Annotated in this window: 58 protein-coding genes (2 of these 58 only partly in view); 19 read left to right on the top strand and 39 right to left on the bottom strand. The window is 64.6% G+C overall.

Translation table 11 applies throughout. The features are described from left to right. Nucleotides 1-34: the 3' portion of a glutamate synthase subunit beta gene (locus ACE10W_RS36375; RefSeq protein WP_304548744.1), read on the top strand. It extends 1418 nt beyond the left edge of the window; 34 of the gene's 1452 nt are visible here — the last part of the coding sequence; its start codon lies beyond the left edge, outside the window; its stop codon occupies nt 32-34. Nucleotides 35-210: 176 nt separating this feature from the next. Here ACE10W_RS36375 and ACE10W_RS36380 read toward each other — a convergent pair whose 3' ends face one another. Beyond that, nucleotides 211-1953: an outer membrane beta-barrel protein gene (locus ACE10W_RS36380; RefSeq protein ID WP_304548746.1), complete on the bottom strand. Its 1743-nt coding sequence runs from the start codon at nt 1951-1953 to the stop codon at nt 211-213. 191 nt (nt 1954-2144) lie between these two features. Between ACE10W_RS36380 and ACE10W_RS36385 the strand changes: the two genes are divergently transcribed. After that, on the top strand, nt 2145-3152 hold the full coding sequence (locus ACE10W_RS36385) for an SIS domain-containing protein (protein ID WP_304548748.1): 1008 nt from the start codon (nt 2145-2147) through the stop codon (nt 3150-3152). 97 nt (nt 3153-3249) lie between these two features. On the opposite strand, the gene ACE10W_RS36390 is transcribed toward ACE10W_RS36385, so the two are convergent. Beyond that, nucleotides 3250-3801, bottom strand: a complete 552-nt coding sequence (locus ACE10W_RS36390; protein WP_028173856.1) for a carboxymuconolactone decarboxylase family protein — start codon at nt 3799-3801, stop codon at nt 3250-3252. Between the two features lie 72 nt (nt 3802-3873). On the opposite strand from ACE10W_RS36390, the gene ACE10W_RS36395 reads away from it, so the two are divergent. Further along, nucleotides 3874-4248, top strand: coding sequence for a helix-turn-helix domain-containing protein (locus tag ACE10W_RS36395; RefSeq protein ID WP_304548749.1), 375 nt, complete (start codon nt 3874-3876; stop codon nt 4246-4248). 130 nt (nt 4249-4378) lie between these two features. Here ACE10W_RS36395 and ACE10W_RS36400 read toward each other — a convergent pair whose 3' ends face one another. The 4 genes from ACE10W_RS36400 to hemH all read right to left on the bottom strand — a co-directional run bounded on the left by ACE10W_RS36400 (nt 4379) and on the right by hemH (nt 8158). Further along, complete coding sequence (locus ACE10W_RS36400; RefSeq protein WP_011090474.1) at nt 4379-4822, bottom strand: NfeD family protein; 444 nt, start codon at nt 4820-4822, stop codon at nt 4379-4381. Between the two features lie 60 nt (nt 4823-4882). After that, nucleotides 4883-5887 (bottom strand): SPFH domain-containing protein, encoded by a 1005-nt coding sequence (locus ACE10W_RS36405; RefSeq protein WP_011090475.1) that lies wholly within the window; start codon nt 5885-5887, stop codon nt 4883-4885. Between the two features lie 229 nt (nt 5888-6116). Next, nucleotides 6117-7094 carry an ABC transporter substrate-binding protein gene (locus ACE10W_RS36410; protein WP_369525356.1) on the bottom strand — a complete coding sequence of 326 codons (978 nt, stop codon included), beginning with the start codon at nt 7092-7094 and terminating at the stop codon, nt 6117-6119. A gap of 26 nt (nt 7095-7120) precedes the next feature. Beyond that, nucleotides 7121-8158 (bottom strand): ferrochelatase, encoded by a 1038-nt coding sequence (hemH, locus tag ACE10W_RS36415; RefSeq protein WP_011090477.1) that lies wholly within the window; start codon nt 8156-8158, stop codon nt 7121-7123. A gap of 82 nt (nt 8159-8240) precedes the next feature. Between hemH and ACE10W_RS36420 the strand changes: the two genes are divergently transcribed. Next, nucleotides 8241-8639, top strand: a complete 399-nt coding sequence (locus ACE10W_RS36420; protein ID WP_011090478.1) for an MAPEG family protein — start codon at nt 8241-8243, stop codon at nt 8637-8639. A gap of 124 nt (nt 8640-8763) precedes the next feature. On the opposite strand, the gene ACE10W_RS36425 is transcribed toward ACE10W_RS36420, so the two are convergent. From ACE10W_RS36425 to ACE10W_RS36435, 3 genes are read right to left on the bottom strand one after another with little or no spacing between them, the layout of a single operon-like run. Then, nucleotides 8764-9882, bottom strand: coding sequence for a nickel/cobalt transporter (locus ACE10W_RS36425; RefSeq protein WP_304548753.1), 1119 nt, complete (start codon nt 9880-9882; stop codon nt 8764-8766). Next, the gene (locus ACE10W_RS36430) at nt 9873-10511 is read right to left on the bottom strand and encodes a DUF1007 family protein (RefSeq protein WP_011090480.1); all 639 of its coding nucleotides are present in this window, start codon (nt 10509-10511) and stop codon (nt 9873-9875) included. Before ACE10W_RS36430 ends, ACE10W_RS36425 begins: the two co-directional genes overlap by 10 nt. Beyond that, nucleotides 10511-12592, bottom strand: a complete 2082-nt coding sequence (locus ACE10W_RS36435) for a M3 family metallopeptidase (protein ID WP_304548755.1) — start codon at nt 12590-12592, stop codon at nt 10511-10513. The genes ACE10W_RS36430 and ACE10W_RS36435 overlap by 1 nt, the downstream gene beginning before the upstream one ends. A gap of 138 nt (nt 12593-12730) precedes the next feature. On the opposite strand from ACE10W_RS36435, the gene ACE10W_RS36440 reads away from it, so the two are divergent. The 5 genes from ACE10W_RS36440 (at nt 12731) to ACE10W_RS36460 (ending at nt 17550) form a co-directional block, all read left to right on the top strand. Beyond that, entirely contained in the window at nt 12731-12982 is a 252-nt protein-coding gene (locus ACE10W_RS36440; RefSeq protein WP_011090482.1) for a hypothetical protein, read from the top strand. A 675-nt stretch (nt 12983-13657) separates the two neighbouring features. After that, the gene (locus ACE10W_RS36445) at nt 13658-14800 is read left to right on the top strand and encodes a type III PLP-dependent enzyme (RefSeq protein ID WP_011090484.1); all 1143 of its coding nucleotides are present in this window, start codon (nt 13658-13660) and stop codon (nt 14798-14800) included. A 134-nt stretch (nt 14801-14934) separates the two neighbouring features. Continuing rightward, nucleotides 14935-15522 (top strand): GNAT family N-acetyltransferase, encoded by a 588-nt coding sequence (locus ACE10W_RS36450; RefSeq protein ID WP_304548758.1) that lies wholly within the window; start codon nt 14935-14937, stop codon nt 15520-15522. 147 nt (nt 15523-15669) lie between these two features. After that, nucleotides 15670-16059, top strand: coding sequence for a RidA family protein (locus ACE10W_RS36455; protein WP_011090486.1), 390 nt, complete (start codon nt 15670-15672; stop codon nt 16057-16059). Nucleotides 16060-16107: 48 nt separating this feature from the next. Further along, entirely contained in the window at nt 16108-17550 is a 1443-nt protein-coding gene (locus ACE10W_RS36460; RefSeq protein WP_304548761.1) for a homospermidine synthase, read from the top strand. Between the two features lie 132 nt (nt 17551-17682). Here ACE10W_RS36460 and ACE10W_RS36465 read toward each other — a convergent pair whose 3' ends face one another. The 13 genes from ACE10W_RS36465 to ACE10W_RS36525 all read right to left on the bottom strand — a co-directional run bounded on the left by ACE10W_RS36465 (nt 17683) and on the right by ACE10W_RS36525 (nt 27148). After that, a complete protein-coding gene (locus ACE10W_RS36465; protein ID WP_028173848.1) occupies nt 17683-18423 on the bottom strand; it encodes an acetoacetate decarboxylase in 741 nt (246 codons plus the stop codon). Nucleotides 18424-18538: 115 nt separating this feature from the next. Continuing rightward, nucleotides 18539-18871 (bottom strand): hypothetical protein, encoded by a 333-nt coding sequence (locus ACE10W_RS36470; protein WP_060912695.1) that lies wholly within the window; start codon nt 18869-18871, stop codon nt 18539-18541. A gap of 60 nt (nt 18872-18931) precedes the next feature. Further along, nucleotides 18932-19543 carry a hypothetical protein gene (locus ACE10W_RS36475; RefSeq protein ID WP_304548764.1) on the bottom strand — a complete coding sequence of 204 codons (612 nt, stop codon included), beginning with the start codon at nt 19541-19543 and terminating at the stop codon, nt 18932-18934. 4 nt (nt 19544-19547) lie between these two features. Further along, on the bottom strand, nt 19548-20264 hold the full coding sequence (locus ACE10W_RS36480) for an MgtC/SapB family protein (protein WP_011090491.1): 717 nt from the start codon (nt 20262-20264) through the stop codon (nt 19548-19550). 30 nt (nt 20265-20294) lie between these two features. Next, nucleotides 20295-21314 (bottom strand): WD40 repeat domain-containing protein, encoded by a 1020-nt coding sequence (locus ACE10W_RS36485; RefSeq protein ID WP_063921554.1) that lies wholly within the window; start codon nt 21312-21314, stop codon nt 20295-20297. Next, on the bottom strand, nt 21314-22360 hold the full coding sequence (locus ACE10W_RS36490; RefSeq protein ID WP_011090493.1) for a GTP-binding protein: 1047 nt from the start codon (nt 22358-22360) through the stop codon (nt 21314-21316). Before ACE10W_RS36490 ends, ACE10W_RS36485 begins: the two co-directional genes overlap by 1 nt. Nucleotides 22361-22414: 54 nt before the next feature. Beyond that, a complete protein-coding gene (locus tag ACE10W_RS36495) occupies nt 22415-23278 on the bottom strand; it encodes a metal ABC transporter substrate-binding protein (protein ID WP_304548767.1) in 864 nt (287 codons plus the stop codon). 5 nt (nt 23279-23283) lie between these two features. After that, a complete protein-coding gene (locus ACE10W_RS36500) occupies nt 23284-24153 on the bottom strand; it encodes a metal ABC transporter permease (protein WP_011090495.1) in 870 nt (289 codons plus the stop codon). A gap of 6 nt (nt 24154-24159) precedes the next feature. After that, the gene (locus tag ACE10W_RS36505) at nt 24160-24915 is read right to left on the bottom strand and encodes a metal ABC transporter ATP-binding protein (RefSeq protein WP_304548769.1); all 756 of its coding nucleotides are present in this window, start codon (nt 24913-24915) and stop codon (nt 24160-24162) included. Nucleotides 24916-24917: 2 nt separating this feature from the next. Continuing rightward, nucleotides 24918-25154 carry a hypothetical protein gene (locus tag ACE10W_RS36510; RefSeq protein ID WP_028173842.1) on the bottom strand — a complete coding sequence of 79 codons (237 nt, stop codon included), beginning with the start codon at nt 25152-25154 and terminating at the stop codon, nt 24918-24920. Nucleotides 25155-25197: 43 nt separating this feature from the next. Further along, a complete protein-coding gene (locus ACE10W_RS36515; protein ID WP_008138982.1) occupies nt 25198-25698 on the bottom strand; it encodes a hypothetical protein in 501 nt (166 codons plus the stop codon). Then, nucleotides 25695-26306, bottom strand: a complete 612-nt coding sequence (locus tag ACE10W_RS36520; protein ID WP_038966159.1) for a permease — start codon at nt 26304-26306, stop codon at nt 25695-25697. The genes ACE10W_RS36515 and ACE10W_RS36520 overlap by 4 nt, the downstream gene beginning before the upstream one ends. A gap of 245 nt (nt 26307-26551) precedes the next feature. Beyond that, a complete protein-coding gene (locus ACE10W_RS36525) occupies nt 26552-27148 on the bottom strand; it encodes a superoxide dismutase (protein WP_014491764.1) in 597 nt (198 codons plus the stop codon). Between the two features lie 242 nt (nt 27149-27390). Between ACE10W_RS36525 and ACE10W_RS36530 the strand changes: the two genes are divergently transcribed. From ACE10W_RS36530 to ACE10W_RS36540, 3 genes are all read left to right on the top strand, one after another. Next, nucleotides 27391-27918, top strand: coding sequence for a GNAT family N-acetyltransferase (locus tag ACE10W_RS36530; protein WP_304548780.1), 528 nt, complete (start codon nt 27391-27393; stop codon nt 27916-27918). Nucleotides 27919-28000: 82 nt separating this feature from the next. Then, entirely contained in the window at nt 28001-29386 is a 1386-nt protein-coding gene (locus ACE10W_RS36535) for an MATE family efflux transporter (protein ID WP_304548781.1), read from the top strand. 92 nt (nt 29387-29478) lie between these two features. Continuing rightward, entirely contained in the window at nt 29479-29913 is a 435-nt protein-coding gene (locus tag ACE10W_RS36540) for a DUF2147 domain-containing protein (RefSeq protein ID WP_028173838.1), read from the top strand. Nucleotides 29914-29917: 4 nt separating this feature from the next. On the opposite strand, the gene ACE10W_RS36545 is transcribed toward ACE10W_RS36540, so the two are convergent. Continuing rightward, nucleotides 29918-31063 carry a DUF3095 domain-containing protein gene (locus ACE10W_RS36545; RefSeq protein WP_304548784.1) on the bottom strand — a complete coding sequence of 382 codons (1146 nt, stop codon included), beginning with the start codon at nt 31061-31063 and terminating at the stop codon, nt 29918-29920. Between the two features lie 40 nt (nt 31064-31103). Here ACE10W_RS36545 and ACE10W_RS36550 point away from each other — a divergent pair, with 40 nt between their 5' ends. Further along, complete coding sequence (locus tag ACE10W_RS36550; protein WP_304548786.1) at nt 31104-31256, top strand: hypothetical protein; 153 nt, start codon at nt 31104-31106, stop codon at nt 31254-31256. A 23-nt stretch (nt 31257-31279) separates the two neighbouring features. Next, nucleotides 31280-31666 (top strand): hypothetical protein, encoded by a 387-nt coding sequence (locus ACE10W_RS36555; protein ID WP_304548788.1) that lies wholly within the window; start codon nt 31280-31282, stop codon nt 31664-31666. 4 nt (nt 31667-31670) lie between these two features. On the opposite strand, the gene ACE10W_RS36560 is transcribed toward ACE10W_RS36555, so the two are convergent. The 5 genes from ACE10W_RS36560 to ACE10W_RS36580 all read right to left on the bottom strand — a co-directional run bounded on the left by ACE10W_RS36560 (nt 31671) and on the right by ACE10W_RS36580 (nt 36514). Continuing rightward, the gene (locus ACE10W_RS36560) at nt 31671-31880 is read right to left on the bottom strand and encodes a hypothetical protein (protein ID WP_028173835.1); all 210 of its coding nucleotides are present in this window, start codon (nt 31878-31880) and stop codon (nt 31671-31673) included. A gap of 127 nt (nt 31881-32007) precedes the next feature. After that, nucleotides 32008-32730 (bottom strand): SDR family NAD(P)-dependent oxidoreductase, encoded by a 723-nt coding sequence (locus tag ACE10W_RS36565; RefSeq protein ID WP_304548789.1) that lies wholly within the window; start codon nt 32728-32730, stop codon nt 32008-32010. Continuing rightward, complete coding sequence (locus ACE10W_RS36570; protein ID WP_304548791.1) at nt 32723-34105, bottom strand: class I adenylate-forming enzyme family protein; 1383 nt, start codon at nt 34103-34105, stop codon at nt 32723-32725. The genes ACE10W_RS36565 and ACE10W_RS36570 overlap by 8 nt, the downstream gene beginning before the upstream one ends. Further along, complete coding sequence (locus tag ACE10W_RS36575) at nt 34092-34337, bottom strand: acyl carrier protein (protein WP_015688794.1); 246 nt, start codon at nt 34335-34337, stop codon at nt 34092-34094. The genes ACE10W_RS36570 and ACE10W_RS36575 overlap by 14 nt, the downstream gene beginning before the upstream one ends. A gap of 362 nt (nt 34338-34699) precedes the next feature. Further along, complete coding sequence (locus ACE10W_RS36580) at nt 34700-36514, bottom strand: long-chain-acyl-CoA synthetase (RefSeq protein ID WP_304548799.1); 1815 nt, start codon at nt 36512-36514, stop codon at nt 34700-34702. Between the two features lie 230 nt (nt 36515-36744). On the opposite strand from ACE10W_RS36580, the gene ACE10W_RS36585 reads away from it, so the two are divergent. Continuing rightward, nucleotides 36745-37725, top strand: coding sequence for a tripartite tricarboxylate transporter substrate binding protein (locus ACE10W_RS36585; protein WP_060908857.1), 981 nt, complete (start codon nt 36745-36747; stop codon nt 37723-37725). Between the two features lie 37 nt (nt 37726-37762). Here the strand turns inward: ACE10W_RS36585 and ACE10W_RS36590 are convergent, their stop codons facing one another. The 5 genes from ACE10W_RS36590 to ACE10W_RS36610 all read right to left on the bottom strand — a co-directional run bounded on the left by ACE10W_RS36590 (nt 37763) and on the right by ACE10W_RS36610 (nt 41565). Further along, on the bottom strand, nt 37763-38254 hold the full coding sequence (locus ACE10W_RS36590; protein ID WP_011090511.1) for a hypothetical protein: 492 nt from the start codon (nt 38252-38254) through the stop codon (nt 37763-37765). A gap of 176 nt (nt 38255-38430) precedes the next feature. Then, on the bottom strand, nt 38431-38700 hold the full coding sequence (locus ACE10W_RS36595) for a DUF3551 domain-containing protein (RefSeq protein ID WP_038966154.1): 270 nt from the start codon (nt 38698-38700) through the stop codon (nt 38431-38433). A 33-nt stretch (nt 38701-38733) separates the two neighbouring features. Then, the gene (locus ACE10W_RS36600; RefSeq protein ID WP_304548802.1) at nt 38734-39015 is read right to left on the bottom strand and encodes a DUF3551 domain-containing protein; all 282 of its coding nucleotides are present in this window, start codon (nt 39013-39015) and stop codon (nt 38734-38736) included. Nucleotides 39016-39141: 126 nt separating this feature from the next. After that, nucleotides 39142-41019 carry a molecular chaperone HtpG gene (gene htpG, locus ACE10W_RS36605; RefSeq protein WP_304548804.1) on the bottom strand — a complete coding sequence of 626 codons (1878 nt, stop codon included), beginning with the start codon at nt 41017-41019 and terminating at the stop codon, nt 39142-39144. Nucleotides 41020-41154: 135 nt separating this feature from the next. Continuing rightward, nucleotides 41155-41565, bottom strand: a complete 411-nt coding sequence (locus ACE10W_RS36610; protein WP_304548806.1) for a hypothetical protein — start codon at nt 41563-41565, stop codon at nt 41155-41157. 622 nt (nt 41566-42187) lie between these two features. Between ACE10W_RS36610 and ACE10W_RS36615 the strand changes: the two genes are divergently transcribed. Further along, nucleotides 42188-43969, top strand: coding sequence for an adenylate/guanylate cyclase domain-containing protein (locus ACE10W_RS36615; RefSeq protein ID WP_304548808.1), 1782 nt, complete (start codon nt 42188-42190; stop codon nt 43967-43969). Nucleotides 43970-44083: 114 nt separating this feature from the next. Here ACE10W_RS36615 and ACE10W_RS36620 read toward each other — a convergent pair whose 3' ends face one another. Both ACE10W_RS36620 and ACE10W_RS36625 read right to left on the bottom strand, forming a co-directional pair. Further along, nucleotides 44084-47713, bottom strand: coding sequence for a hypothetical protein (locus ACE10W_RS36620; protein ID WP_304548810.1), 3630 nt, complete (start codon nt 47711-47713; stop codon nt 44084-44086). Between the two features lie 509 nt (nt 47714-48222). Further along, entirely contained in the window at nt 48223-48822 is a 600-nt protein-coding gene (locus ACE10W_RS36625; RefSeq protein WP_038966152.1) for a nuclear transport factor 2 family protein, read from the bottom strand. 183 nt (nt 48823-49005) lie between these two features. Between ACE10W_RS36625 and ACE10W_RS36630 the strand changes: the two genes are divergently transcribed. Next, nucleotides 49006-49797 carry an energy transducer TonB gene (locus ACE10W_RS36630; protein WP_028173822.1) on the top strand — a complete coding sequence of 264 codons (792 nt, stop codon included), beginning with the start codon at nt 49006-49008 and terminating at the stop codon, nt 49795-49797. A 69-nt stretch (nt 49798-49866) separates the two neighbouring features. Here ACE10W_RS36630 and ACE10W_RS36635 read toward each other — a convergent pair whose 3' ends face one another. Further along, the gene (locus ACE10W_RS36635; RefSeq protein ID WP_038966151.1) at nt 49867-50673 is read right to left on the bottom strand and encodes a response regulator; all 807 of its coding nucleotides are present in this window, start codon (nt 50671-50673) and stop codon (nt 49867-49869) included. A gap of 228 nt (nt 50674-50901) precedes the next feature. On the opposite strand from ACE10W_RS36635, the gene ACE10W_RS36640 reads away from it, so the two are divergent. After that, a complete protein-coding gene (locus tag ACE10W_RS36640; protein WP_028173820.1) occupies nt 50902-51135 on the top strand; it encodes a NepR family anti-sigma factor in 234 nt (77 codons plus the stop codon). Beyond that, nucleotides 51135-51683: a sigma-70 family RNA polymerase sigma factor gene (locus ACE10W_RS36645; protein ID WP_011090521.1), complete on the top strand. Its 549-nt coding sequence runs from the start codon at nt 51135-51137 to the stop codon at nt 51681-51683. Before ACE10W_RS36640 ends, ACE10W_RS36645 begins: the two co-directional genes overlap by 1 nt. 94 nt (nt 51684-51777) lie before the next feature. Here the strand turns inward: ACE10W_RS36645 and ACE10W_RS36650 are convergent, their stop codons facing one another. The 3 genes from ACE10W_RS36650 to ACE10W_RS36660 form a co-directional block, all read right to left on the bottom strand. Beyond that, on the bottom strand, nt 51778-52476 hold the full coding sequence (locus ACE10W_RS36650) for a nitroreductase (protein WP_304548816.1): 699 nt from the start codon (nt 52474-52476) through the stop codon (nt 51778-51780). Between the two features lie 124 nt (nt 52477-52600). After that, nucleotides 52601-53845 (bottom strand): acyl-CoA dehydrogenase, encoded by a 1245-nt coding sequence (locus ACE10W_RS36655; protein WP_304548818.1) that lies wholly within the window; start codon nt 53843-53845, stop codon nt 52601-52603. Nucleotides 53846-53983: 138 nt separating this feature from the next. Then, on the bottom strand, nt 53984-55169 hold the 3' portion of the coding sequence (locus ACE10W_RS36660) for an acyl-CoA dehydrogenase (RefSeq protein ID WP_304548820.1). 59 nt of this gene lie beyond the right edge of the window; 1186 of the gene's 1245 nt are visible here — the last part of the coding sequence; its start codon lies off the right edge, out of view; it ends in the stop codon at nt 53984-53986.

The following is a 55169-nucleotide window of genomic DNA, read 5'->3' on the forward strand; positions in this document are numbered from 1 at the left end:
GTTCTTGATGGGGAAGACGGATCTGCCGCGGTAGGTTCGCCGCTCGCCGGTCATTCCGGGGCGCGCGAAGCGCGAGCCGGAATCCATTTATCCACGCCCCCTGACGCCCGATGGATTCCGGGTTCGCGCCAAATGGCGCGCCTCGGAATGACGAGCGGAGAGAGCCGTGCTCTCGCGCCTCATCTCACTCCAGACGCGTGCCGACAGGCGTCAATTCTGCAGCCTCACCCCCAGCATCACCACCGTGCCCTGCGAGCTCGAGGTCGGCTGGTTCGAATCCAGGATGTCGTGGCGCAGCGTGCCCTTGATCCAGATGTTGCGGTTGAGTTTGTAGATCAGATTGCCTTCGAGCGAGTAGGTTTTGTCGTTGCGACCCTGGTTCTGGTAGTCGTAGGTGCCGTAAGTGAACTTGCCGACGGCCGTGAGCCAGCGGCGGAAGTCGTGATCGACTTCGACCCCGTAGGTGTGCACCAGCACGCCGGAGGAGCCGGGGACCGTGGTCTCCGCGATCTGCGTGTCGGTGGCGAATTTCACCGTGGTCAGGCCGCTCGCGTTCCAGATCAGCGAGCCCGAGGTAAGGAAGCCCGAGAGCTGGCTCAGGCGCGGGTCGACATAGTTGCGCGCGGAGTAGCCGACCGAGACCTCGCCGGTGAGGATGCGCGAGAACTCGAAGGACGAGCCGACCTTGGCATAGCCGCCGTTTGAATCGCGGAAATAGCCGTTGCGGTCAGCGGCCTGGTCGTGGACGCGGGTGTCGCCCTGGATCTCGACGAACGGTTTTAGCCCAGGCTTCAGCTCATAAGAGAAGCGGCCGACACCACCATACTGGTTGAAGTCGCGATCGTTGTTGCTGAAGGTCGAGCCGTCGGTGAGTTTTGAATCCGTATAGGCGGTCCGATCGACGGTGGCGCCGGCGGCGACCTGGAAGCGGTTGAAGGTCTGGTCGAAACCGATGGTCGTGCCATAGGTCGCATAGACCGGATATTTCTGGAGGCCGGCCTGCACGTTCGGGCTGCCGGGATTGTCGGTGGCGAGCCGCAGGCGCAGCTGCGAGGTCAGCTTGAGATCGCGGTCGACGTCGATGCGGCCGTCGACATGACCGGTGAAATCGGGCCGGTCGATCTCGACCGGCGAGGGCGAAGCGAAGCCGTCGATCGTCGCCGGCATGTTGTTGGTGTAGCCCGAGAACGAGCCCCGCAAATCGGCGACCAGCGCGTGGCGCTCCCAGTCGGACGCCACGAGGAGGTCGGGCGCGACGACGTAGACCGGCGAGCCGACCGGCTTGTTCAGACGCGCCGGGTTGGTGTCATAGCCGGCGGAGAGCTCGAGCCCGCCCTTGATCAGGAAGCTGCCGGCATAATCGCCGACCGCGCTGAACGCGTCGTCATCGGCCTTGAGGCGACGGCGCAGCGGCTGGCCGGGCACGTTGCCGGCCATCGCCGGCGGCACCGGCACCTTGTGCGCGGTCTCCGACGGCGGCGGCGCGATGCGCGGCGGGCCGAGCGTCCTGTCCGGCGTTGCCGGCGGCACCGGCGAGCCGGGCCCGACCGGGCGCTTCGGCTTCGGCTGCCCGGGATAGAGCTTGGGCTGCTGCCGCTTGCGGTTGAGCGAGTCGTAACCCGAGCCGCTGGCGCCGTTGGCGGCCGGCAGGCCGTAGGTCGGCACCTGGCCGACGCGCGAGGTCGCCGGCGTCTGCTGGCGCTTGCGCGGGTCGGCATTGGGATCGGGCAGCGCCGGCAGCGCGTCCGATGGCGCCTGCGGCACGCCCGCCGTGCGGCGCGTCGGCAGTGTCTCAGGCGCGGCGAAGCCGCCGCGGTTGGGATTGAACAGGTCGGGCGTGAGGCTCTGGGCGGCGACTGGACCGCTTTGCAGGGCCGTCAGCGCAAGACACGGCAAAGCCGCGCGCAGGAAATGCGCGCGTTTGCTCCGGCCCATGCCTGGAGACGACCCCACGATGGAATTACCCCAACGAAATCAAATACTTTCGCGACGGTTCCCGCCGGCTGGCAGAAACCATCGTTAATGGAGTTAAAACAATTATGGTTAATGACCCGTTGAGGGTCGGGGCGGCCGCGTCGCCTCATACGCCGAGGCGTGCTAAGCAGGCACCAACGGGCCATCGCCCCTCCTCCCTGGACCTGAACATGCCGAGTTCGAAACCGCTGATGACCCAATCATCCGGCCCCATTCCCGCCAGCGTCGAATCCGCGCTCCGCACCCTGGAGACGGAGAGCGGCGGCATCAACGCGCTCGCCGCCGCCCTGCGCGGCCCGCTGGGTGCGACCTTCGCCAAGGCGGTCGACATGATCCGGCAGGCCAAGGGTCGCGTCATCGTCACCGGGCTCGGCAAGTCAGGTCATATGGGGCGCAAGATCGCCGCGACGCTGGCCTCGACCGGCACGCCCGCGTTCTTCGTGCACGCCGCCGAAGCCGGCCATGGCGATCTCGGCATGATCACCGCGGACGACGTCATCATGGCGCTGTCCTGGTCCGGCGAGCAGCCCGAGATGAAGAACGTCGTGAACTATTCCGCGCGGTTCGCGATTCCGATGATCGCGGTGACGTCGAACGCGGCGTCCTCGCTGGGACAGGCCGCCGACCTCGTGATCGAGCTGCCGAAGGCGCGCGAGGCCTGCCCGCACAATCTGGCGCCGACCACCTCGACCCTGATGCAGGCCGCGATCGGCGATGCGCTCGCGATCGCGCTGCTCGAAGGCCGCGGCTTCACCGCGCTCGAGTTCGCGCATTTCCACCCCGGCGGCAAGCTCGGCGCGATGCTGAAATTCGTCCGCGACTACATGCGCACCGGCGCGGAGATCCCGGTCAAGCCTGAAGGCACCAAGATGTCGGAGGCCGTGGTCGAGATGTCGGCCAAGGGACTGGGCTGCGTCTGCATCGTCAACGACGCGAATGAGGCCGTCGGCATCATCACCGACGGCGATCTGCGCCGCCACATGCGTCCAGACCTGCTGACAGTGTCGGTCGACGACATCATGACCAGGCAGCCCAAGTCCGTGCCGCCCTCGATGCTCGCCACCGAGATGATCGAGGTGCTGAACACCCGCAAGATCACGACGCTGCTGGTGACCGAGGCGGGCAAGGTCGTGGGCATCGTGCATTTGCACGATCTGCTGCGCGCGGGCGTGGCGTAGCTTCAAGCACAGTCATTCCGGGGCGATGCGAAGCATCGAACCCGGAATCTCGAGATTCCGGGTTCACGCTTCGCGTGCCCCGGAATGACAGCGAGGGCTACGCCGGAAACTGCGCCGCCTTCTCCTCCAGCGGCAGCCGCAAGCCGTTCGCCAGATACGACACCGTGCGATAGAAGCCGCACAGCAGCATGATCTCCAGAATCTGCGCCTCGTCGTAATGCGCCGCGAGCGCGGCGAATTCCGCGTCGGTGAACGTCGCGCGGTGATGCAGCGCATCGACGGCGGCAATCAGCGCCTGCTCGTCCAGTGACCAGCAGGCTGATGTCGCATCACCCTCTACGGTCGCGCGGACCTCCTCCTCCGTGAGGCGCGCCGGCCCGGCAAAGACCGCGACATGCACGCCCCATTCGTATTCGCATTTGCTCAGCGCGCAGGTGCGGTCGATCACGATCTCGCGCTGGCGCAGGGACAGCGGCCCGGGATCGAGCAGCCCGCCGGCGCGAAACTTGTCCCAGGCGCGGCCGTGGCCCGCCATCACCCGGAACAGCACCAGCGGCGGCGCGCCGCGCATGATGCGGTCGAACTGCGCCTGGATCTCCGGGGGATAAGGCGGCGCGAGCGGCGCAATGCGCGGTGTGGCCCGGGACATCGGCCGTCTCCGTTGCTACAATTATCGTAGCGATACGCTACACTATCTGTAGCGAGACGCAAGAGGACGACGATGGCGAAACAGGCCGGTTCGACAACACGCAACGTCCGCGGCTCGCGCACCGGACGGCCGATCATGGCGCTGCTCGACCTGCTCGGCCGGCGCTGGACCTTGCGTATCCTGTGGGAGTTGCGCGAGGAGCCCCTCACCTCCCGCGCATTGCGCACGGCGTGCGACGAGGCTTCGCCCACGGTGCTGCAAGCGCGGCTGGACGATTTGCGCGAGGCGGGGTTCGTGGAGCTCGGCGAAGGCGGAGGCTATGGGCTGACGCCGCTCGGCCAGGACTTGTGCGAGACGTTCATGCCGCTGCACAGGTTCGCGGAGAGGTGGAAGGGCTCTTCCCCCTCTCCCCGCAAGCGGGGCCGCGACGAGCTTCGCTCGCGCTGAGAGCGTTGGGGTGAGGGGGAGCCTCCGCGCAAACGGTGAGAGACGGACTCGCGGAGAGTCCCCCCTCACCCGGATTGCATCTGCGATGCAATCCGGCCTCTCCCCGCAAGCGGGGAGAGGCGAAGAATCCTCACGCCACCGCTACCGTCAGATTCACGCCGTCCACCTGCACCACCTTCACCCGCGTCCCGGCCGGCGTATCGGGACCTGCGACGCGCCAGACCGTGTCGCCGATGCGCATGGTGCCGTTGCCGTCGACGATCGGCTTCTCCAGCGTGAACTCACGGCCGAGCAGCGCCTCGGTGCGCTTGTTGAGGAAGGGGCTTGCGCTTGCATCGGGCCTCGGCCGGGCGAGCCGGCGCCACACCGGAACGGCGGCGGCAGCGAAGATCGCGAACATCACGAGCTGAGTCTGCCAGGACAGATGAACGGCGAACGAGATCAGGCCCACCAGCAAAGCGGCGAGCCCGAGCCAGAACAGGAATACGCCCGGTGCGATCGTCTCCAGCGCCATCAGGATGAAGGCAAAGATCAGCCAGTTCCAGGTGCCGAGCGATACGAACGTGTCGGTCATGATACGCCTCTGAATATTGACGCATGCCGTTTTCAAAAGAACCGCGTCATGCGCCGGTGACTATCCCTGCCGCGGCGGCACCGCCGGCGGCGTACTGCCGGTCGGAGGCACAGAGCCCGGGCGGCGAGCAGCGGCAGCCGCAGACGCCGCGCTTTCGCCGAACGTTGCTTTCGCGATCTCGCCGATGCCGGCGAGCGAGCCGAGCATGCTGGTGGCTTCGATCGGCAGCATGATGATCTTCTGGTTCGGCGAGTCCGCGAACTGGCCGAACGCCTTGATATATTTGTCGGCGATAAAATAGTTCAACGCCGCGACGTCGCCCTTGGCGATGGCTTCACTGACCATCTGCGTCGCCTTGGCCTCGGCCTCCGCGGACCGCTCGCGGGCCTCGGCGTCGCGGAACGCGGCTTCCTTGCGGCCCTCGGCCTGGAGAATCTGGCCCTGCTTGGCGCCTTCCGCGCGCAGGATCTCCGACTGCCGCTGGCCTTCGGCGGCCAGAATGTCGGCGCGCTTGACGCGCTCCGCCTTCATCTGGCGGCCCATCGCCTCGACGAGATCGGCGGGCGGCACGATGTCCTTGATCTCGATGCGGTTGACCTTCAGGCCCCAGGGCGAGACCGCCGCATCGACGACGCGCAACAGGCGCTCGTTGATCTCGTCGCGATGCGACAGCACCTGGTCGAGATCCATCGCGCCCATCACCGAGCGGATGTTGGTCATGGTCAGGACCGTGATGGCCTGGGTCAGGTTGGAGACCTCGTAGCTCGCCTTGGCGGCGTCGAACACCTGGTAGAAGGCGACGCCGTCCACCGTCACGGTGGCGTTGTCCTTGGTGATCACCTCCTGCTCGGGAATGTCGATCACCTGCTCCATCATGTTGATCTTGCGTCCGACGCGATCGAAATAGGGCACGATCAGGTTGAGCCCGGGGCTCAGCGTCTGGGTGTACTTGCCGAACCGCTCGATGGTCCAGTCATAGCCCTGCGGGACGGTCTTCACGCCGGCAATCAGCGTGACGATGACGAGCAAAACCAGAACAATCGCGAAAATGTCGAAACCGCTCATATTTCCTCCAAGGCGGGAAAAAGCCCTTTCCCGCGCTGTCATTGGTCGGGAACGCGACCTTACTGGTTCAGCGGTTACGATTCACGTCGGCATTCGGACGATTCTGCACAAGACGAACTGGGGGGAAACGGTCACGATATGTATTTCCGAAAGGCTCTTGAAAGCGTCCGGGCGCAGACCTAGCGGCGAAAGTTAACGAATCCGGACATGTCGTCCGTCACGGACGACTTTATTCGATGACGTCGTTCGCGGTTGCGAGCAAGCCTGGGGGAATGGTGACGCCAAGCGCCTTGGCGGCCTTGAGGTTGACCGCGAGCTCGAACTTGGTGGGGTTCTGCACCGGCAGGTCGGCTGCCTGCGCGCCCTTCAGGATGCGATCGATGTAGCCCGCGGCACGGCGGAGCTGCTCGGCGCTGTCGGTGCTGTAGGACATCAGCCCGCCCTCGTCGACGAAGGTGCGGCTCCAGAACACCGCAGGCACGCGCGCCTCGGCGACCGCCGCGAGCAGATGCGCGCGGTTGGCCATGGTGAAGAAATCCGGCAGGATCAGCAGGCCGCCGTCTTTGCGGAAGGCCAGCGCCGCGATCGAGGCTGCGTCGTGGACCGGCGCGGGCTCGACCGTCACGTGAAGAGTCCGTGCGGCGTCCTCGATCGTGCGCAGCATGAGGGCAGCGAACGGCGCGGTGGCGGGATTGTAGACGACGAAGACGCGGGACACTTTCGGCGTCACTTGCGTCAGCATCTCCAGCCATTTGCCGGCCAGCGGGCCGTCGTAATCGGTGAAGCCGGTGATGTTGCCGCCGGGATGGGCGAGGTTCTGGACGAAGCCCTGGCTGACGGGATCGGTGACCACGGCGAACACGATCGGGATCGTCACGGTGCGCCGGCGCAGCTCTTCGACCGAGGGCGTGCCGACCGCGAGCAGGATGTCGGGCTTGAGCGCGATCAGCTCGTCGGCGAGCCCGGCGATCCGCGCCCGGTCGCCGGCGCCGCTGCGCCAGTCGATCCTGAGATTGCCGTGCTCTTTCCAGCCATGGGCGGCGAGCGCCTCGACCAGGATGGCGCTGCGCGTCTGCCCGATCGCATCGTCGGCGGCCGTGACCGAGAGCACGCCGAGCCGCCGCGTCGCATTCGCCTGCTGCGCCTGTGCCGAAGCCGGCAGCACGACGATCGTCCCAAGAAGCGCCAGACACGCGCGGCGGTTCAAGGGGCGAACCATCAGATCCAGGCTCACTATATCCAGCCCTGGAGCTCGCGCAGCACCAGGGTGCGGATCACGTCCATGCCGGGTTCGCTGTCGTTGAGGCAGGGGATCGCGGAAAACTGCTCGCCGCCATTGTGCTTGAAGATCTCGGCATTCTCCTGCGCGATCTCCTCCAGCGTCTCCAGGCAGTCGGCGGCAAAACCCGGCGTCACCACCGCGATGCGGCGCACGCCCTCTTTCGCGAGCCGCTCCATCGTCTTGTCGGTGTAGGGCTGGAGCCACTCGTCATTGCCGAAGCGCGACTGGAAGGTCAGCAGCAATTTTGATGCGTCCACGCCGAGCCGGCGGCGCAGCGCCTCGGTCGTGGCGATGCAATGCTCCTGATAGGGATCGCCCTTGTCGACATAGGATTTCGGCATGCCGTGGAAGGAGGCGACGATCAGCTCCGGCTTGAACGGCAGGGTTGCCAGATGCGTCTCGATCGAGACGGCGAGCGCCTCGATATAGGCCTCGTCCTCGTAGTACGGCGGCGTCACCCGCAGCGTCGGCTGCGCACGCAGGCGGGCGAGCACGCGGAACACCTCGTCGCAGACGGTCGCCGAGGTCGAGGCGGAATATTGCGGATAAAGCGGGACCGCGAGGATGCGGTCGCATCCCTCCGCGATCAGCGCGTCGATGCCCGACTTGATCGAGGGATTGCCGTAGCGCATCGCCCAGTCCACCACGACATGATCGCGATCCGACAGCGCGGCGGCGAGCTTGTCGCTTTGCGACCGCGTGATGGTCTTCAGCGGCGACTCGTTCTTCTCGTTGTTCCAGATCTTCTGGTAGTCGAGCGCCTTGGTGCGGGGACGGCTGCGCAGGATGATCCCGTTCAGCACCACCTTCCAGACCAGGCCCTGGTCCTCGATGACCCGGGCGTCCGAGAGGAATTCCTTGAGATAGACCCGCACCCCCGGCGCATCGGCCGTATCGGGCGTGCCGAGATTGACCAGGAGCACGCCGACCCGCTTCTGGCCGGACTGGACGGTTGGCTGTGTGGTCTCGTTGGGAGCGGCGGTCGACATGATCAGTTGCGTCGCGCGTTGCACCGAACTTGTCAAGATGAGCCCGGTTTCGCTAGGGTCGCACCCAAGCGGGGGAGGGAAGATGACACTCGCGGAATGGTGCGTATTCGGAGCGCTGCTGCTCTACCTTGCGACGATCGCCTCGATCAAATGGATCCGGTTTCGCGGGTTCGACAATTCCCGGCCGCGCGATCCCGCCTTCTATGAGGACGCCATCGCGCAGCGCGCGCTCGGCGCCCACCAGAACGGCATCGAGACCTTTCCGTTCTTCGCCTTCGCGGTGCTGCTCGCCGAATTCAGGGACTCGCCGCAGCGGCTGATCGACGAGCTCGCGGTGCTGTTCCTGATCGTGCGGATCGCCTACGTGCTGACCTATCTCGGCAACCGCCCGACGCTGCGCTCGATCCTCTGGAGCATCGGCTTTGCGATCAATCTCGTGATCTTCTTCATGCCGATGCTGAAGCGGTTCTTGCCGGTGTGAGGGGCGCGCGCCCTTCAACCCGTCATCCTGAGGTGCGAGCCCCGCGGTGCAAAGCACTGTGGGGTGAGCCTCGAAGGCCGACGGTGATAGTTGATCGTAGCCCGGATGGAGCGAACTGCTCCGCTCAAAAACACGTCGTCCGTTCGGCGGCGATGTAGCCGAACAACAGGCCGACGCCGAACAGCAGCACGAGACCTGCGGCGCCGAATTCGATGCCGCGCATGAACAGCGCGCCGCCGCCGTCGCGCCCTGCGCTCAGGCGGGCGGCGATGTCCTTGGCGGAGACGGCGACGACGGCAATGGCCGCGACCGTGATCGCGGTGCCGAGCCCCATCAGGAAGGTCGCGGCGATGCCGGCCCAGAACAGGCCCTGGGCCAGCGCGAACACCAGCACCAGGATCGCACCCGAGCAAGGGCGGATGCCGACGGTCAGGATCGCGGCGAACCCGCGCCGCCAGCCGCCGGGGCCGGCCAGCTCGCTCGGCGCCGGGCCGTGGGAATGGCCGCAATGCTCGTCGTGGACGTGGTCGTGCCCGTGATCGTGATGGGCGTGACCATGATCATGGTGATCGTGATCATGATGATCATGCGCCTCACGATGGTGGTGATGGCCGTGATCATGGTGCTGCGGCACGCCTGCGATCGCCGGCACCGGCTGGGTCGCCTGAAGCGCGCGGATGAAGGCGCCGCCCTTGACCCAGACCAGCCGCAGGCCGAACAGCGCGATCAGGCCATAGCTCGCGATCTCGATCACGCCTTCGGCCTTGCACATGGTCTTGGCCGTCGCATTCAGGATCCAGGCCGAGATGCCGACGATCAGGATCGCGACCACCGACTGCATCAGGGCCGAGGCAAACGAGAGCGCGATGCCGCGCCGCGCGGTCTCGCGGTTGGCGACGAGATAGGAGGCGATCACCGCCTTGCCGTGGCCGGGGCCGGCGGCATGGAAGATGCCATAGGCAAATGAGATGAAGAGCAGCGTCCACACCGCCGAACCGTCGGACTTGGCGGCGCGGATGGTCGCCGACATCTGGCGATAGAATTCCGACTGTTTTGCCAATAGCCAGCCGATGAGGCCGCTGGCCTCGGGCTCGGCCGCCGGCGCGGGTCTCGGTGCGCCGAACGGATTTTGCGCGAGGAGATCGTGAAGCGCGGCATCGGCCGCGCCGAGCACGACGACAACCGCAGCACAGGCGAGCAGCCCGCGGGCAAGCGGCGAATGCAGGCGACCGGTCAAGGGCAATCCACCGTGATCTTGTTGGCGAACATCATGCCGAAATTGCTGTTCTCGCCGTTCAGGAAGGTCTGCTCGTTGAGCTTCTGGGCGGTGGCCGAGCCGTCGTTCGGCCGGTCCAGCTTCATCTGGCAGCCGGCGGGCGCGCCGACCAGCTTGACCGGATTGTCCTTGGCCATCTGGAAGTCGATGAAGAAGGAACGGTCGAACACTTCGAGCACCAGTTGCTTGGGCTTGACCGGGTTCTTCAGCGGCAGCGTGAAGTGCAGGGTCAGCACCGTATCCTTGTAGTCGAGGAAGTAGTCGACCGGCTCCTGGAATCGCTCCTTCTTGCCGTCCGCTCGCGCGAAGGTGAAGTAGGCATATTCCTTCAGCGACTCGACATTGGTCTGCGCCAGCGGCCCCAGCTCCTCGCGCGTATAGGCGCCCTTGGTCTTGCTCTCGAGCCCCTGCACCGCATAGGCCGAGAACATGTCGTCGAAGGTCCAGGCGTGGCGCACGCCGGTGATGCTGCCGTCCGCGGCGTAAAGCAGCTCGCTGGTCGCGGTGATCCAGACATGCGGATGCGCGCGCGCCGCACCCGCCGCGAGCGTGAGGACGGCGGCGAGCAACAGACCGAGCAGGGCGCGCATACCCATCAGGCCGCCCTGGCGTCGTCGAGCAGGCCGCGGCGGCGGAGCAGTGCGTCGGGCTCCGGCGGGCGGCCGCGGAAGGCCTCATAGGCGGCCTCCGGATCGACCGATCCGCCCGAGGAGTAGATGTCGTCATGGAGACGTTTTGCGACGGCCGGATCGAAGATGTCGCCGGCCTCCTCGAACGCGCCGAAGGCGTCGGCGTCCATCACCTCCGACCACATGTAGCTGTAATATCCGGCGGCATAGTGGTCGCCGGTGAAGATGTGACCGAATTGCGTCGGCCGATGACGCAGCGCGATCTCCTCGGGCATGCCGATCTTCTCCAGCTCCTTCTTCTCGAAGGCCCGTACATCGCTGGCCGCCGCGGCCGGCTGGGTGTGGAATTCGAGGTCCACCAGCGCCGAGGAGACGAACTCGACCGTGGCAAAGCCCTGGTTGAATTTTCGCGCGGCGAGGAAGCGCTGGAGCAGGTCGTCCGGCAGCGGCTCGCCGGTCTGGTAGTGGCGGGCGAATTGCTGGAGCACCTCGGGCCGTTCCTGCCAGTGCTCGTAGAGCTGCGACGGCAGCTCGACGAAGTCGGTGAACACGGAGGTGCCCGACAGCGACGGATAGGTCACGTTGGACAGCATACCGTGCAGGCCGTGGCCGAACTCGTGGAACAGGGTGCGGGCGTCGTCAGGCGACAGCAGCGAGGGCTCGCCGCCGGCCCCCTTGGCAAAATTGCAGATATTGAGAACGAGCGGCGCGACGTCGCCGTCGAGCTTCTGCTGGTCGCGCAGCGAGGTCATCCAGGCGCCGGAGCGCTTCGACGGCCGGGCGAAGTAGTCGCCATAGAACAGCGCCTTGTGCTTGCCGTCCCGCCCCTTCACCTCCCAGACCCGGACGTCCGGGTGCCAGACCGGCACGTCCTTGCGCTCCTCGAAGGTGATGCCGAACAGGCGCGTGGCGCAGTCGAAGGCGGCGGCGATCATGTGGTCGAGCGCGAGATACGGCTTGATCGCAGCGTCGTCGAAATTGGCCCGCTGAAGGCGGAGCTTTTCGGCGTAGAAGCGCCAGTCCCACGGTGCGAGCTTGAAATTGCCGCCCTCTTCCGTGATCAGCGTCTGCATCTCGTCGCGATCGGCGAGCGCCCGGGCGCGCGCCGGCTTCCAGACCCGCTCGAGCAGCCCCCGCACCGCTTCCGGCGTCTTGGCCATGGAGTCCTCGAGCCGGTAGGCGGCGTAGGTCGGATAGCCCAGCAAGTTCGCGCTCTCCTCGCGCAGCTTCAGGATCTCGACGATGGTCGTATTGTTGTCGTTGGCGTTGCCGTTGTCGCCGCGCGCGGTGAAGGCCTTGTAGACCTTCTCGCGCAGGTCGCGCCGGCCTGCGCTCTTCAGGAACGATTCGACCGACGAGCGCGACAGCGTGACGATGGCCTTGCCGGCCATGCCGCGCTCTTCCGCCGCAGCCTTGGCGCTGGCGACGAAGCTCTCCGGCAGGCCCTGGCGGTCGGCCTCCCCTAACTCCATGAACCATTCCTGCTCGTCGCCGAGCAGATGATGGCTGAAGCCGGTGCCGAGCTGGGCGAGCCTCTCGTTGATCTCGGCCATCCGCGTCTTGGCCTCCTCGGAGAGGCCGGCGCCAGCGCGGTGGAAGCGGGTATAGGTGCGCTCCAGCAGGCGGAGCTGTTCGGGCGAAAGACCCAGATTGGCGCGGTTCTCGTGCAGCTGGGCGATGCGACCAAACAGCACGGCGTTCATCATGATCGGATTCCAGTGCCGCGCCATCCGCAAGGAAACCTCCTTGTCGATCTCCAGGATGGCCGGGTTGGAATGCGCCGAGACGAGGTCGTAGAACACCGCCGCCACCTTGCTCAGCAGCTTGCCCGAGCGCTCCAGCGCCGTGATGGTGTTAGCGAAGTCGGGCGCGGCCGGGTCGTTGGTGATCGCCGCGATCTCGGCGGAATGGTCGGCGAAGGCCTGCTCGAAGGCCGGGAGGAAGTGCTCCGGCGTGATCTCGTCGAAGGGCGGGGTCGCGAACGGCGTCACCCAGGCCTTCAGCAGCGGGTTGGTCTCGGGGTCCGTAGTTTGGCGGGTTTCTGACATCGCAAGTCCCGGTTTTCGAGCTGGTTTGTTGCGGTCAGCTATAGCATGCGATCGGGCTTTTTTGGGCCATTTGGCCTTGCTCCCGCCCGCCTTTTCGGAGAGATTGCGGCCCTCGAAGACTAGGGATCCCTGAGCCCCATGAACGCGCCTTCCTCTTCCCGCCAGATCGTCTGGCCCAGCGTCATCACCGTCATCAGCGCCGCCATCCTGATCGGCGCGGAGGTGTTCGGCGCGGCCTTTGCCGGCGGCTGGGCGCTCGCGATCCTGTTCGGTTTAGGCGATCAGGGCGCGCACATCCTCCAGGCCGTGCTGTTCGCACTCGGCGTGCTGGTGATGACCGCGTTCGTCCGCGCCGCGCAGCGCGTCGAGCCCTTCACGAAGCGCGGCTGACGCTCGCTCGCGCGCGCGAGACACGCGCGCAGGCTTGAAAACTTAACGCACGTTCATCTTCCGCGTCGCTCGCGCAACACTGCGCAAGCAGATGTTAGGCAAATCTGTTCTCAGCCTAAAAAAATTGTTGCGAAGCAGAGTCAAAACGCTTATGTGCGCTCTTGCCCAATTTCGCACGTGCCTGTGGTCGTGTGTCAGTCGGTAGGTATCCGGACAAGAGGCCGGACAGCCGCCAAGGGGTGAAGAAGCCGAGGGGCTCTTCGGAAGTGCGGAAGTCAAAAGACCGAAAGGTCGGACGACGAAGCAAACCCGGAGCGTCCAGCATCTCTCTCAAGAGATGCCATGTCGAAGGTGACTTCACTCTTTGCAACCGTGACTGGCAGCCGGAGGCGAACCGGCGCACCCCGCTCTCAACGGGGGACGCGACTTAAAGCAACGACGGATCGGGCTTTTTTGGTCTCTACCGGCAGTCCAACGCCGGCGCGGGCTACTGAAAAGGCTTGTCCTTCATTGCCAGGTGTGCGGGCGGGAAATTCCCAACCAATCCACGGCAGCACAGTCTGGTTTGAGTCTTTTGGCTTCGTTGCGCCTCCATCGCGCAATCCGGCCAGAGCGCTCTTATCCGACGTCATTTTTTGAACGGATCCCCGTCGCTGGGCCGTTTGGGAGCGTGCTATGACCGAACGTATTCAGGAATTCCTGCGCAATCGCCGCAGCGAGGGCCGGGACACCGAGCCGTGCCTCGTCGTCGACCTCGAGGTCGTGCGCGACAATTACCAGACCTTTTCCAAGGCGCTGCCCGACAGCCGCGTGTTCTATGCCGTCAAGGCGAACCCGGCGCCGGAAGTGCTGGCCCTGCTCGCCTCCATGGGCTCCTGCTTCGACACCGCGACCGTCGCCGAGATCGAGATGGCGCTGGCCGCTGGCGCTACGCCCGACCGCATCTCCTTCGGCAACACGATCAAGAAGGAGCGCGACATCGCGCGCGCCTTCGCGCTCGGCATTCGGCTGTTCGCGGTCGATTGCGCCGCCGAGGTCGAGAAGATCGCCCGTGCCGCTCCCGGCGCGAAGGTGTTCTGCCGCATCCTCTATGACTGCGCCGGCGCCGAGTGGCCGCTGTCGCGCAAGTTCGGCTGCGACCCGGAGATGGCCGTCGACGTGCTGGACGTCGCCAAGCGCCTGGGCCTGGAGCCGTGCGGCATCTCCTTCCATGTCGGCTCGCAGCAGCGCAAGGTGAAGGCGTGGGACCGTGCGCTGGCGATGGCCTCGCAGGTGTTCCGCGACTGTGCCGAGCGCGGCATCAACCTCTCCATGGTCAACATGGGCGGCGGCTTCCCGACCAAGTACCTGAAGGACGTGCCGCCGGTGGTGACCTACGGCCGGTCGATCTTCCGCGCGCTGCGCAAGCACTTCGGCAACCAGATCCCGGAGACCATCATCGAGCCGGGCCGCGGCATGGTGGGCAACGCCGGCATCATCGAGTCCGAGGTCGTGCTCATCTCGAAGAAGAGCGACGAGGACGAGGTGCGCTGGGTCTATCTCGACATCGGCAAGTTCGGCGGCCTGGCCGAGACCATGGACGAGTCGATCCGCTACGCCATCCGTACCGCCCATGACGGCGCGGACATGACGCCGTGCGTGCTCGCGGGACCCACCTGCGACAGCGCCGACGTGCTGTACGAGAAGAACCCGTATCCGCTCCCGGTGACGCTCGAGATCGGCGACAAGGTGCTGATCGAAGGCACCGGGGCCTATACGTCGACCTACTCGTCGGTGGCGTTCAACGGTATCCCGCCGCTGAAGACCTACCACATCTGATCCGCCTCTCTGTCTGAGGCCTGACGAACCCGGGAGCCGGCTTGCCGGCTCCCCCCCCTCACATTTCTGATTTCTGACGACGTCTTGAGCCGGCGTGCTGATCGCATGTCGGTTCAAGCGGGGACTGACGCGCCATGACTGCTTTTCGGAAGCCACAGATCGCCCTCACTTCGAAAGCCGCTCCGTTCGCGATCCGTGCGGAGCGTGCTGCCGACGTCGCCGCCCGTGAAGCGCTGCTCGATGCCAGCTTTGGCGAGAACCGCCATGGCCGCACCTGCCAGCGCCTGCGCGACGGACGTGCACCTGCCTCAGGCCTTGCCCTGTCGGCTGTGCGCGAGGGGACACTCGTGGGAACCGTGCGGCTGTGGCACGTCAGCGCCGGAGGCAGGCCCGCTCTGGTCCTCGGACCGCTGGCGGTGGACCCTGCCTGCCGCGAGCTCGGGATCGGCGCCGCGCTGATGCAACAAGCGCTGGCCGCCGCCCGGGCGCGCGGGCATGCCGCCGTGATCCTGCTTGGCGATGCCCCCTACTATGCGCGTTTCGGCTTCTCGGCCGAGAGGACCGGCGCACTGATGCTGCCCGGCCCGTTCGAGCGAGACCGCCTGCTGGCGATCGAATTCCAGGCCGGTGCGCTGGATGGCGCCGAGGGGATGATCGTCCCGACCGGCGCGGCCCTGGCCAAACGGAGGGTAGTTCGCCCCCTCCAGGCGCACGCGGCCTAAGGGATTGCCATGATGGCGACGACCGAAGCTGCAGTGAGCAGCAACGCTCGGTCGCGCTCGCGCCAAGCTCACTTCCTTTGGGGTTGCGCAGGCCCCGGAAACACCCTTTAACCCCGCGAAACACCTCTTTCAGTCGAGGCCGAACCCATGTCCCGTCGCCTGATCTCCACCGGCTCCCCGTTCGAGAAGACCGCCGGCTACAGCCGCGCCGTGGTCGACGGCGACTTCGCCTTCGTCGCGGGAACCACCGGCTATGACTACACCACGATGACGATGCCCGCCGATGTCACGAGCCAGTCACGCAACTGCTTCAAGACCATCGAAGCTGCCCTGAAGGAGGGTGGTTTCGAGATGGCCGACATCGTCCGCGTGACCTACTACCTCACCGACATCAAGGATGCAGACGCCCATTTCGCCGTTTGCGGCGAAGTCCTCGGCGACATCCGCCCGGCGGCAACGCTCCTCGTTGTCTCGGCGCTCTACAAGCCCGAGATGAAGGTCGAGATCGAAGCGACCGCCAAGCGCCGCAGCGCCTGATCCACCCCTCACCCTTTGTCCGTCAGCACGTTCCGGAGAAACCATCCCATGAGCCCCGCCTCGCAGATCTACGCGAAGATCACTGGTCCCATCGTCATGGTCGGCTTCGGCTCCATCGGCAAAGGCACGCTGCCGCTGATCGAGCGGCATCTCGACTACGACAAGTCGCGCGTCACCGTGATCGATCCCAAGGACGAGGGCCGCAAGGCACATTGCGAGAAGCACAATGTCCGCTTCATCCAGAAGGGCGTGACCAAGGACAATTACCGTGAGTTGCTGACCCCGCTGCTCACCGAAGGCGGCGGCCAGGGCTTTTGCGTCAATCTCTCGGTCGATACCGGCTCGACCGACATCATGGAGCTCTGCAACGAGCTCAGCGCTCTTTATATCGATACCGTCAACGAGCCCTGGCTCGGCTTCTATTTCGATTCGTCGAAGGGCCCGGAAGCGCGCTCCAACTACGCCCTGCGCGAAGTGACGCTGGCCGCCAAGAAGGCGCGCCCGGCGGGCTCGACCACGGCCGTCTCCTGCTGCGGCGCCAATCCCGGCATGGTGTCCTTCTTCGTCAAGCAGGCGCTGCTCAATGTCGCCGCCGACCTGAAGCTCAATGCCCCCAAGCCGAAGACCAAGGCCGAATGGGCGGACCTGATGCGGCAGAGCGGCATCAAGGGCATCCACATCGCCGAACGCGACACCCAGCGCTCCAAGAAGCCGAAGGAGCCTGATGTCTTCGTCAACACCTGGTCGGTGGAAGGCTTCCTGTCGGAAGGCGTGCAGCCCTCCGAACTCGGCTGGGGCACCCATGAAAAGTGGATGCCCGAGAATGCGCGCACCCACGAAGCCGGCTGCGGCGCCGCCATCTATCTGATGCAGCCCGGCGCCAACACGCGCGTGCGCACCTGGTGCCCGACCCGCGGCGCGCAGTACGGCTTCCTCGTCACCCACAACGAGTCGATCTCGATCGCCGATTACTTCACGGTGCGAGACGCCTCGGGCACGGCGGTCTATCGGCCGACCTGCCACTACGCCTATCATCCGGCTGACGATGCCGTGCTGTCGCTGCATGAAATGTTCGGCCGCGCCGCGAAGATGCAGGAAAAGCACCACATCCTCGATGAGAACGAAATCGTCGACGGCATCGACGAGCTCGGCGTGCTGCTGTTCGGCCATGACAACAATGCCTACTGGTACGGCTCGCAGCTCTCCATCGAGGAGACCCGCAAACTGGCGCCCTATCAGAACGCCACCGGCCTGCAAGTTACCTCCGCCGTGCTCGGCGGCATGGTGTGGGCGCTGGAAAACCCGAACGAGGGCATCGTCGAAGCCGACGAGATGGATTTCGATCGCCTGCTGGAAATCCAGCTGCCCTATCTCGGCCCGGTGAAGGGTTTCTACACCGACTGGACGCCGCTGACGGACCGTCCGGGACTGTTTCCGGAAGATATCGATACCAGCGATCCCTGGCAGTTCCGGAATATTCTGGTGCGTTGACCCCGAAGGGGTCATCCCGGGATGCGCGCCAGGCGCGCAGACCGGGATCTCGAAGTTCCTAGCAAGAGATTCTCAGGTGCGCGAGTGCGCACCATAGTTCATCGCTGGCGCGATGCCCCGGAATGACGTTCGTTACTTGGCCATGTAATCGAACGCCACGCTGCCGAGCCCGAGCGTCAGGTCCGCTTTGAAATGCAGCGCCGAGATCACCTCGCGCACCGGCAGGCGGGCGACGTCGCAGAGTGCGTGGGGAAACAGGCCGAGTGCGGCAGGGCCAGTCCACGCTTCCTTCAGCACGACGTCATCGAGATGAAAGCGCACCAGCTCGCAGATCCGCGGGCTGCCGTCGACATGCGGGATGATCTTCAGGATGAAGTTCGGCGACGCCATCGACTTCAGCACCGTGTCGTGGTCGACCTTGCGGTGCTTGTAACCCATCGTGGCCGAAGCGCAGAGTACCGAGCCGTAATGCAGCGAGCCGACCAGGACGTCGCTCTCGACCTCGATCTTGGGCCTCGCGAGCTTCTTCGGAAAGCCCCACAACTCGCGGCCGCCGGCGATCGGGGCCTCGTCGTCCAGATACATCGCGTGGGTGTAGCCGCCCTCCTCGCCCTTGAAGCGGACCGGGATCACCTGCCCGGTTTCGGTGTAGTCGCCGAATCCGGTCGAGTCTGGCATGCGAATGAATTCGTATTTCACCAACGGCTCCGCCACCTCAAGCGGCTCGGGCACGATGGTGGCGAGGGCTTCGGGATCGGTCCTGTAGGTGATGATGAAATATTCGCGGTCGAAGAAGCGATATGGCCCCGGCGGAAATGCCGGATTGGTGAGCGGCATCGAATAAGCGGTGCGGCGGACGTCTTCGATCTTCATGGGAGGCCCCATCTGTCGTTGGCGGGACGGATTATGGATCGGGCCGCCTGCCGATGCGAGATCGTACAATTAGCATCGGTCGTCAAATGCGCGTCACAATATGCCGGCCGTCGGGCTACTTCTCCCTGATCGGCGGCGCGATCTTCTCCGCGGGCGCCGCCGGCAGTGCCGGCTTGGTGGCTGCGCCTTGCGTCTGCGGATCGGGGCGCGCGGGCTCGGGCGCCGGTGTGGTCGGCCGGTCGCCGCCGGGCTTTGATTCAGCCGGAGTCTTGCTCTGATCGTCGGACGGCGTGCCCTGGAGCGGCCCTGTCGCCTGCGCCGTCTGCATCCGGCTCTCAGCGCGGATTTGCGCCAGCGACAGGCCTGACACCACGACGCCGGCTGCAAACAGCGAGCAGGCGATCATCAGGTCGAATTTCAGTCTGCGCTTGTCATTTGGGCCGGGCATGTCGATCACCGCCTTTGTCCGCGGGATCAACGAAATTGGAGCGCACCGGTTCCGCCGCGGCTAGCGAGCCGCCGGGAACTGAAACTGACGGGGAACCCCAAGCGGATCTTCGATTGTGAGCGTGGCGTTAGTCCCGTCGTCAGCGATGGCGATCTTCGGCGCGGGCTCTTTGTACCAGTAAATCCAATTTGACGCGCTCCATCTTAGTCCCGGCCAATCCGCGCTGACCATGTCCCGTTCAAGCAAGCGATCGCCCGACTTGGAAAAAACAACGAGTTGGCACGGATTCCAAAGCATGATGTGCGAAAGCCCGACAACGTATTTCAGATTGGGCGAAATCCAGATGTATGTCAGTGCCGGAACGGGGCGGCGAAATAACTCTGTACCGGTCGTGGTGTCGTGCAAGCGCAGATAGGAATAGTCATTGTCCGCGGTGAAGGGGTCTCTTGTCGAAGAGATCATCTTCCAGCGTGATTTTTCGCTACTATAGCCCCAATCGTGATGATGTTCGGCGCGAAGCGTCCCCGCCTCAGCCGAGATATCGACGACGCCCTCATAGCCGATTCTGTCGGCATGCGCCGGAGCGATGAACGGCACAACTGACGAGAGCGCAATCCGCAGGATTGCTAGGCGGCACAATCGCATAAACAGTCCGCGAGCCTGTTCGGCCATGCCCTCAGTCCGTTGTGCTGACTTCCCAGGTGGCGTGGCGCACGCCCGGCAGGTGCTGAAGATCGGTCGCCACCGCGTTCAGCTCGTTCGGATCGACCGCGGTCGCGACCAGCTTTGCGACGATCTCGATCAGATCGTCCCCGGTCTCGACCACGTCGATATCGGCCACCGGATATTTTGCGCCCTCGAGCTTCTCGACCAGCCGGTCGCGCATGTCGGGCAAGGCATCCGCCGCCACCGCGAGCTTGAAATAGTAGGTCGCCTCCGAAGTCTTCTCATTCAGCGGAATGCGGTTGATGGCGTTGACCAGCGGGCGCAGCATGGTGTTGCCGGCGATGACGAACACGGTCAGCGCGGCCGCCTGCGCGACCATGTCGGCGCCGGCGCAGGAGCCGACCGCGGCCGAGGCCCACAGCGTCGCCGCGGTGTTGAGCCCGCGCACGTCCATGCCCTGCTTCATGATAACGCCGGCGCCGAGGAAGCCGATGCCGGAGACGACGTAGGAGATCACGCGCACCGCGCCGTCGGCCCCGGTCAGGTGCATGGCGAGATCGACGAAGGCGGCCGCACCCACCGCGACCAGCACGTTGGTGCGCAGGCCCGCGGTGCGCTGGCGATACTGCCGCTCGGCGCCGATCAGCGTGCCCAGCACGAAGGCCGTGAACAGGCTGACCAGCGTGTCGGCGAAATCAGCAATCTGGAACGTCGTCAGAAACCGCATGGCCCCCTATACGGCCGGAACGATGACAGTTCAAAGCTCCAGCAGGCCGCCGTCCCCATTTTCATCCGCAAACGCCAGCAGCGTGCCCTTGGCGTTCCAGGCGAGCGCCGCCACCGGCGGTGTGCCATTGCGGCGGACCAGGATCTCGGCGCCGTCCTCCAGCCGCACCATCAGCACGGTGCCGTCGCTGTAACCGGCGGCGAGGATGTCGTTCTTGGGATGGCAGGCGACGACCGAGACGCGCGCCTGCAGCGGCGCGAGCATCGCGGGCTCCTTGCCCATCGGGCCGTCCTTGCTGCCGAACGGCCACAGGATGACGGTGTCGGCACCCGAGGTCGCAAGCGCCTTGCCGCCCGCGCTCCAGGACATCGAGCGAACGCGGCCGGGATAGCCGGTCATGCGCATGTGGCGGTTATCGGCCAGCCGCCAGCCGTGCAGCGCCGGTTCGTGCATCGCGGTGACCAGGAATTTGTTGTCCGGGCTGAAGGTCACCGCGTGATGCGAGCCGGCCCAGGGCAGGAATTCGGCTGATGCCGCCATGTTCGGAAACCACAGCGTCGCGCCGTTGTAATGCGCAATCGCGAGCCGAAGGCCCTTCGGCGCGAACGCAAGCCCGCCGACGGTCGAGGGCACCTCGAGCGACTTCTCCTCGGTCTTGCCGCTCTTGACGGTCGCCGTCTTGCCGGCGGACCAGGCGAAGGCCCCGTCCGCGTGCAGCGCCACCGCGTCGATCCAGCGGCGCTTGGGGTCGGTGGCGAGCAACGTCACCTCGCCCTTGGCATCGAGCGACACGACCTTGCCGTCGTCGCCGCCCATGACGAGGCGCTTGCCGTCGGACGCGGTCGAAAGAATGCCGCCGCCGTGGACGGCGACGGTGGTGATCTCGCCCTGGCTATCGACGAACGCGACGTTCTCCTCGCCGCCGACGAAGGCGGCGCGGTCACCGAGGAAATGCACCGACGTCACGCCCATGCCGAGCGCGACCGGCTTGACGCGGTCGGTGACGGAGACGATCGAAGCGGAATCGGGGGCGGGCGTAAACTCTTTCATCACGAGACGATGCAGCTCTCAAAACCCTTGCGGATGGCCTCTTCCGGCAATTCGCGGCCGATGAAGACGAGGCGGCTCTCGCGCGGCTCGCCGTCCTTCCATTTCCGCTGGTGGTTACCCTCCAGCATCATATGGACGCCCTGGAAGACGTAGCGGTCATCGTCGTCGTGGAAGGCGAGTATGCCCTTGGAGCGCAGGATCTTGCCGCCCTCGACCTGCACCAGGTTCTGGAGCCAGGGCATGAACATGTTCGGATCGAGCGGCTTGTCGGTCTTGAGCGACAGCGATTGCATGTCCTCGTCGTGATAGTGCTTCAGGCCGTGGCCGTGATCGTGGTGATGATGGTCGTGGCCGTGGTGGTGATGATCATGGTCGTGGTCATGATCGTCGGCCTCCAAAAAGTCCGGCTCGATGTCGAGGATGCGGTCGAGGTCGAACGCGCCGCGGTCGAGCACGTCGGCCAGCGCCACCGAGCAGCGCTCGGTGCGGTGGAGTTTCGCATAGGGGTTGATGGCGCGGATGCGGGCCTCGACCTCGGCGAGCTCACCCTTGGTGACGAGGTCGGTCTTGTTCAGCACGATGACGTCAGCAAAGGCGATCTGGTTCTTGGCCTCGGGCGCGTCCTTCAGACGGTCGGACAGCCATTTGGCGTCGGCAACCGTCACCACCGCGTCGAGGCGCGCGTTCTTCTGCACGTCCTCGTCGACGAAGAAGGTCTGGGCCACCGGCGCCGGATCGGCAAGGCCCGTGGTCTCGACGATGATGGCGTCGAACTTGCCCTTGCGCTTCATCAGCCCGTCCATGATGCGCACGAGGTCGCCGCGCACGGTGCAGCAGATGCAGCCATTGTTCATCTCGAACACTTCCTCATCGGCGCCGATGATGAGGTCGTTGTCGATGCCGATCTCGCCGAACTCGTTGACGATGACGGCGTATTTCTTGCCGTGGTTTTCCGAAAGGATGCGGTTCAAAAGCGTTGTCTTGCCGGCGCCGAGATAGCCGGTCAGGACGGTCACGGGAATTTTCTGGGAGGTCGCTTCAGACATAACTACTCCGGGGTCGGGCTCTTTCGCGCGACGCGAGGCGGGGTGGCCCCTGCCCTAGTGGTCAAGCGCGCTGGTCAGGGCCTTTATATTGTGCCTGACCATGTCAATGTAAGTGGGTGCGGACCCCTTTTCACCCGTCAAACCGTCCGAAATCAAGGTCCCGCCGACCTTTGCCCCGGTCTCGGCCGCGATCCGCCGGATCAGGCGGTCGTCGCTGATATTCTCCAAGAATACCGCCGGGATCTTCTGGCCTTTGATCTGGCCGATGATGGCGGCGATGTCCCGCGCGCTGGGCTCGGTTTCGGTGGAGACGCCGAGCGGCGCGATGAACTGGATACCGTATTCGGCGGCGAAATAGCCGAAGGCGTCATGGGTGGAGATCACCTTGCGCCGCTCGGGCGGAATTTTCGCAACGGCCTCGCGCACCTCGCGGTCGAGCGCTTCGAGCTTTTCCAGATAGGCCTTGGCCTGGGCGCGGAAGAACTCCGCGTCCTCGGGATCGGCCGCGGCCAGCGCGTTGGCGATATCCGTCACGTAAACCTTGGCGTTGGGGACGGACTGCCAGGCATGCGGATCGGCAGCCGAGCCAAGCTTCAGGGGCGTGATGCCGGCGCTGGCGGTGACGACCGTTGCCTTGCTGCCGGAGGATTGCACGAGGCGCGGCAGCCAGCCCTCGAGGCCGAGCCCATTGACGACAACGAACTTTGCGTCCGCGATCCGCTTCGCATCGCTTGGTGCCGGCGTATAGACATGGACGTCGCTGTCGGGGCCGACCAACGTGGTGACGCTGACCCGGTCGCCGCCGACGTTGCGGACGAAATCGCCGAGGATCGAGAAGCTGGCGACGACGTTGAGCCGTTCCGCGGCATGCAGCGGCGAGGCGGTCAGCAGCAAGGCAAGGAGCAGAAGGAAGCGCATTGCGGTCACGCTTCCAGATGCCGGCCGGGAAACAGTTGCCGGACGATACCGCCGACACGGCCGAACAGCACCGAGACGATGTAGAGCACGGTCGCGACCAGAATGATAGCAGGGCCCGACGGCACGCGGGTCTGGAACGACAGCACGAGGCCGGCATAGCCCGAGACTGCGGCGGCGACGACCGCGATGCAGATCATCGCCGTGAGATCGCGCGACCAGAACCGCGCGATGCCGGCCGGCAGGATCATCAGCCCCACCGCGAGCAGCGTGCCGAGCGCCTGAAAGCCGTTGACGAGGTTGATCACGACGAGCGCGAGGAAAGCGAGATGCGCAGGCCCCCCGGCCCGGCTGACAGTGCGCAGGAACAGCGGATCGACACTCTCGATCACCAGCGGGCGGTAGATCACGGCGAGCACCAGCAGCGTCACCGTGGCGTTGAAGGCGACCACCAGCAGCGTCTGGTCGTCCATCGCGAGGATGTTGCCGAACAGCACGTGCAGCAGGTCGATATTGGTGCCCTTGATCGAGACGATGGTCACCCCCAGCGCCAGCGAGGCCAGGTAGAAGGTCGCGAGCGACGCGTCCTCCTTCAGCCCGGTCGAGCGCGCGACCACACCGGCGAGGATCGCGACCGCAAAGCCCGCGAACAGGCCGCCGGCCGTCATTGCAAACAGATTGAGACCGGAGAGCAGGAAGCCGACCGCCGCGCCCGGCAGGATCGCATGCGCCATGGCATCGCCGACGAGGCTCATCCGCCGCAGCATCAGGAATACGCCGATCGGCGCGCCCGCGAGCGACAGCGCGATCACGGCGGCAAGCGCGCGCCGCATGAACTCGAATTCGGTGAACGGACCGATCAGCGCGTCATGGAGCATCTGCGGTCACGCCGCCCGCGAGCGGGCATCGTCGGCCGCGCAGGCCGCGGCGCTGTCGTCGAACGCCTCGCACATCCGCATCGCGACCATGAGGTTCTCCGGCGTCAGCACCTCCGCCGTCGGGCCCCATGCCACAGGGCCGCGCGCCAGCACCAGGGTCTCGGTGAAATGGCTGCGCACCATCTCCATGTCATGCAGCGCGGCGAGCACCGTGCGGCCCTCGCCGTGCCAGCGCTTCACCAGCGCGAGCAGGTCGGTCGTGGTCTTGCTGTCGATGGCGTTGAAGGGCTCGTCGAGCACGATCAGCCGCGCGTTCTGAAGCAAGACGCGGGCGAACAGCACGCGCTGCATCTGACCGCCGGAGAGCGTACCGATCGGGCGGTTCTCGAAGCCATTCAGCCCAACGGCGCCGATCGCGCGGAGGATTTTTTCGCGCGCGGCTTTGCCGATGCCGCCGAACAGGCCGGTGCCGCGCCACAGGCCGGTGCCGACGAAGTCGAACACCGAGATGGGGAAGCTGCGGTCGATCTCCGCGCTCTGCGGCAGATAGGCGATATCGCGGGAGTCGAGCCCGCCGAGATGGATGCTGCCGTCGAGCGGCCTGAGGATGCCGACGATGCCGCGCAGCAGGGTCGACTTGCCGGCGCCGTTCGGGCCGATCACGGCGACCAGCGCACCCGGCGCAACCTCGCCGTTGAGATGGTGCACGGCCGGATGCCGGTCGTAGCCCAGCGTGACGTTGTGGAAATGCAGCGCCGCCATCGTCACCTCATTGCCAGAAAGACGATGCCCCAGAGCACGGCGCAGACGGCAACGGCGGCCGAGAGGCGGCCCGCCATGGTCATGCGCAGGATCGACCAGGGCGCCGCCTGGGCCGGATGCGGCGAGGTCGCGTCATGGACGTGGGCATGGGTGTGGTCGTGCCCGTGCGAATGCGCGTCGCCATGAGAATGGCCGTGGGCATGGTCGTGATGGTGGGCGTGGGACGCGGCGGGAACCATGTCTGGACGTTATATTATAACATTACGCCTGTCCACGCCGGGCTCAGGGCTTGCCGATCACCATCGCGATGGCGGCCGCCACGAACGGGAACGGCACCGAGACGGCGCAGCGGAACCAGACGAAACGGGCCGGCATGAACGGGATTTCCCACAAAATCACCCGCTGGAAGGCAAACAGCGCCCAGGCGACGACATAGGCGACCACTTGCGGCACCCCGCCGCCCGACTTCAGCGCCACGGTCCCGATGGAGAAGCCGATCACGGGGCCGCCGGGCGTGGCGGCACCGGCGACCACGGCGGTCGCGACCCCCAGCCAGCCGCTGTCCGGTCCGAGCCAGCCGGTGATCACCTCCTGGGGGATGATGGCGGCGATGTAGCCGGAGCCGATCACCCCCAACGCGATCCGCGGCACGATGTTGATGAAGTCCATCGAGCCTTCGCGCAGCGAAGCCTTGAACACCGGCGGGCCGCGACGGAAAGCGATCAGGCCGACGCCGAAGACCGAGCCCCATAGCAGGATGTCGATGAGGAGCGCCGCGCTCAACTCGCCTCCTCATCGCTGTCACGCTTCGGATAGAGCCGGACATAGACGAAGCGGCCGAGGCCGCCTGCGAGCACCGGCAGCGGCAGCGAGATGACGATCCGCCACAGCGTGAAATCGGTGCCCATGATCGGGATTTCCCAGGCGACCGCCCGGCCGTAGCCGATCAGGGTCCAGCTCACGACCATGGCGATGGTGGCGCCGAAATCAGCGCCGACCGCCAGCAGCGCGCTCGCCACGGGATAGGCGGTGAAGGGACCGCCCGGCAGGATCGCGCCGAAGGCGGTACCGATCAGAAGGCCCTTCAGGCCGGATTGCGGCCCGAGCGAGCGCGAGACTTTCTCGTGCGGCAGGATCTCGGAGATGAAGGCGCCGAGCAGGCAGCCGGCCAGCACGCGCGGCAGGATGCCGCCGAACAGCGAGAGGTCGTGGGTGAGAATGTCCAGAACGCCGTCGGTGCCGTCACGCCGCCACACCAGCGCCGCGCTGACCGCCACCAGGACCGCGATGATGATCGTCGACCAGCCGATCGGCTTGCGCACACGGCCCGGCCGCGGCTCGGACTCCGCGTCCTCGGCAGGCGCCGGGTCTTTCGGGGAAGGGTCTGACAACGGGTGTGGGGCGGCTCGATGGTGATGCCCGTCCTGATTAAGGGCGCCGTCCATGCGATGCAAACGGTACGATCACAGACCGATGCGCGCATGGCGCAGGACTGGTTCAATCAATTCCGCACAGCAAAAAGGCGGCCGCGCATGCGACCGCCTTGTCTGTCATTCCGGGGCGGCGAAGCCGAACCCGGAATCTCGAGATTCCGGGTTCGATGCTACGCATCGCCCCGGAATGACGGAGGAAAGCCTTACGCCTTGTCGAACAGGGACTCGACGTATTCCCAGTTCACGAGGTTCTCGACGAACGCCTTGAGATAGTCCGGACGGCGGTTGCGATAGTCGATGTAGTAGGAGTGCTCCCAGACGTCGCAGCCGAGGATCGGGGTGGCGCCGTGCACCAGCGGATTCTCGCCGTTCGGGGTCTTGGAGATCTCGAGCTTGCCGTTCTTGACCTGGAGCCAGCACCAGCCGGAGCCGAACTGGCCGACGCCGGCCGCCTGGAAGTCGGTCTTGAACTTCTCGAAGCCGCCGAGGTCCTCGTTGATCTTCTTCTCGAGCTTGCCGGGCAGCTTGGTGCCGCCGCCATTGGGCTTCATCCAGCTCCAGAAGTGGATGTGGTTGTAGTGCTGGCCGGCATTGTTGAACACCGCGGGGTTCTTGCCGAACGAGCCCTTGACGATCTCTTCAAGGGACTTGCCTTCCCATTCGGTGCCCTTGAGCGCGTTGTTGCCGTTGGTGACGTAGGCCTGATGATGCTTGTCGTGGTGGAATTCGAGCGTCTCCTTCGACATGAACTGGCCGAGGGCGTCATAGGCGTAAGGGAGTGGGGGCAGCGTGAATGTCATGGGTTCTTGTCCGCAACTGGTGGGGAACGTTCTAACGGTCACCCCTTATAGAAGGTTCCGCGGCCGTTAAATACCTCAGAATTTGCGAAAACGCGTGATGGGGGCCGCTTGGCTGGATTGCATAAAATGGTCGCAGCACGCGCTGGTCATCAGCCGTGCGGTTCGCCATAAAATATCGTTGCCTTTGAAGCGCTTATGACAGAACGAATGCGCCACGAAGCGGAGCTGCGAAGGACGAAGCCATGACCATCGAGATCGACATCTTGAACGGCGACGCCTCGTGGCCGATCGCCGAGCCGCTGCATCAGGCGGTCTGGGGACCGCATATGGTCGCGGACAAGCCCTGGGCTCACGTCAAATGGGACAACGCCCATCTTCGCGTGCTGCTCGAGACGCCCGAGGACGGCCTCGTCTGCCACGTCGGCGTCTACTTTCGCACCGTCACCTGGAACGGGCAGAAGATTCACGCCGGCGGCATCGGCGGGGTCTGCACGCGCGAGGACCGGCGCGGTCGCGGCTACGCCACCATGGCTATCGACGCGGCGGTGCACACCATGCGCGCCAACGAGGCGGTCCGCTTCGCGCTGCTGTTCTGCGAGCCGCACAATTTTGCGTTCTACGAATCCCGCAGCTGGCTGCCCTTCAAGGGCGAGGTCTATTGCGAGCAGCCGGAGGGGCGGATCCGCTTCGACTACATGGCGCCGTACGTCTTCAACATCGTCCGCGCGCCGACGCTGGGCACCATCGACCTATGCGGCTTGCCCTGGTGAGCCCTGCGTGACCGGAGGGCTGGTGCCAGAGAGCCACGCCCTGTAATATGTCGGTCATCATCCAATATTCCGCACCATGGACATGACGATCGACGCCCCCATAGACGCCGCCCCGCCGCGTGCACCGGTCGCCTCCCCCATCGCCAGCCTGCTGACGGCGCCGATCCTGCCGACGCTGCTGCGGCTCGCGATCCCCAACATGATCGCGATGGTCGGCAGCACGCTGGTTGCGATCGCCGAGACCTCCTATATCGGCCGGCTCGGCACCATCCCGCTCGCGGCGATCGCGCTGGTGTTCCCGTTCGCGATGCTGACGCAGATGATGAGCGCGGGCGCGATGGGCGGCGGCGTCTCATCCGCGATCAGCCGCGCGCTCGGCGCCGGGGATCGCGACCGCGCCGCGACGCTGGCGCTGCATGCCGCCATCATCGGCCTCTGCGGCGGGCTGTTCTTCACGGTAACGATGCTGGTCTTCGGCCGCTCGTTCTTCACGCTGCTCGGCGGCCGCGAGCGCGTGCTCGAGGAAGCCTGCGGTTATTCGCAGGTGCTGTTCTCCGGCGCGGTCGCGATCTGGCTCGTCAACACGCTGGCCTCGGTGATCCGCGGCACCGGCGACATGCGCCTGCCCTCGATGACACTGATCGGGGCAAGCGTGCTCCAGATCGCGCTCGGCGGCACGCTGGGGCTCGGCCTGTTCGGCGTGAAGCAATTCGGCATGCCGGGCGTCGCCGCCGGCCAGTTGATCGCATTCACCTGCGCCGCGGTCTTCTTCCTCTGGTATCTCTTGTCAGGCCGCAGCCGGCTGCCGCTGGATTTCCGCGCGTTTTATTTTGAGCGCGCGATGTTCCTGGACATCCTCAAGGTGGGCGCGGTCGCCTGCCTCTCGCCGCTGCAGACCGTGCTCACCATTCTGATCTTCACCAGGATCCTGGCGACGTTCGGCACCGAGATGCTGGCCGGTTACGGCATCGGCTCGCGGCTGGAATTTCTGCTGATCCCGATCACCTTCGCCTTCGGCATCGCCTCGGTGCCGATGGTCGGCATGGCGATCGGCGCCGGACAAGTGAAGCGCGCACGGCGCGTGGCCTGGACCGCAGCCGCGGCGTCCGCCCTCACCGTCGGCCTGATCGGACTCGTCATTGCGCTCGATCCCGCGTTGTGGGCCTCGCTCTTCACGGCCGACCCCGGCGTCACCGCCGCCGCGCACAGCTATTTCCACTGGGCCGGCCCGGCCTTCGCGTTCTTCGGCATGGGCGTGTCGCTGTACTTCTCCTCACAGGGCGCCGCGCGCGTCGGCGGACCGGTGCTGGCCTCCACCGCGCGGCTTCTGATCGTCGCGATCGGCGGCGGCGTCCTCATGATGGCGCAAGCGCCGGCCTGGACCTTGTTCGCGCTGGTTGGCGGCGCGATGGTGGTGTTCGGACTGTCGACCGCGGCCTCCGTCGCTTTCGCGCGCTGGGGCAAATGAGCGCAGGCAAATAAGCGCGGGAATGTGATTCCATCCAGCGTTGCACTATCCTGCTGGGCTGCTATGGAGGCGCTCCACTTCGGGGCCTCTCCATGATTTCCAGATTCGCTACTCTCATCGTCCTTCTGGCTGCGCTGCTTGGCGCGACTGCCGCCCAAGCGCAGAGCGCCGACGGGACCTGGCTCACACAGGCCGGCGACGCCCGCGTCAAGATCAGCAAGTGCGGCGGCGGCCTCTGCGGCGTTATCATCTGGCTGCGCGAACCCATGGACACCGCGACCGGCCAGCCCGCCACCGACAGCAAGAATCCCAATCCCGCGCTGGCGAGACGGCCGATGATCGGCCTGCCGTTGTTCAGCGGCATGCAGCCGTCCGGCCCGAACAAATGGTCGGGCCAGATCTACAATGCCGACGACGGCAGCACCTATGCGAGCAGCGTCTCGGTCACGGGTGCAGACTCGCTGCGGGTCGAAGGCTGCGTCGGCGCGCTTTGCGGGGGCGAAACCTGGACGCGCGCGGGACGCTAGCGCTTCAAGCCATCATCGCCTTCAGCGCCGTCGCCGCCGAGGCGTAGCCGCCCCGCGCGCCGTCGATGAAGTGCACGTGGTCGCTGCGCAGCGCCGACGGCGTGAAGCAGGTCATCATCGCGGCGTCCTGCGGGTAGAGGCCGTAGCGCACGACGCCCTCGCGCGCGGCAGCCGCAAGACGATCGCTGAGGGCACGTTCGAGCTCGGGCGTACAGTCGAGGATCATGCGCAGGCCGTCGTCATATTTCCTGAAGTCCGAGTTCTCGACCACCTGACGTTTGTAGAGGTTGGGCACGAAACCGCCGACCTTGATGTCGAAGCGCATGATCAGATAGGCGAACAGCGTGTAGGCCAGCACGACGGCGCGGCGCGCGAGCAGCGGGCCGCCGCGCTTGGTGCGGGCTTCGTAGTCCAGCCCCTGCGGCGGCCATTTCAGCGGCGGCCCCTGTGGCGGCACCGGGCGGGCGCCGTCCGGGCTGCGTTCGACGAGGTGGATGATGTCCTCGATCACCTTGCGGAACGCCGGCGGGTCCGCGCCGCGTGCCGGCATCACCAGAACCGACAGGATCAGGCCGCGCGAGGCCGGAATCACCTCGAAGCGGCAGGACAGGCCGGACAGATCCGGTTGGGTGCCGGCCGGCGCCTCAGCGACGGCGAACTCGCCGCGCTTCATCGCGGCGTCGGCCCAGGCGAGCCCGCCGCCGGAGAACATCGCATAGGACAGGTTCGCCGACGGACCGAAGCGCGCGACGCGCACGTCGAGACCTTGCGCCCGGATCGCACTCACCGGCACCAGCGCAACACGCATCGTCAGATCGAGATCCTCCCGTACCCAGGTCGCGGTCGCAGCCAGCGCGTCCCGGGCGCGATCGAGATCGCCGGGCGCGACCGCAAAGCTCGCGCCGTCACCGCCGAACACGAAGGGGAATTCCCGTCCCTCAAGCGCATTGGTCACCGCCGCGATCACGGCAGCGCCGGCCATGTTGACCGCCTTGTAGCGCTGCGCCGCGATCGCCTTGGTGGAATCGACGATGTCGGCGACACCGATGCTCCAGTCATCCGGCAGCGACGCATAGAGCGCGGGGTCCATCAGGCTGGTGAAGCCGCGGAAGACGGGGATGCCGCCATAGAAGGATTCGCCTGATGTCATCGGATGATGCCGAATGGTTGGACGCGTCCAGGAGAAGTACGTGGCAGGACCGATCCGGGTTCGCCGGCGCCCCCTCGAAGTCCCGATCATTGGCCGAAATGGCGGCGGACAACAAGATCGCGCCGCGCCGCAATGCCGCAGCTTGTCATTGATCAGCATCAAACAGCCGGCCGAAAATGACGTTTACGGTTGAGCCATCTGAAATGGTTGCGCGGGATGATCGGGGTGTCTGATTTTGATAGCAAGGACTCCACCTCGCCGGTACGCCGACGCACGGGGCTGGACGCGATCAGTGCGGTGAAAATGCCGGAGCTGCTGACCGCCACCGTCGATGCCTGGGCCGAGGCCCATCAACTGTCGCGCTCGGATGCGATCTGCAAGCTGGTCGAGTTCGGCCTGAGGATCGCGCCTCCCACACCGGCATCGGGGTCCACGGTCGTCTCGGACGCGACCAGGCTCGAGGAGCTCGCGGTGCATGAGATCGAGGGACTGCTCGATCCCGCATTGCCGGAGGACGAACGCGAGCGTCGCATCCGCCGCCTCACCGAAGGGCCGCCGGAATTCTCACACGAACGGATTGACCTGCCGAAGCCTCGGACGTGAGCGACTAGTGCAGCTTCTCATCCTCACGGTTGCGCAAGGCGTCGTGAGACGCGTCATGGCAGCCGACCAAGCGCACGAATTGCTGCGGGTACATCTCGTGACCGTGATCGCCGGAATTCTGGTGCGTCATCGGCGGACAACGGACGTCGTCCGGCTTCGCGCGCGATTGCTCCGTCCGGCCCTGATTTGAAGCGGTCATGTTTCGCATGGTCATGCACTGCTCCCTGTCGATTGGGGCAGATCGATTGACGTAACCCAATCGATTGCGGGGCATCTTACGACCAAATCCGGTCGAATGTCATTGCGACGAATCAATGCAATTGTGGCGGTGAAGTTCCGCTTTACGCCGTGTTCCCGGCGTCGACCGTGAACACGGCGCCCGTGACGTTGCGGCCGCCATCGCCGAGCAGATATTCCACCATCCGTGCGACGTCTTCCGTCTCCGGCAGCCGGCGCAATGCACTTCGGCCCGCGATGCGTTTGCGTCCTTCGTCGGAGAGATTGTGAGTCAGCTCGGTGTCGATGAAACCAGGCGCAATCGCGTTCACGGTGATGCCGAGCTTGCCGACTTCACGCGCGAGCGAGCGGGTAAAGCCGGTGGCGGCCGCCTTGGTCGCGCCATAGACGGACAGGCCGTTATAGCCGGTCGTCGCGATGATCGAGGAGATGTTGATGATGCGGCCGGCACCATCGGCCATCATCTGCCGTGCGACATATTTGGTGAGAATGATCGGCGACAGCACGTTGAGTTGCACCAGCGCCTCGATCTCGGAATTGTGCATGGTCGCGAGCAGGCCTTCGGTGCCGAGGCCGGCATTGTTGACGAGGCCGTAGATCGGGCCGAATTCGTCACGCACGAGCTTTGCGAAAGCGGGAATCGCGTCGATCACCGCGAGATCGCAGGCGCGGAAATGCAGACGGCCCTCGGACTCGCCAATGGCGGCCCTGAGCTCGTCGCTCTCGCGCCGCGCCGCGGCAATCACGTTGTAGCCGGCGCCAGCCAGACGCTTGCCGATCGCAAGGCCGATACCGCGGCTGCCGCCGGTGACGAGGACATTATGCATCGGTGCGCGCCAGTTTGCCGGCCGGGGTGACGTCGAGCGTCTCGACGAAGCGGATCACCGCCGGCACCTTGTGGGAAGCGAGCTGCGCGCGGCATTGATCCAGGATCTGGTCGCGAATCTCCTTCGCGCGCGCCTGGTCGGTGCCGTCGGCGAGGATCACGTCGGCAACCACGATGCCGCCGGTGATCGGACTCTTCCGCGACTTGGCCCGCGACATCCGGACGTCGGAATGGCGATTGATGACAGCCTCGATCTCCTCGGGGTGGACCTTCAGCCCACCGATATTGATGATGCCGCCGCGGCGGCCGACGAAATAATAGCGGTCCCCGCGCAGCTCGACAATATCGCCGCTGTCGACAAATCCGTCATCATCGGTGAGTGCGGCGGCGTCGCGGCCGATATAGGCATGTGCGGTGCGCGTCGAGCGGATGCGCAGCGAGCCGTCCACGACCTTCATCTCGACGCCGTTGCGGTTACCGAGATAGTCGGCCGGAAAGCCTTCGAGCCCGTCATTCACGGCGAAGCCGACACCGGCCTCGGTCGAGGCGTAGGCATGGCCGACCGAGGAATTCGGGAATGCCGCCTTCAGGCCGTCGAGCACCGCCTGGTCGGCGATCTCGCCGGAGAGACGGACGTAAGCCGGCGCGAATTGCGCGGCCGAGCCGCTCATCAGAAGCTTGCGCCAGTGCGAGGGCGTGCCGGAGATGTGGGAGACCGCGCGCGCGTTCAGCCGAGCGACGTGATCGGCGAGGGCCTCATGCGGATCCGACAGCACCATGGAGCCGCCGGAGAGGATGGCGCGGAGGAAGATCTGGAGGCCGCCATAGCGGCGAATGTCGTAGAACGTCGCCCACACCGGTGCCGGTCCGCGCGCGGGGCCTTCGGCGACGATCGCGCCGGTCAGCGCTTCCAGCGTATGGCCGGCGATCTTCGGCACGCCTGACGTGCCCGAGGTCAGCATCAGCCATTCGGTGGCGCACTCGGTCTGCGCGGGCGCGGTGGCTTGAAGCGGCAATTGTGCGGTGACGACCAGCGGCACGCCGGTCTCAGCCCAGCGATCGGGCTCGTCGGTGACGACGGCATCGATCCCGGCATCCGCGATCAGCGCGTCCAGATACGCCGGATTGAGATCGGGCGGACACAGCAGCATGCGGCGGGCGATGCCGTCGAGCTCGATCATGGCAAGGCCCGACCGGAGCTGGTCGGACAATTTGAGCAGCACCGCGCGGCCGGACAGCTCGCGCAGGCGGCCGCCCAGGACCGTCTGCGACAGGATGTCGGTCAGCGACACGACATCGTGCGCATCCGACAGCGTACGGCCCTTCAGCTCCGCGCCGAGATGATCGCGAAGCGCAAAGATATCACGCGGGGACATTTTCGTAGGCCCGCACGAAATCGCCGACCGTGGCGGGGAACGCTGCGTCCTCGGAAATGGTGAACGGATCGACACCGGTCTCGTCCTCGAGCCGAGCGACAAGGATCGCGAAGGCGAGCGAGTCGAAACCCGTCTCGTGCAGGGACAGATCGTCCGAGAGCGCGGGAAGCGTGACGTGCTGTTCCTTGGCGATCTGCTGGATCGCTTCAATGACCTTGGACCTTACCGACATGGCTGGCTTGCCTCTTGCTTTGTTGATCGATCGTATGTCTTGCGGCGGCTCTTGATGACCGCCTCCCCATGGCCGTCTGTTTACCCGACAGAAGTAAATGGCTTCTTGGACAATTCAGATAAAATTGGACCTATCTGGCGGATTTTGCCGTGAGTTCAAAGTGAGGTGAGCACTACTCTCTCATTCCCTCCCCCCTTGTGGGGGAGGGGCAGGGAGGGGGGCCACACGGGGACTCCCTCCATCGCTTCCAGGCAGCTTGCGAACTCTCAGACACCTTTTGCTGGGCTACCCCCTCCCTAACCCTCCCCCACAAGGGGGGAGGGAACGCAGGGAGTTCGTGGCGGCGATTCTCGTTTATCCGTTTAGAACCTGATCGCACCGTCGACGATTTGCGCATAAGCCTCGGAAGTCAGTGCGACATAGTCGCCGGATTTCGGCTCCGCCATGAACAGCGGCTCGGAGATCGCGCCGGGGTCGAATCCCTCGCGCGCGAGCTCGCCCTTCTTCTGCTTGAACGTCTCGGTCGCATCGAGCTCGCGCGAGATGCGGATGAAGACCGGGCGGGCGTAGGCCGGCAGGCGCTGTGCGAGATGCGCGGGCAATGCCGCGACGTCAAATCCCTCGTTCACGACGATTGCGCTCATGCCGGCGCGGCCGTCGGTGCCAGGGATGCTGACGCCGTAAGTGGTGGCGTCGATGACGCCGGTAAAATCGCGCACGGCGTCGTTGACCTCCGAGGTCGCGACGTTCTCGCCCTTCCAGCGAAAGGTGTCGCCGATGCGATCGACGAAATGGAAGAAGCCCTTGTCGTCGAGCCGCATCAGATCGCCGGTGCGGAACCAGGCATCGCCCCTGGCGAAGACGTCACGCAGGATCTTCTTCTCGGTCTCCCCGGCGTCCGTGTAGCCCTCGAAGCGGCCGCCGCCCTGGTCCGCCGTGCCGATGCGGCCGATGGCCTCGCCCGCCTCGCCGCGGGCGGAGGCGATGCAAAGACCCTCTTCATTGCGCAACGGCGCGCCGCTGTCAGGGTCGAGCTTGACGAGGCTCGCGGGGAAACGATGCGCGAGCAGCGGCGGGATACGGCCGATCGCGCCGGGCTGGCCCTCGACGTTGAACAGCGAGAAATTGCCTTCGGTCGCCGCATAGAATTCGAGGATGCGAGGAATGGCGAAGCGGGTCTGAAAGTCCTCCCAGATGTCGCCGCGCAGGCCGTTGCCGCAGACGAGCCGCAGCCGATGGCGGTTCTCGTATTCCGACGGCGGCGCCTTGAGCAGATAGCGGCAGAGCTCGCCGATATACTGGAACAGCGTGCAGTCGTGCCGCACGATGTCGGACCAGAAATTCGACGCCGAGAACTTGTCCGCGATCACCACCGAGCCGCCGGCGGCCAGCATGCTGCACGGCGCGACGATGCCGCCGACCGAGTGGAACAGCGGCAGACAATCGTAGAGCCGGTCCTGTGGGCCGGCGCCGGTGAGGCCGGCGAACCAAAAGCCCCAATTGAGGATGCGGCGATGGCTGATGCTGGCGGCCTTGGGCAGGCCTGTCGTGCCGGACGTGTAGATCAGCAGCGCGCGATCATCGATGGTGACGTCGCCGTGCTCTCCGGGACAAAGCGGGCCGTCGTCGAGCGCGGCAAGCGCGACGTCGATGGCCCGCTCGCTGCGGGCATCGCCATGGGTCCAGACCTCGGCCTCGGTCTTCAGATGTGGCTTCGCACTCTCCAGCGTCTCCACCAGGTCGTGCGCGACGATGATGTGCCGGGGCCTCGCGACATCGAGGCAATGCGCGAGCGATTGCCCGACAAGCTTTGTATTGATCAGCGCGACCACACCGCCGATCCGGCTGATGCCGAGCCAGGCGGCAACGTAGTCGAGGCCGTTCGGCATGATCAGGCCGACAGTTTCGCCCTTGCTCACACCGACCGAGCGCGCCCAGCGCGCATAGCGGTTGATGCGTTTCGACAAACCTTCGTAGTCGAGCGCTGCGTCATCCGTGATCAGCGCGACGCGGTCGGGCTGACGCTGCGCCCAATCGTCGACGACGTCGGCAAACAGCCGGCCCGGCAGCGTCTCGATCCGCGCGGTCAGCTCGATCGCCTTCAGCCAGATCTTTGACGCCGATGGCGCGCGCGCGGCCTTCGGTTGCTCGATGACGCCGGTGGTCATGCCGTTCATACTTTCGGAACGTGTCTGCTGGTTCCCCAAGCTTAGCCCGCGCGCCCTGCCCAGGTGTTAAGAGACAAGGTAAAAGCCGGTTAGTGCGCGATTAACTCTAGTCATCCTTTACCAAGCCGATGGGATCGGCGTGCGCCGCAGCGCAATTCTTGCGATACCAAAACGAGTCATTTGGGCGCGCTGCGCGTGTCCTCGCCTCGGCTGCGGGGATAGGGGAATTGGAGACGACCATGATCACCAAGCGACATTTCCTCCACACCGCCGCCTGTGCCGTCGCTGCGCTCGTTGCGCCGCGCGCCTTTGCGATCGGCAACCCCTCCTATCCATCGCGCAGCGTGAAATGGGTGGTGCCTTATGCCCCGGGCGGCGCCACCGACGTGCTGTCGCGGCTGCTCTGCCAGCGCCTGTCCGAACGGCTCGGCCAGACCTTCGTGGTCGAGAACAAGCCGGGCGCCGGCAGCAATATCGGGACGCAGGCGGTCATCACGTCCGCCCCTGACGGCTACACGCTGCTGCTAACCTCGACCGCGAACGCGATCAACGCCTCGTTCGATCCTTCGCTGCCGTATGATTTCGCCAAGAGCATCGCGCCGGTCGCGGGTGTCGCGCGGATTCCGCTGGTGCTGGTCGTCAACAACGACCTGCCGGTGAAAACCGTCGCCGACTTCATCGCCTACGCCAAGGCCAATCCCGGCAAGATGTCGATCGCTTCCTCCGGGATCGGCACCTCGCTGCATCTGTCCGGCGAGCTGTTCAAGTCGCTGGCCGGCGTGCGGTTCACCCACGTCCCCTATCGCGGCTCGGCGCCGGGCCTGACCGACGTGATGAGCGGCCAGATCCAGGGCATGTTCGACAACGTCACCTCGTCCTTCGAGCTGGTGCGCGCCGGAAAGCTGCGCGCGCTCGGCGTCACCACGCGCGAGCGTTCGGAGATCCTGCCGGACGCGCCGCCGATCGCGGAGACGCTGCCCGGCTACGAGACGAGCTCATTCTACGGCGTCGGCGCCCCGCACGACACGCCGCGCGAGATCGTCGATCTTCTCAATCGCGAGATCGACACCGCGCTCTCCGACGCCGAGATCAAGGTCCGCATCGCCGAACTCGGCGCGATCCCGCTGCACGGCAATGCCGGCGAGTTCGGCGGCATGCTGACGGCGGAGACCGAGCGCTGGCGCAAGGTGGTCGAGCTGTCGGGGATCAAGAAGGAATAGCGTTTCCCGAGGTACAAGCCACGCCTCCGCAGCGGCGTCAGTCTGCCGTGAATTCGAGGTTGAACCGGATTGGATTGACGGGAGTGGTGACGAACTTGACGCTTTTGCCGCTCAACCCGGCGAACGGACCCGAACCGAATTTGACGATCCCCTTGCCCGAGGACTCGACGCCAATGGGCTTGCCGTCCTTCATGACCGCCTGAGCGGAGCCTTCGATCAGTTGCGTGACGAGACGTCCACCGGGAATCCGGTGCACGCCACCACCGAATACGATGGTCGCTTTTGGGCCGTCCCATTCCACCGCATTGGAGGCGGAATAGACCGCGCCTTTCAGCAGGCCATCGACACCAACGCAGACGTAGTCCTGAGTCACCAAATTGTGGTCGGGGCGGTCGCCGATCGGCTCCTGGCTATAGAAACCGGCGGTGCTGCATTCGTAACGCGCGATCATGTCCGCGCGGGCCGGCTGGGAAACGGCGATCAAACCAAAGGTCGCGCCGATGAGCGTGATAACGGTGCGCTTGTTCATGCAGATGTCCTCGCCTCAAGCGCCCGATCTAACAGGCCGGCGTGATGCCGGGCTCCTGATGCCGAGCTTCGGGACAAGGGTGACGAGGATTGCAATTCCGCGCGTTGATCTGGGTCAACCGCAGGAGGCGCTGGCGACTGGTGAAAGCACAGGGATTGGTGGCCGCGTAGTCAGCGCTAGCCGCTTCGCCTGTGACGCTGGCGCGGCGACGGCACGCTGACCGGATAATACGGATTGAGATCGCAGGTCGCGGCGCGGCCCGCCGCCGTGGCGCGACACTGCGGCAGCGAGGTGAAGGAGCAGTCATACCACTCCCCGCCGCCGCCGCTCGAGCCGGAATAGACGTGCATGCAGACGGGATAGCGGGGATCGAAGGTTTGCGCATGCGACGGCGCGGCCGCGACCACCGCACCGATGCTTACGACCAGGCCGAACGAGAAACGCATGAGCAGTGCTCCAGCGTGCCGCATCGCGGATCGCTATTGTTGCACCTTCTTGTGACGCCGGCGCGGCGGCGGCGGAGGCTCGTCAAAAGCGTAATAGGGATTGAGGTCGCAGCTCGCGGAGCGGCCCGACGCCGTGGCGCGGCACTGCGGCAGCGAGGTGAAGGAGCAGTCGTAATAGTCGCCGCCGCCGCCCCAACCGCCGGGCGTGTAGACGTGCATGCACACCGGATAGCGCGGGTCATAGGTCTGGGCGCGCGCATCTGCCGCAGCAAACAGCATGACAATCGCGGTGAGGGTCAGGATCGGCAAACGCATGGAGACATCCTCGAATCGGTAGCGTCGGCGGATCGGATGCCGACGGCCTGATATGGCATAACACCACGCCGGAGGCGACTGTTCCGAAGTACAGATGACGGCAAGGTGAGGCGGTGCGCCGCGGCGCTATCCGCCGAGCCCCTGCAACACGAGCCGGTTCAACCTCGCCGCAAACGCCGCCGGGTCCTCCGGCAACTCGCCGTCCAGGATCTGCGCCTGCTCGAGCAGGAGCAGGCTGAGATCGTCGACGGCCTTGGAGCCGGCCTGAGCCTTGGTGATCGCCCCCACCATCGGATGGCGCAGATTGATCTCGAGGACCGGCTTGGCGCGCATGCCGCGGTTCTGCTGCGACAGGATACGCTCGAGTTCGCGGCTCGGACCCTGGCTGTCGGCAACGAGGCAGGAGGCCGAGCTGGTGAGGCGCGTGGACGCCTTGACGTCGCTGACGCGCTCGCCGAGGGCGGCCTTGATGACCGCGATGGTGGCGGCCTCGTCCGCCTCCGGCTCGTCCTTCTTCGCCTCGTCCGTCGCGTCGACGCGCGGGATCAGGTCGAGATTGAGATCGCCCTGGCTCAGCGACTTCAGCGGCTTGCCCTCGAGCTCCGTCGGCATCGAGGTCCAGAAGGCATCGACCGGATCGGACAGCAGCAGCACCTCGATGCCGCGCGCGGTCGCCGCCTCGAGCCGCGGGTTGGACTTCAGCCGTTCGATGCTGTCACCGACGAGATAATAGATCTCGGTCTGGTTCGGCTTGAAATCGGCGACAACCTGCTTCAGCGACCGCTTCTCGCCCGTCGTGGTGGTGAAGCGCGACAGCGCCAGCAGCTTTTCGCGACGCTCGAAATCCTCGTAGATGCCCTCTTTCAGCACCGCGCCGAAAGCATCCCAGATCTTCGCGAAGTTCTCCGCGTCCTTCTCGGCGAGGCCCTCGAGCTCGGACACGACACGGGTCGCCACGGCCTTGCGGATCTGCACGAGCTGCGGATTGTTCTGGAGCATCTCGCGCGAGATGTTGAGCGGAAGATCCTCGCTGTCGACGACGCCGCGGATGAAGCGCAGATAGCCCGGGAGCAGATCGGCATCATCGGTGATGAAGACGCGGCGGACATAGAGCTTGACGCGCCCCTTGCGCGAGGGCTCGAACAGGTCGAACGGCTTGGTCGACGGCGCAAACAGCAGCACGGCGTAGGAGTAGCGGCCCTCGGCGCGGTAGTGCAGCGTCATCGCAGGGTCGTCGAAGGCGGAGGCGATCTGCTGATAGGCCTTCTTGTAGTCCTCGGCTGAAAGCTCCGATTTCGATCGCTGCCACAGCGCGCTCGCCGAGTTGATCTGGCGCGGCTCGCCCTCTTCCGGCACCAGCTCGATGGGAAACAGGATGTTGTCGGAATAGGCACCGACGATGCGCTCGATCTCGTAGGTCTCGAGATATTTCTTGGCGTCGTCCTTCAGGTGCAGGACGATCTCGGTGCCGCGTGTCACGCGCGCTGCGTCTTCCTCGCTGGCCCGCGCGATCTCGAAGCCGGAGCCGCCGGAGGACGTCCAGCTCCAGACGTCGCTCTCGCCGGCGCGGCGGCTGACGACGACGATCTTGTCGGCGACCATGAAGGCGGAATAGAAGCCGACGCCGAACTGGCCGATCAGGCCGAGGCCGTCCTTGGCCTCCTTCAGCTTCGAGACGAACGCCTTGGTGCCGGAGCGGGCGATGGTGCCGAGATGGTCGATCAGCTCCTGCCGCTCCATGCCGATGCCGTTATCGGCGATCGTGAGCGTTCCGGCCGTCTTGTTCGGGATGACGCGGATCTTGAGCGCGTCGCCCTCGCCCAGCAGCGCGGGACTTTCGATCGCCTCGTAGCGGAGCTTGTCACAGGCATCCGAGGCGTTGGAGACGAGCTCGCGCAGGAAGATGTCGGTCTCCGAATAGACGGAGTGCACCATGAGGTGCAGCAGCTCGGAAACCTCGGCCTGGAAGGGATGCGTATGCACAGCTGTATCTGACGTCGTCATGCGTTTACCCGGTCAATCAAAAGGGGAAAACCGGGATATAACGCGATGGGACGGCGGATCAAGAGGACGTGAGCAGCCGTCCCTGCCCGCGGCAGAGGCAGCCTGTCCCTTGACCTGTCCCTTGGCCTGGGGCGATCAGGTCACGCAGCGGCCCGGCTGGAGCAGCTTGGCGACCTCGGTCAGGGAGCTGACCATCGGCTCGCAGGCGATGGTCGGCTTGTTGCGGCCCTGCTTCTGATTCTGGTTCTGGAGCGTCACCGGCGGCCTTGCATTGCCGGTCTCGATCACCGCGGGGACCCGCAGCAGCACCGAGGTATCGGCAAGGTCGTTCAGCCGCATCGACACGGTGCGGGTGGGAACCGCCGCCGACTTGATCCCGGCGAGCCGGTCGGCCTTGCCTGTCCGATTGACGTCATGGCCGGGCTTGTCGGCGACCGCCTGCCAGCGGTCGGCCAGATCATGGCCGGAGGCCAGTTGCACTTGCGCCGCGCCGAGCATCGCGGCAATCGCGGCGGCGCCCAAAAATACCTTTTGAATCTGTGACATGGCTGTCGACCCCTCGCCCCATGGCGATCGCGGGAACAACGCAGCCGGAGGAGCGGGGGTTCTCGGCAGTCACGATCACTTAACCGTGTGCGAAAAAGGTCGCGCCGCGAAAAATATTTCGGGAGCCTTGGAACGACTTCCGCGCCTGGGAGTCGTATCAACAGCCGGCTATTCCCCCCTGCCCCATAAGCCGGCGACGTAGGGCGCGACTGTGGTGATGCCAGTCGCGCCTTACTTTTTTTCTTATTTGGGCGAGAGAATTTTGGCACCCTCTCGGCCGCCTCTGCCCCATGGCAGAAGCTCTTTCCAAGCCGAATTTTCCTCGTCCCTGAAGTTCGCGGCGGGCAAGGGGGCCTTCAATAGGCTCGACGTATTTGCCGAATTCGGGATCAACCTTCGCCGCGGCCGGCAGCTCGAGCGGATTGCGAGCGCGAAGGCGCGGAGAAAAGAGCAGGTCGGATTTCGGAAACGCCCGCTAGATCAGCCGTAGCGGCTGAAAAATTGCGACTTGGACCCACTATCATTTTGACCCCCTGCCTCCGCGTGGGCATGATGGAAACGAGAACAGCGCGTTCGGCACTTCTCTGATCCGCCACCAGCGACAGTGGGTTGGAATATTGCCATGGAGCAGGAGCGGCCGGTTCGTCTTGAACGCAGGCTATCAGCGATAATGGCCGCTGACGTGGCGGGCTATTCGCGGCTAATGCACCATGACGAAGAAGCAACCCACTCCAAATTGACAAGTCTCCTTGCCGAAGGGGTCGCGCCTGCCATCTCCGAACACGGAGGCCGGATCGTGAAGAACACCGGCGATGGGTTCTTGGCAGAGTTTCCAAGCGCGGTCGAAGCGGTTCGCGCCGCAGTGCAGTTTCAGACTCGCATCAGGGAGCTTACCGCCGCCGATGCGGAAGAACGACGAATTGCCTTTCGCGTCGGCATCAATGTAGGCGATGTGATTGTCGAACCGCATGATGTTTTTGGTGACGGCGTCAATATCGCGGCACGGCTAGAGAGTATCGCCGACCCCGGCGGAATCTGCATTTCCTCGTCTGCCTACGATCACATCAGGGGCAAGGTCGGCATTGAGTTTGCAAATTGTGGAGAGCAGACTTTCAAAAATATTGATCTTCCGATCCAAACCTATGCCGCCCTCCTAGATGGCCTCTACCCCCAAAGACCCGTTGGCGCGAAGGTGCCCCGCTCACCGCCCCGCCTCTCCATTGTCGTGCTGCCTTTCGCCAATCTTAGCGGCGACCCCTTGCAGGATTATTTCGTCGATGGCGTGACCGAGAGCCTGACCACCGACCTGTCGCGCATCAGTGGATCGCTCGTGATCGGCCGCCACACTGCATATACCTACAAAGGCAAGCCGATCGACCTGAAGCAGATTGGCCGCGACCTTGACGTTCGCTACGTGCTCGAAGGGTCCGTACAGCGCAGCGGAGACCGCTTTCGAGTGAATGTCCAACTGGTCGACACTGAAACAGGAAGCCACCTCTGGGCGGACCGCTTTGACAAACCCCTAGCCGATCTCTTCGAGATGCAGGACGAAATTGTGTCGAGATTGGCCAACGCGCTTAATGCCCAACTCATCGCTGCGGAGGCACGGCGGGCGGAACGCTCATTGCAACCGAGCGCGTTGGACTTTTATTTCCAAGGAATGGCCCTTTGGAACAAGAGTTGGACTTCTCCTCACCTGAGGCAGGCTCGAAGCTTCTTTGAGCGGGCCTTGGGACTTGAGCCGGACAACGTTGAGGCATTGGTAGGGATCGCGCTGGTCGATGCGGCAATGGCTAGCGTTGTTTTCGCTGATGACCCTTGCCGATATTTCGCGGCGTCAGAGGCGGCTTCAATGAAAGCGCTTTCGTTAGACCCGCAACACGCTCTCGCTCACATGGCTTTAGGCGTCGTGCAAGTATGTACGCAGCGCGCGGTGAAAGGAGTTGCCGAATGCGAGCGCGCACTGGCTCTGAACCGAAATTTGGCGGAGGCTCATGCTCTCTTTGGCGTCGCAAAAATGCTTCTCGGTCACCCAGAAGAAATGGAGGGATACGTACGAGATGCATTGCGCCTGTCCCCACGTGACGACGGCGCACATCGGTGGCTGTGCTGCGTTGGCTTAGCCAAATTGTGCCTCGGAGCCGAGGCCGAGGCGATTGAGTGGTTACGGCAAAGCATAAAGGCCAACCCAAACTACCCCGTTGCCCATTTTGTATCAGCAGCGGTTCTAGCCCTCATCGGAAAGATGGATGATGCGGTGGCAGCCAAGCGAGACGGACTTGCACTGGATCCCGCTTTCACCATTCGTCGCTTGAAGAATGTTTGGCTTTCGGACGATCCTACATTCCGCGCCGGAAGCAGGCGCCTCGTAAAGGGCCTGCACATGGCTGGAGTTCCGGAATAGTTGTGATGCCAGTCGCGCCTCTCGAGCAGCCGAGGCCGCCGCGATCAGGGCGGGCCGAAAGGCCATACCAAGCAGATCAAGCTGGCATCAGCGGCGGGTGCGTATCCTGAGCCTCTACACGATCATGAAATTCGATGCGTGCAATTGGCTGATCGCGGTATCAACGAAGTCAATGGACCCTGCGTTAGGACCGCCCCCCAGCGCGAGCAGGGTCCCGCCGTGTCCATCGCTCCTGAGCGCGCTCATGATGTCGGCGACGGAGTGATAATCGCCCACACCGTTCGCTAGAGCGACGATTCCGAGCGTGTCATTGCCAAATCCGGAGATCGTATCGACCTGGCTGCTGGAATTGACGGAGACGGTCAGACCCGTGCCGTGATCGATGATGTCGACATGGGCCGGGCCATTGATGATCGCCTGATTGCCAAACCCGGCAAAGTTAAACTGGTCTGACCCGCCATTGACCGTAATGACGTCCTGGCCAATTTGGTTTGTCACATTTGCCTGGGACCCGTTGAGCACCACGTGATTGGCAGCTCCACCAAGCATGATTGTATCGTGGCCCGCGCCAGCAACGACGTTGTCCGATCCGCTGCCGGCTATGATCGTGTTCGCTCCCGAGCCGACGGTGATCCGGTTTCCCATCCCGCCGAGATTCACGGTGTTGTTGCCATCACCGAGAGTAACGCTGTTGGCGCCATCTCCACCCGCAACGACATCATTGCCATTCCCCAGCATGACCGTGTTGCCATATCCGGAGAGCGTCACCCGGTCGTTGCCGTTGCCCGCCGTCGTTTGGCTTGCACCGTCACCGGGATGGACAACGTCGTTGCCGTTACCCAGCGTGATGACGTTCCCGTATCCGCTGGCGTCGATGATGTCATTGCCATTGCCGAGCGCAATCGTCGTGGCGCCTGTCGATCCCGTCACCGTAACATTGCCGTTGCCGCCGGTGACGTGGTTGACGATCCCCTGCAGATAGACGGCGCTGTCGCCGCTCGGCACATCAACCGTACCGTATAATCCGGCGTAGATCGCGTCGCTGCCGCCATTGCCGTGGATGGTATTGAACATGCCATAGGCGTGGATGATGTCGTTGCCCGTCGTACCCTGAATGATCGCATAACCGGAGGCCGGGCCGTCGATCGTCGTGGTACCGGCTTGATGCGTGTCCGTGACAGAGGTGTTGGTGTCGCTGACGGTCAAGCCGACGCTGCTTGTGTCGCTCAGAGTGAACGTGGTCGTTACGCTGCCATCTCCGTGCGGCGAGGCTACAAACGTGAGGGCGTGCAACTCGGCGGTCAGGTTGGCAGCGCTGGTTGCCGCCAGCTCGTAGGTTCCGTTTCCAAGCGAGATCAGTCCTGACCCGGACAGGATGCCGGCCGCACCTGCGAGCGTGATGATTAGGCTGTCCGTTGCCGCTGCGTTTGGATCCGTGATCGTTACGGTCGCGAATGGATTGATAGCAGCTTGGTTGCTGGTCGCTTGTCCCGATACGGCTCCAGCGATGGCCGGCAAGGCCGCGGCTGTCAGCAGAATGCCGCCGGAGCTGTCTTTCGCGATGCCGAAACGCGTGACCGAAGTATCCGCCAGTGTAAAGGTCTCGTTGGCCGCACCGTTGCTGACCGTGAGCTTCGAGCCGGATACAGTCACCGTTGCGCCGCTCGTATAGGACAGCCCGGACAGGTCGATCTGGTCACCGAGCGCAATGCCCTTGATCTGGCTTGCAAAGGCCGATGAGCCCGAAACCAGCTTCTGCTCGATCTTGAGCGTGCCTTGGCCGGAGAAGGTGATCGCGTCATCGGAAATCGCGCCGGCCTTGAGATCAAGCATGCCGCCGTCGATCGTGGTCGCGCCGGCAATGCCACCGGCTTCGACGCGTTCTGTGGCTCCACGAAGAACCGTCGAAGCGTTCGCGGTGCCCTGATCGAGCACATCAAGCGTGCCGCCGTTCAGGATAGTGGAGGTGACGATGCCGCCGTCCGAGACGGAGAGGCTTCCTGAGTTGAGGACTGTCCCGCTCGCCGCGCTGGCGTCGACCGCGGGCGCGCTCGGGTCGTTCGTAGGGTCTGCAACGGATCCCGAAACCGTCATCACACCACCATTGATGATGGCTTTCTTGGCGATCCCCGCCCCGAACAGGTGCAATTGGCCGCCGCTGCCGACAACGGCAAAATCGACTTCGCTTCTGAAGACGATGCCGTACGGGCCTCCGGGAGGATAATAGATCGTCTCTCCCGAAGCGCTGATGACACCGCCCGAGTTTACGATGGTGCCGCTGGCAAAGCCCCCATTGGTGAGATTCTGGACACCCCCGCCATTGACGGTGGTTGACGTCACGATGCCGGTATCGACGTCCTGCTCGGCGCCATAGTTGACAGTGGTGTGATCGGCCCGCCCTGGACCCGGCGCATCGTGCAGGTAAATGCCGGCGACACGTTGAATACCGCCCGTGTTGATCGTGGTGTAGCTCGCGGTGGATGCAAGCCCGACATCCTGCTCGCCGCCATTGATGACCGTGTTGCTGGCGGTGGCCCCTAAGTCGTAGTTGCCCAGGATCTGCTTACCGCCCGCTGATATCGTCGTGTTCGTGGCCGTACCGAACACCTTGAACAAGATGCCGTCCGATACGGTGAAGCCGTTTTCCGTGTAGCCATAGTCGGCAACAAACGTTGCGCCACTCTGGAAGGTCGTGTTGGACAGCGTCGCGCCAGCTTCAGCGATGAGCGTTGCGCCCGCGGAAATGACGCTGTTACTGAGCACGCCACCGTCCAGGACGGCCAGCGTCACGCTCTTCGGGACAGTGAATCCGTTTTCAATCGTGCCGTTGCCGATCTGCAATGTGCTGCCGGCGTTGAAGACCGTGCCCGAAAAATCGGCGTTACCAAGCACGACAAGCCCGCCGTACTGATTGACGGTCGTGTTGATCGCCGTCGCGCCCGCGGACAGCACCATCGTTCCGTAATTGATCGTCGTGCCCGTTGCCGTGCCACCTGCATCGACATTCAGCGTGCCGAAGTTCTGGAGTATCGTGCCCGACACCAACGCTCCGTCCGACACCGTTAGTGTTCCAAAACCTTCAACGATGGTGCCGGTCGCCATGCTGGCGTCGACGGCCGGCTGGCCGGGGACATTGGCGAACGGATCCGGGATCGATCCCGAGACAGTCATGACGCCGCCGTTGACGATGGCGTTCACTGCGGTCCCGCCGCCAGTGACGTCGAGCTCGCCCTGGTAGTTGATGGTTGCAGCGGTCGCCACGCTTCGGATCACCGGCTCCGGGTACACGGGCGCCGTTTCCACAGTTTCACCCGAAACCCTGAGAACACCGCCAGAATTGACGATGGTGCCGCTGGCGCTGCCGCCATTCGTCACGTTCTGAACGCCACCGGAATTGACGGTCGTCGTCGTTGCGATGCCCGTGTCGACTTCCTGCTCGCCGCCGCCATTGATCGTGGTGTGATCGACCTCGCCCGGGGTTGGACCTTCATGGATATATTCGCCCGTGACACGCTGGACGCCGCCCGCGTTGATGGTCGTGTAGCTGGCGACGCCGTCAAAGACGACGTCCTGTTCTCCGCCGTTGATGACAGTGTGGGTTGCCGTGCTCGTTGCGAAGGATCCGCCGACCGTCTGCAAGGCGCCGGCCAGGATCGTCGTGCTATCGACGGAGATGCCGCCACTGACATCCATCGTGTCGCCGTCATGGAGCGTCATGCCACTGGCGGGAGGAATAACCGTCATATGAATGCTCCGCGTTCGGTGCCTGGAAAATCAAACGGGCAAAGCAAAATCATGCGACGACCATTCAACCTAAAACTGCGCTAGCTGAGAATGCCTGTCAAGCAGACCCTATTTTTCAATGAAGATTTTGAACGGCGTCTTGCGCGTTTTCTGCTGACAATGCCGTGACGTGTGCGCGCGAGTATTGCCGGATGAATTTATCAGCAGCGTGACGAAAATTACGGCGACCACGCGCATTCAAGATTTGCGCGAGGCATCCGCGTGAGAAGCCGATCATAGCGCATCGAAAGTTCCGTTATCGTTCCGCGCTACGCTGGCCACTCTCGGAGCCTCTACGCAACGGCAACAGGCTATCATCGCGATGCGTGGCGGCATCTGCCGCAATGTTTCCCTCGCACCGGCTCTCGGCAACCCAAGCTTCTTGGAGAGCTCATCGGCAAGGATGCGCAACAAGATATCGACGGGAGCCGCCCGGCACAAAGCCAGTCGCGCTTGCTCTGGTCCGGGGCTTACTTCGCCTTCCCCGCCAGCCACTCCCGCCCCTCGCCGTAGAGCTTCTCGACCTCGGCACCGGTGAGGCCCGGCATGTCGCGCTTCACCTTGTAGCCGATCAGCTCCTGCATGTAGGCGAGATGGCGGTAGCCTTCGGGCAGCGCGGCGAGCGCTTGCTGGTCGAGGCGGAGCGTCGCGGCGGGATCGACCGGGTCGATCCGGTCCTTCTCGTAGATCGGCTGGCGTCGGACGATGCCCCATTTTCCCTGCCGCTTCTCCAGGAAATCGTAGAAGCGTCCGGTGCAGACGACGTCGCAGAGCACGTCGTGCACGCCCGCGCGCTGCGAGATCGTCATCTTCGTCTGCGCAATGGCGCGCTCGCCGGACAAATCGATGCTGGTGCCGCCGAGGAAATGCAGGATGCGCACGCCCTTTGCGAACCCCTCCTGGCTGACGCGCATGAAGTCCCGCGCCGGCCCCTGAAACCAGGTGGCGGACATCCAGCCCTCCTCGTGCCAGACCGTGGCAAAGCGCTCCCAGTCGCCGGCATCGCGCCAGACCGCCCAGTTTTCGACGAGGTCGCGGATGGCGAGACGATCGAGGAGGTGCGGGTCCATGGTACGTCTCTCCGGGCGGCTTGAGGCTGCGATGGATGTCATCGGCCCGACGTATCAACGGGGCAATTGGGTTGCCGTCAAGCGCCCGATGCTTCACCGCCGTTCGAATTGCCCACAGCGAGAGAAACGCGATACGAGCAACGAGTCTTGCAATCAACCTGGCCGCGACTAATATCCGCACCGATGCAGATGAAATTCCCTTTGTTAGCCGCGTTTCTCGGATTACTCGCGGTTTCCCCCACACACGCGCAAACAGATTTGCAGACCGAACGCGCGACGGCCTGGAAGGCAAGACTGTCGGCGCACATAGCCGGCTACCGTCAATTTCCGGCTGAAGCACTGGGCCAAACCGGCGAGGCCAGGGTCACATTCGTCATCGACCGGTCCGGCAGGTTGATCTCACAGGCTCTGGCCGTGAGCACCGGCTCTCGGCCACTCGACGTTGCCGCGCTGCAGATCGTCGCTCGTGCCCAACCGTTTCCGGCGCCGCCTTCGGAGCTCAAGGATGAGTCACTCACGTTAACAGTGCCGATTGTCTTCAATGGCCGTCAATTCCAGCTGCAACCTTCCGGGCTAGTGCTGAGCAGGCCCGGTCCTGTGCTCACGGAGGAGGATGCCATGGCCGCCTGGCGGAAGGTGGCCACCGAACATGTCTGGCGTCACAGGGTGTTTCCTTCGGAGGCGATGGGTCAGATAGGCAATGCTGGCGTCACATTCGTGATCGACCGCTCGGGCAAATTGATCTCGCACGCTTTGGTGGAAAGCACAGGCTCCCCGCCCCTGGATGCAGCAGCTCTCAAAATGGTGGAGCGAAGCGAACCATTTCCGAAGCCGCCTCCCGAGGCCAAGGACGACCTCCAGCGGATTACCATCTTCATGACTCTCGACGGCGTGCAACGCTTGGTCGAGCCCGGGCCGTGGGCGGACGAGGCCAAATTGAAGGCCAAGATCAACAGCGTCTGCCGAGGTTGTTGAACAGGGTATCGGCAAACAAAAAACGGCGCGCCTTGCGACGCGCCGTCTTCTTGTTCGATACAGGTCTTCTTACGCCGCCGGCGCCTTGGGCGTGCGGTTGCGCGAGTTGCGCTGGAAGAACAGCGCCTGGCTTGCCACCGCCGACACCATCGCCGGCTGGAACGGCTTCGAGATCAGGAACGCGGGCTCCGGGCGCTCGCCGGTGAGGAAGCGCTCCGGGTAGGCGGTGATGAACACCACCGGCACCTCGAAGGTGCGCAGCAATTCGTTGACCGCGTCGAGCCCCGACGAGCCGTCAGCGAGCTGGATGTCGGCGAGGATCAGGCCGGGCCGCCTGTTCTTGGCCAGCGCCACGGCATCGGCATGCGTGCGCGCGACGCCGACGACGTTGTGGCCGAGATTCTTCACCAGGCTCTCGAGGTCCATGGCGATGAAGGTCTCGTCCTCGATGATCAGCACGTCGGTGGCGATCTCCGCCGCCATCTCGCGCCCCGCTGCGTCCGCAAGCCGCCGCGTCTCGGCGACATCGGTGCTGAGGATGAAGGCGACCTCCTCTTCCGAAAATCCCTCGAGCGAAAGCAGCAGGAAGGCCTGCCGCGGCAGCGGCGTGATGTTCGACAGCCGCCGCTCCGGCGGCATCGGCAGGGTGGTCACCTCGGAGTCGTCGTTGACGGAGACGGAATTCCAGATCTGGGTGAACAGCCGGAACAGGCCCGCGCGCGGGCCATGGCTTTCGTCGAGCACGGCGGGATCACCGAGCATGGCTTCCAACATGGCTGCGACATAGGCGTCGCCGGAAGCCTGGCTGCCCGTCAGGGCGCGTGCATACCGGCGCAACAACGGCAAGTGTTCAGCGACAAGCTGTGAACGGGACATCCCCACTCCATTCATCTTCGGACCGACCTTAGAGAAGACTTTAGAGACATCACGAGGGGAGGCCCGGGTTCCCCTGCTGGGGCTGACTACGCCTCAGGGCAAGAAAAGTTCCGCAGCCGGCGGAACTTTTTCTCGAACCTGGAATTGTGCCTATCCAGGGAACGGCTCCCGGTTGAGGAAACATCTCGAATTTACAGTCACTTAACTCGGGGAAACGTGGAACAGGTCATGAAAGATCTCAAGTCTCAAGCCAGCAAAAGCACGACCCCCGGCAAGGGAGGGCTCACTCCGGAGATCCAATCCCGGATCGGGCATCAGCTCCGCGCCATGTACGACGACGTCGTACGGCAGGGGGTTCCAGATCGGTTCGCAGAACTGATCAAGAAGCTTGATGCGCCGGGAGCGACATCCCAAGTGGGAAATGAGGGCGGATCCAACGACAACAACAATGGGAGGGATTAATGCCTCTCACGGACTCCCTGCGTAACGACATCCTCGCGGCCGTGCCAAGTCTGCGCGCGTTCGCGATCTCGCTCAGCGGCAACGCCGACCGCGCCGACGATCTGGTGCAGGAAACGCTGTTGCGCGCGCTTGCCAACATCGACTCGTTCCAGCCCGGCTCCAATCTGCCGGCCTGGCTGTTCACGATCCTGCGCAATCTGTTCCGCTCCGACTATCGCAAGCGGCGGCGCGAGGTCGAAGACGCCGAGGGCAATTATGCGAAGACGCTGAAGACGCAGCCCTCGCAGAACGCGCATCTCGAGTTCGAGGAGTTTCGCACCGCGCTCGAGAAGCTTCCGCAGGACCAGCGCGAAGCGCTGATCCTGGTTGGCGCCTCCGGCTTCTCCTATGAGGACGCGGCCTCGATCTGCGGCTGCGCGGTCGGCACGATCAAGAGCCGGGTCAACCGTGCACGTTCGAAGCTCGCCGCGCTGCTCTATGTCGACGGCGCCGAGGATTTCGGGCCCGACGAGACCGTGCGCGCCGTGATCGGCGGCAGCGGCGGATAGCGGCCGGCGTCAACCGGACTGAGACGACAAGCATGAAGGCGGCCGTTTCCACGGCCGCCTTGATGCGCGCGTGAGAATCGGGCGCGCCGCTCGATCACTCGTCCACGAATGTCACGGTGTCAGCGACGCTCGCCCGCGAGGTGCGGTAGCTGTTGACCTTGTGGGCGTGGTCGGCATAGCCGAACGAGATGCCGCAGACGACGCGGCGGTCATCGGGCAGATTGAAGTGACTGCGGATCAGGCCGGAATGGCGCGCCAGCGCGGCCTGCGGAATCGTGCCGAGCCCGAGCGCCTGGCCGGCCAGCATGAAATTGGAGACATAGGCCCCGCAATCGATCGCGCCGTAGATGCCGAGCGGCTCGTTGGTGTGGATCACAGCCACATGCGGCGCGCCGAAGAAATTGTAGTTCTCCAGCGCCTGCCTGGCGTAGCCGCTTCTGTCGCCGCGGGGAATCCCGAGCGTGTTGTAGAGCTGAAAGCCGCTCTCACGGCGGCGATCGAGATAGACGCCGACATATTCGCGCGGCGGGGTGAAATCGTAATCGTCGCCGAGTCCGCTGGAGGCTTCCTTGTAGATCAGCCGGCGAAAGCGCTCCTTGGCCTCGCCGCTGGCGATGATGACCTGCCAGGGCTGGCTGTTGCACCAGGACGCGGTGCGCTGCGCGGTGGTCAGCACGTGCTCGATGGTGGCGCGATCGACCTCTTTGGGAAGGAAAGCGCGGACGGAGTAGCGCTCGTTGAGCAGCTCTTCGAGCACGCCGATGCGGTTATTCTGATTCACTTTTGCGTCCATTGATCAGCTCGCATTGTTCTCTTCGTAGGGTGGGCAAAGGCGCCATAGCGCCGTGCCCACCAACAGACCTACCTCGGCGCACCTGCATATGGTGGGCACGCTTCGCTTTGCCCACCCTACGATACTAGCGTCCCTTGGTCGGGATCTTGTTATACGGCACGTCCTTGTCGACGCGGATGTCGCCCGGCAGGCCCAGCACGCGCTCCGCGATGATGTTGCGCAGGATCTCGTCAGTGCCGCCGGCAATGCGCATCGAGGGCGAGGACAGCAGCATTTGCTGGAACTGGCCCTGCACCGTCTCCTCATCGCTGCCCGTGAGAACGCCGGCCGCACCCTGGAGGTCCATGGCGTAGGTCGCGATGTCCTGGAGCATCATGCCCGAGACCAGCTTGCCGATCGAGTTCTCCGGACCCGGCTGCTCGCCTTTCGACAGCGCCGAGATCGCACGGTAGCTGGTATATTTCAGCCCGCTCGACTTCACCGCCCAGCTCGCAAGCTTCGAGCGCACCGCGGGATCGTCGATGGCAAGCCCGTCCTCCAGCATCAGGTTCGAGCAGAACTCGAACATCTCAGGCACGCCGGTCGCGAGCCGCGAGCCGATCGACATGCGCTCGTTCATCAGCGTGGTCAGCGACACGCTCCAGCCCTCGCCGACGGCGCCGAGCCGCTGGCTGTCTGATATCACCACGTCGGTGAAATAGACCTCGTTGAACTCCTGCATGCCGTTGGCCTGCTTGATCGGCCGCACCTCGACGCCCGGGCTCTTCATGTCCAGGAAGAACATGGTGAGGCCCTTGTGCTTGGGTACGCTCGGATCGGTGCGCGCGATCAGAAGACCGAAGTCGGAATAATGTGCGCCCGAGGTCCAGATCTTCTGGCCGTTGACGACCCAATTGTCGCCCTTCTTCTCCGCACGCGTGCGCAAGCCCGCAACGTCAGAGCCGGCCGAGGGTTCAGAGAACAGCTGGCACCAGATCTCCTCGCCCGAGGCGAGCTTCGGCAGATGGCGACGCTTGGCGTCCTCGCTGCCCCAGGCCATCACGGTCGGCCCGCACATGCCTTCGCCGATCTGGAACGGCTGCGTCAGCTTGCCGTAGACGCCCTCCTCCTGCTGCCAGATCACGCGCTCGATCGGCGTGGCGCCGCGGCCGCCATATTCCTTCGGCCAGTGCAGGCAGGCCCAATTGCCCTCGAACTTCTTCTTCTGCCAGGCCTTGCCGACATCGACGATGTCGTGCTTCGCAAGCCGGATGCGGCCGAGCGAGGATTTTGACAGCTCGCCATGCAGCTCCTTCGGCGCATTGGCCTCGACCCATTTGCGCGCGGTCTCGCGGAAAGCGGCTTCCTGCGGGGTGTCGTCGAAATTCATGGCGGCTTCCTTTTCCTAGTCATTCCGGGGCGCGCAACGCGCGAACCCGGAATCCAGAGGTTACTTACGCATCTCGAGATTCTCAGATGTGCAATTGCACATCGTAGTTCGGCTCTTCGAGCCGCCCCGGAATGACGGCTAATTCCTTCCCTTGGTCGGGATCTTGTTGAACGGCACGTCCTTGTCGACCCGGATATCGCCCGGCAGGCCCAGCACCCGCTCGGCGATGATGTTGCGCATGATCTCGTCGGTGCCGCCTTCGACACGGGTGCCCGGCGCACGCAGCAGCATGGCCTGGAAACGGCCGGCGAGTTCGGCATCCTCGCCGCTGACCACGCCGCTCGCACCCTGCAAGTCCAGTGCGTAGGTCGCGACGTCCTGGATCATCGAGCCCGCCACCAGCTTGCCGATCGAGTTTTCCGGTCCCGGGCGCTCGCCCCTCGACAGCGCCGAGATCGCGCGCATGCTGGTGTAACGCAGACCACTCGCCTTCACCGCCCAGTTCGCGAGCTTCGAACGCACCGCGCGATCCTCGATCGCCGGGCCGTCATCCAGCATCAGGCTGGAGCAGTACTCGAACAACTCCGGGAAACCGGTCGAGACGGCCGCGCCGATCGCGCTGCGCTCGTTCATCAGCGTGGTCAGCGAGACGTTCCAGCCGTCGCCGACCTCGCCGAGGCGCTGATGGTCGGGAATGCGGACATTGGTGAAATAGACCTCGTTGAAGTCGGAGGCGCCGCTCGCCTGCTTGATCGGCCGCACCTCGACACCGGAGCTCTTCATGTCCAGGAAGAACATGGTGAGGCCCTTGTGCTTGGGCACGGTCGGATCGGTACGGGTGAGCAGGATCCCGTAGTCGGAATAATGCGCGCCCGACGTCCAGATCTTCTGGCCGTTGATGACCCATTCGTCGCCGTCCTTCTCCGCCCGCGTGCGCAGGCCCGCGACGTCGGAGCCGCCGGCGGGCTCGGAGAACAGCTGGCACCAGACCTTCTCGCCTGAGGCGAGCGGCGGCAGATAGCTGCGCTTATGCTCCTCGCGCGCGAACGCCATCATGGTCGGTCCGCACATGCCGTGGCCGATGATGAACATGCGGGATAGCTGGCCGAACGGCCCTTCCTCCTGCTGCCAGATCACGCGCTCGATCGGCGAGGCACCGCGGCCGCCATACTCCTTCGGCCAGTGCAGGCAGGCCCAGCCGGCATCGGCCTTCTTCTTCTGCCAGGCCTTCGCGACCTCGAGAATGTTGGCGTTCTTGAGCTGGGTGCGGCCGAGCGAGGATTTGCGCAGCTCTTCCTCGTACTGCCTGGGTGCGTTCGCACCG

This window comes from Bradyrhizobium sp. B025 (assembly GCF_042257955.1).
Lineage (GTDB): Bacteria > Pseudomonadota > Alphaproteobacteria > Rhizobiales > Xanthobacteraceae > Bradyrhizobium > Bradyrhizobium diazoefficiens.

Bases quoted from the DNA above. Each gene is read 5' to 3' on its own strand.
- ACE10W_RS36385 (WP_304548748.1), top strand. From the start codon at position 2,145: ATGCCGAGTTCGAAACCGCTGATGACCCAATCATCCGGCCCCATTCCC.
- ACE10W_RS36390 (WP_028173856.1), bottom strand. From the start codon at position 3,801: ATGTCCCGGGCCACACCGCGCATTGCGCCGCTCGCGCCGCCTTATCCC.
- ACE10W_RS36395 (WP_304548749.1), top strand. From the start codon at position 3,874: ATGGCGAAACAGGCCGGTTCGACAACACGCAACGTCCGCGGCTCGCGC.
- ACE10W_RS36400 (WP_011090474.1), bottom strand. From the start codon at position 4,822: ATGACCGACACGTTCGTATCGCTCGGCACCTGGAACTGGCTGATCTTT.
- ACE10W_RS36405 (WP_011090475.1), bottom strand. From the start codon at position 5,887: ATGAGCGGTTTCGACATTTTCGCGATTGTTCTGGTTTTGCTCGTCATC.
- hemH (WP_011090477.1), bottom strand. From the start codon at position 8,158: ATGTCGACCGCCGCTCCCAACGAGACCACACAGCCAACCGTCCAGTCC.
- ACE10W_RS36420 (WP_011090478.1), top strand. From the start codon at position 8,241: ATGACACTCGCGGAATGGTGCGTATTCGGAGCGCTGCTGCTCTACCTT.
- ACE10W_RS36430 (WP_011090480.1), bottom strand. From the start codon at position 10,511: ATGGGTATGCGCGCCCTGCTCGGTCTGTTGCTCGCCGCCGTCCTCACG.
- ACE10W_RS36435 (WP_304548755.1), bottom strand. From the start codon at position 12,592: ATGTCAGAAACCCGCCAAACTACGGACCCCGAGACCAACCCGCTGCTG.
- ACE10W_RS36440 (WP_011090482.1), top strand. From the start codon at position 12,731: ATGAACGCGCCTTCCTCTTCCCGCCAGATCGTCTGGCCCAGCGTCATC.
- ACE10W_RS36445 (WP_011090484.1), top strand. From the start codon at position 13,658: ATGACCGAACGTATTCAGGAATTCCTGCGCAATCGCCGCAGCGAGGGC.
- ACE10W_RS36450 (WP_304548758.1), top strand. From the start codon at position 14,935: ATGACTGCTTTTCGGAAGCCACAGATCGCCCTCACTTCGAAAGCCGCT.
- ACE10W_RS36455 (WP_011090486.1), top strand. From the start codon at position 15,670: ATGTCCCGTCGCCTGATCTCCACCGGCTCCCCGTTCGAGAAGACCGCC.
- ACE10W_RS36460 (WP_304548761.1), top strand. From the start codon at position 16,108: ATGAGCCCCGCCTCGCAGATCTACGCGAAGATCACTGGTCCCATCGTC.
- ACE10W_RS36465 (WP_028173848.1), bottom strand. From the start codon at position 18,423: ATGAAGATCGAAGACGTCCGCCGCACCGCTTATTCGATGCCGCTCACC.
- ACE10W_RS36470 (WP_060912695.1), bottom strand. From the start codon at position 18,871: ATGCCCGGCCCAAATGACAAGCGCAGACTGAAATTCGACCTGATGATC.
- ACE10W_RS36475 (WP_304548764.1), bottom strand. From the start codon at position 19,543: ATGGCCGAACAGGCTCGCGGACTGTTTATGCGATTGTGCCGCCTAGCA.
- ACE10W_RS36480 (WP_011090491.1), bottom strand. From the start codon at position 20,264: ATGCGGTTTCTGACGACGTTCCAGATTGCTGATTTCGCCGACACGCTG.
- ACE10W_RS36485 (WP_063921554.1), bottom strand. From the start codon at position 21,314: ATGAAAGAGTTTACGCCCGCCCCCGATTCCGCTTCGATCGTCTCCGTC.
- ACE10W_RS36490 (WP_011090493.1), bottom strand. From the start codon at position 22,360: ATGTCTGAAGCGACCTCCCAGAAAATTCCCGTGACCGTCCTGACCGGC.
- ACE10W_RS36495 (WP_304548767.1), bottom strand. From the start codon at position 23,278: ATGCGCTTCCTTCTGCTCCTTGCCTTGCTGCTGACCGCCTCGCCGCTG.
- ACE10W_RS36500 (WP_011090495.1), bottom strand. From the start codon at position 24,153: ATGCTCCATGACGCGCTGATCGGTCCGTTCACCGAATTCGAGTTCATG.
- ACE10W_RS36505 (WP_304548769.1), bottom strand. From the start codon at position 24,915: ATGGCGGCGCTGCATTTCCACAACGTCACGCTGGGCTACGACCGGCAT.
- ACE10W_RS36510 (WP_028173842.1), bottom strand. From the start codon at position 25,154: ATGGTTCCCGCCGCGTCCCACGCCCACCATCACGACCATGCCCACGGC.
- ACE10W_RS36525 (WP_014491764.1), bottom strand. From the start codon at position 27,148: ATGACATTCACGCTGCCCCCACTCCCTTACGCCTATGACGCCCTCGGC.
- ACE10W_RS36530 (WP_304548780.1), top strand. From the start codon at position 27,391: ATGACCATCGAGATCGACATCTTGAACGGCGACGCCTCGTGGCCGATC.
- ACE10W_RS36535 (WP_304548781.1), top strand. From the start codon at position 28,001: ATGACGATCGACGCCCCCATAGACGCCGCCCCGCCGCGTGCACCGGTC.
- ACE10W_RS36540 (WP_028173838.1), top strand. From the start codon at position 29,479: ATGATTTCCAGATTCGCTACTCTCATCGTCCTTCTGGCTGCGCTGCTT.
- ACE10W_RS36545 (WP_304548784.1), bottom strand. From the start codon at position 31,063: ATGACATCAGGCGAATCCTTCTATGGCGGCATCCCCGTCTTCCGCGGC.
- ACE10W_RS36555 (WP_304548788.1), top strand. From the start codon at position 31,280: ATGATCGGGGTGTCTGATTTTGATAGCAAGGACTCCACCTCGCCGGTA.
- ACE10W_RS36560 (WP_028173835.1), bottom strand. From the start codon at position 31,880: ATGACCATGCGAAACATGACCGCTTCAAATCAGGGCCGGACGGAGCAA.
- ACE10W_RS36565 (WP_304548789.1), bottom strand. From the start codon at position 32,730: ATGCATAATGTCCTCGTCACCGGCGGCAGCCGCGGTATCGGCCTTGCG.
- ACE10W_RS36570 (WP_304548791.1), bottom strand. From the start codon at position 34,105: ATGTCCCCGCGTGATATCTTTGCGCTTCGCGATCATCTCGGCGCGGAG.
- ACE10W_RS36575 (WP_015688794.1), bottom strand. From the start codon at position 34,337: ATGTCGGTAAGGTCCAAGGTCATTGAAGCGATCCAGCAGATCGCCAAG.
- ACE10W_RS36580 (WP_304548799.1), bottom strand. From the start codon at position 36,514: ATGAACGGCATGACCACCGGCGTCATCGAGCAACCGAAGGCCGCGCGC.
- ACE10W_RS36585 (WP_060908857.1), top strand. From the start codon at position 36,745: ATGATCACCAAGCGACATTTCCTCCACACCGCCGCCTGTGCCGTCGCT.
- ACE10W_RS36590 (WP_011090511.1), bottom strand. From the start codon at position 38,254: ATGAACAAGCGCACCGTTATCACGCTCATCGGCGCGACCTTTGGTTTG.
- ACE10W_RS36595 (WP_038966154.1), bottom strand. From the start codon at position 38,700: ATGCGTTTCTCGTTCGGCCTGGTCGTAAGCATCGGTGCGGTGGTCGCG.
- ACE10W_RS36600 (WP_304548802.1), bottom strand. From the start codon at position 39,015: ATGCGTTTGCCGATCCTGACCCTCACCGCGATTGTCATGCTGTTTGCT.
- htpG (WP_304548804.1), bottom strand. From the start codon at position 41,019: ATGACGACGTCAGATACAGCTGTGCATACGCATCCCTTCCAGGCCGAG.
- ACE10W_RS36610 (WP_304548806.1), bottom strand. From the start codon at position 41,565: ATGTCACAGATTCAAAAGGTATTTTTGGGCGCCGCCGCGATTGCCGCG.
- ACE10W_RS36615 (WP_304548808.1), top strand. From the start codon at position 42,188: ATGGAGCAGGAGCGGCCGGTTCGTCTTGAACGCAGGCTATCAGCGATA.
- ACE10W_RS36620 (WP_304548810.1), bottom strand. From the start codon at position 47,713: ATGACGGTTATTCCTCCCGCCAGTGGCATGACGCTCCATGACGGCGAC.
- ACE10W_RS36625 (WP_038966152.1), bottom strand. From the start codon at position 48,822: ATGGACCCGCACCTCCTCGATCGTCTCGCCATCCGCGACCTCGTCGAA.
- ACE10W_RS36630 (WP_028173822.1), top strand. From the start codon at position 49,006: ATGCAGATGAAATTCCCTTTGTTAGCCGCGTTTCTCGGATTACTCGCG.
- ACE10W_RS36635 (WP_038966151.1), bottom strand. From the start codon at position 50,673: ATGTCCCGTTCACAGCTTGTCGCTGAACACTTGCCGTTGTTGCGCCGG.
- ACE10W_RS36640 (WP_028173820.1), top strand. From the start codon at position 50,902: ATGAAAGATCTCAAGTCTCAAGCCAGCAAAAGCACGACCCCCGGCAAG.
- ACE10W_RS36645 (WP_011090521.1), top strand. From the start codon at position 51,135: ATGCCTCTCACGGACTCCCTGCGTAACGACATCCTCGCGGCCGTGCCA.
- ACE10W_RS36650 (WP_304548816.1), bottom strand. From the start codon at position 52,476: ATGGACGCAAAAGTGAATCAGAATAACCGCATCGGCGTGCTCGAAGAG.
- ACE10W_RS36655 (WP_304548818.1), bottom strand. From the start codon at position 53,845: ATGAATTTCGACGACACCCCGCAGGAAGCCGCTTTCCGCGAGACCGCG.